This window comes from Limnohabitans sp. Hippo4 (genome assembly GCF_003063605.1).
In the GTDB taxonomy this organism is placed as follows: domain Bacteria; phylum Pseudomonadota; class Gammaproteobacteria; order Burkholderiales; family Burkholderiaceae_C; genus Limnohabitans_A.
Genome location: NZ_NESE01000002.1, coordinates 678,983 through 736,653, shown reverse-complemented (window position 1 = coordinate 736,653; position 57,671 = coordinate 678,983). Strand labels below are relative to the sequence as shown.

The window sequence follows — 57,671 nt, the reverse complement described above, 5'->3', positions numbered from 1 at the left end:
GCTGCATGCGCCACATGCAATATTGGCGCACTTCCGCCGCATTCCGTTGAATCCACATGGCCAAGTTTCAAGCCAAGATATTCAGCCACAGTCGTGGTACCCAATCCAGGTGCGTCGCCAGCGCAAAAATAACCGTCGACATCATCACGGGAGAGGCCTGCATCCTCTAATGCACCTTTGGCGACATCCGCATGTAAACGTAAAACAGAAAGGCCATCGGCTTTTCTTGTGGGGTGCTCATAAATGCCTGAGATACAGGCTGCGCCATTCAAACTCATCGAATACTTCTTTCTAGCTAAGCTTAGGACTGCGGTTTGAAACCAGATGCTTTGATGATCGGCTCCCAGTGGCTCAACTCATAGCGCAGTTGTCGATCCATCACTGCACGTTCTCGAAATTCCGCAACAGCAGCAAAGCGATCAATTGTTATTTGCTTGAATTCGGCTGTGCTGACCACGGCATTCAAAGCGTTGGCCATGCGTTGCTGTTCTGCCGCTGGGATGCCTGCTGCGCCCCACATACCCATCCAAGCGTCTGTACCACCTGTGTCGTAGCCTTGCTCCTTCATGGTCGGGACATCGTGCATCAAAGGCGAGCGACTGCTTGAGAAAATGCCGATGGGCACCAATTTTCCTGAGCGAATATGCGGAATCGCATCAGCCGCAGTCATTGCCCCCGCATCGATCTGGCCGCCAAGCATGTCAACGATCAATGGCCCGTTGCCTCGATACGGAATGTTTTGCAACTTCAAGCCTGCCCTATTACCAAACTGCAAGCCATTGAAATGCGTTTCGCCGCCTGCGCCGGCTGTTCCAAAGTTAGCTTTTGTAGGATTGGCTTTGGCCCAGGCCACGAAGTCCTTCGCATTCTTAACACCGATACTGGCATTGACTACCATGACCAACGGGTAGCTGATAACTTGGCCAATAGTCGTGAAATCCGTCGTCATGTCATAGCCAAGAACGGAGACCGGGAAGGTTAAATGCTGAAAGGTAAAGGTCGCATTCGGCGCAATCATGTAGGTGTTTCCATTTGGACCCGACGCTTTGACCGCCTGCGCCGCCAAACGACCACCTACGCCTGGTCGGTTTTCCACAATCAGTGGCTGACCTAACAGCGGGCGCATTTGATCAGTCAAGAGGCGCGCGAGATTGTCAGTCAAACCACCTGGAGGAAAGCCTACCAAAATCTTGATTGTGGGCTTGTCCTGCGCATGAATCGCGAATGACGAAGCCAGGGCGCTAGAAGCTGCCATGGCTGAAATGAGGGTGCGGCGTTTCATCAAAGTCTCCTGTCAATATTTAAGATTTCACGGAAATCAAAGCATCTAGGGCGAGAACAGACGATTTCGAATTCGCACTGATGCTCACGGGGTAAACAATCAAGGGGTTGACGTCGATCTCCATCAGATCTTCGTTTACAAGCATTTGCTCAGCCAAGCACTTCACGACCTGTGCAATCGCCCTGAAGTCCACTGCGCTCTGCCCACGCATGCCGCGCAACACCGCTGCTGCTTTAAGCTGATGTAATTCGGAGATGATTTCGTCTTCCGTGAGTGTTGGTGCAAACAATCGGACATCGTGCAGGGCTTCAATCCAAACGCCACCCAAGCCCACCATCATCACCGGCCCCCAAGCAACATCTCGTTTGGCTCCTACAACCAGCTCCAAACCTTGTGTGCCCATTGCTTCAACGAGCACACCGTCAAGCTGCAGTTGCATCCCGTTGGCTTTGGCAAAGCTCGCCACGTTATCATGCAGTTTTTGCCAAGCAATGATTAGCGCATCTTCATCTTTCACATTGACGATCACGCCACCCGCTTCACTCTTGTGAGGCAAAGCGCTGGCCTGCGCTTTGATCACCACCGGATATCCAATCTGCTTTGCAATTAACAGTGCTTCGCTTGTATTCTGTGCCAGAAATCCCGCTGGAACACTTAAATCCAGAGCCTTAAACCATGCTTTGCCAGCATATTCAGGGTGTATACCTTTCACCAGCGGTTTGACTGGCTCAGGCAGCGCAATTAAAACTGCATGCTGCTTTGTAGCTTGCCCTCGTTGGCGCAGAGCCTGTGTAGCTTGGGCATAGGCGCAAACACAGCCAAGGGCACGCAAGGCACGGTCTGTACTACGGAAAAAGGGCACGCGAGAGGCACGAATCGCCTCGATGAAGAAAGGCTCTATTGGCCCATCGTCTCCGTTGATGATCAAAACAACCGGCTTAATGGCCGCAGCCAAGGCAGGCAAGATGTGGTCTGCTTTGTCTCTCTGTGCCATCACAGGCCCAGCTGGAATGGCCAGTACCAAGCTCGATACGCCCATATCAGACAGCATGGTATGCACAATTTCACCGATCAAACCCGGCTGGCGAAAGCCAATGGTGGTGTAGTCCAGCGGATTCTCGGCCACGGCGAAAGAGGGTAGTTTGTCGCGCAACTGGTTCACAGTCTTTGCCTGTAATTCAGGTAGTGGCAAACCCACGCTATCGGCCATGTCAAGCGCAATATTTTTCACAGCACCTGAGCCCGTCATGAAGGCCACCCCGCCAATTGGTGGCGCAGGATAGCGAGCCAAAATTGCCGTTGTATCGATCAATTCATCAAGTGAATCCACCAACGCCACAGCATGTGCTCGCAGAAGTGCAGATGCAACTGCATGATCACCAGCCAATGCACCCGTGTGTGACGCAGCTGCGGCTGCGGCGCGAGCGCTTTTGCCAGGCATGAGCAAGGTGATGGGTTTGCTGCGCTTGACAGCTTCCTGAGCGAGCTGCAAAAAACGCTGGGGTGAACGAATTTGCTCGGCATATACACAGACCACACGAATATTGTCATCAGCCAAGCTGTGCTCAATCGCGTCCTCCACTTGAATATCGACTTCGTTTCCGGTAGAGAAGACCATTTGTGGCAATAGCCCGCGACCAAGCAAGGCATCGCGCAATCCTGCTGCCATGGCACCGCTTTGTGCAATCACGGCTATACCGCTCGGCGCTAATTGATTGGCAGCCTCAAAATAGCTTTCCGACAATGGCTCAAAAGTCAGCGCCAGTTTTGTAGAGAAATTCGTAAAGCCCATGCAATTGGGGCCAATAACCCGTATACCAGCGTTTTTTGCTGCTGCCTGCAAAACGCGCTGGCGCTCCAGACCATCTTCACCCGTTTCAGCATAACCCGAAGCAAACAAAACCGCAGCATGACATTGGCGTTCTCCTAATTGCGTGATCGCATCCAACACGCCTGCTTCTGGAATCGCCAAGACCGCCAAATCGATGCCCAACGGTAGCTTGGCGATTTGATCCACGCATGCCTTGCCATTGATCTGCGCGCTGCTGCGGCTCACCAAATGTACTGCGCCACCGTAGCCAAACGCCGTCAAGTTGGCCAGGACAAATCCACCCAAAGCGCGCGAATCAGCAGACGCGCCAACGATGACAACCGACTTAGCCGTTGCAATTTGTTGCAAAACTGTCATATGAAAATATTTTTTGAAATTAATTGCATCCATTATTGCATGTTTTGGCATACCAAAACATATTCAAAGTATGCCATAATTAAAAAATGGAAGACAAAACATCCCTACCCCTCAATTCGGAAGCCACGCAGACCCTGCCTGTTGGTGCCTCTAAAAGCATTCGCGAGACGTTGCAAGAAGAAATAGAAAGCGGCCAATTGCCACCGGGCAACCCTCTGGACGAAAGGGGCTTAGCCGAGCGATTTGGTGTCTCGCGCACACCCGTACGCGAAGCCTTGCAACAACTTGCTGCCAAAGACTTGGTCAAGCTCACGCCACGCCAAGGTGCAATGGTCGCGCGTTTTTCGATCAGTGAAATACGAGGGCTGATGGAGGTGCTAGGCGAGCTTGAATCCTTTGCAGCTCGATTGGCGGCGCGCCGGGTCGATGATGTTTCTCGTACACAACTCCAAGAAGCCTTGCAGCGCTGCCGCGATGCCCAGAATCTGGGTGTGGGTGAATATGCAATGGCCAATATTTCATTTCACGAAGTGATTTTTTCAATTAGTCGCAATCAATACCTCACCCAACAATTGCGTCGTTCGCACCGCTTGATTCAGCGTTATAGATCGCGCGATTTCCAAAGCCGAGCGCAAGTGGCTAAATCCATGCTAGATCACGAACGTGTGACCCAAGCCATTTGTGATGGCGATGAAAACGCTGCTGCGCTGGCAATGGCTGAACATGTGCCCAGCGGTTCGAGTGGATTTTCAGAGTTTTTGGCAAAAGTGCCGCCCCATTATTTTGAAAGTGAGTCCCCATGAAGCGCTCCATCGAAGTTCCCGGTTTATCTCATGGCAGTGCGCCAATTCCTATGGGTGCGCGAATAGGACCGCTAATTTGCTCTTCAGCTTTGAATGGCAAAAACCGCACAACTGGCGCTCTACCCGCCGACGGCTCTGAGCAAGTCAAGAATATTTTTTCCAACCTGCTTGCCTTTTTGAAGGAAGCCGGGGCTGGGACAGAACATGTGGTCAAGTTGACGATTTATCTGAAAGATGACAGCCTAAGAGGCGCTATCAATGAACAATGGCTCGCGATGTATCCCGATGCGAATGATCGACCTGCACGGCATATCAGCAACTACGACTTGCAGCATGGCATGTTGATTCAGATTGAAGTCATTGCTTACGTGAATGTTTGATTGAAGGAGTTTGACAATGGCTTTCACTCGCGAACAAAACGATTTGCTAACTCGCGTTGAGAATGATGCACCCATGGGGCAAATGCTGCGGCAATATCACTGGTTCCCTTGCGTTCCAGCACGACTGCTCGAAGCTGATGGCAAACCCTACAACATACGTCTGCTCGGTCAGGACTTTGTCGCCTTTCGATCGACCGATGGCAGCGTTGGCGTCGTGGATGCAAAGTGTCTGCATCGCAAGGCTTCGTTGGCTCTGGCTAAAAATGATGGCAACGGCTTGCGATGCATTTTTCACGGTTGGAAATACAACACCAAAGGCGAAGTGATTGATGCGCCAAACCATCCGGGTGACAGCGAATCATTTTGTAAAAATTTGCGCGTCAACAAATACCTCGCCGTTGAGCGTGGCGGTATAGTTTGGGCTTGGTTTGGGAAAGGCGATACGCCGCCTAAATTCCCTGAGCTACCCTTCACTGCCTTACCCGATAACCAGCGCTCAGTCACCAGTGTTGAAGTTCCCACGAACTGGGTACAGGCAGTAGAAGCGAGCATGGACACATCACATGTCAGCGTCCTGCATGAATCCACCACAGAAATATCAGCTGGAGCTGGCAATTTGCGGCAGTTGATGAGCAAAAACGCGGCTGCAACCTTAGAGTTCATTGAAACACCTTATGGCTTTCGCTATGCTGCGCTGCGCAAAGTGGGTGATGGAAAAACCTATGCAAGGGTTAACAATTTCGTCATGCCATGGTATGGCATTATTTGCGCCCCACATGAGCAAGGGCCAGCAACCGTTTTCTTTAGTACACCCATTGATGACGTAACACATCGTGCTTGGTTTGTTCACTACAACATGCACCGTCCACTGGGAATGACCAATATGTCGGCAAGCCCTGATATTTGGAACTTCCCACCGCTACCACCAGGTAACGAAAGCAACAATTGGGGACAAAACCGCGATCTCATGCGTCGTGGCCATGCAACAGGTTTCCCACAGCATTTGGGTACTGAAGATTTTGCGATGTTCTTAAGCCAAGGGCCGATTCATGATCGTACCGATGAGCAGCTTTGTCCAGCCGACGGAGCACTGATTCGTGTTCGCCGCCAGCTGATGAGAGCAGCGCAAGAATATGTGACAAATAAAGCACCTATAGCGCCCAATCACGAGCAGTTGGACTACAAGCAAATCCAATCCATTGGTGCTGTTTTAGAAGCTGATCAAAATTGGCGAGAACTCTGAGTTTGATCATTAGGAAAATAATGAATCCTCTACTCAATCGCAGAAAAGCAATTCAAACATCGGCTGTTCTTGCTTCTTCTATCAGCATGCCAGCTATACATGCGCAAGAGAAACCCCTCATCAAAATCTTGATGGGCTTTCCGCCCGGCGGGGGCACTGACTTGATCGCTCGAACCATTGCCGATCGCTTGCGTGAGGCGCTTGGACAAGCCGTCATCATTGATCCCAAGATCGGTGTGGGCGGTCGATTAGCGGCCGATGCGATGGTGGCTGCGCCACCTGATGGTTTGACTTACATGATCGCGCCTAACGCTACACCAACCTTTCAAACCTTGGTCTTCGGACATCAAATCAAATGGGATGTACTTCGCGATTGGACTCCCGTTGCGGCATTGGTCAATTATCCGATTGGCATGGGCGCAAGCTTGCATACAGGCGTGACGAATATCAAACAGCTGGTCGATTGGACCAGAGCTAAAGGCAGCGCGAGCTTTGGTTCGCCCGGAGCGGGTGGACAAAATCATTTTCTTGGCCAAGCTTTTGCAAAGCAAGCAGGACTTGACATGAATCACACGCCGTATCGCGGCACTACGCCGATGCTGACCGATTTGCTTGGCGGGCACATTCCCTTTGGGGTCACGCTGGGGTCAGATTTCATTCGTCAACATCGCGATGGCAGAGTCAAACTCATTGGTATTTTCACCTCTCAACGTAGCGAATTGATGCCAGAAATTCCAACCTTTGCCGAACAGGGTTTCAATATCACCAGCGGCAATGCTTGGACAGGCATGTGGGCGCCACCCAGAGCGCCTCAAACTGAAATTTTGCGGATGCAAGCTGCATTACAAAAAGTGTTGTCTCTGCCTGAGGTGCGACAACACATGATGACCCATCTTGCCGTGCAGCCCCAATATCGCAATGGTCAAGAGATGCAACAGATGCTTCGCGAAGAAATTGCGTATTGGCAGCCGATTATCAAAACCTCTGACTACAAACCAGAGTAAGCATGGAATTTTTTATGAGCAACTCTCACTTTGAACAATTGGTCACATATGAGCTGTCGGGTACTGTCGCCTTGATTGGCCTCAATCGTGTCGAAAAACGTAATGCAATTTCTGAAGAGGTCATTAATCAATTGCGCAGCGCGGTTTTGCGGGCACATGAGGAAGCCAATGTGGCTGTTTTGTTTGGACATGGCAGCAATTTCAGTGCTGGCTTGGATTTGGCAGAAGCACTCAAACGCGCGACGGGAGAAATCAAGCAATCCCGCAAGCGTCGTCGTCATAACTGGCATGAAGTGTTTGATCAAATTGCAAGGGGCCCAATTCCATTTGTGGCAGCACTTCATGGTGCGGTAGTTGGCGGCGGGTTGGAGTTGGCGAGTGCTGCGCATTTGCGCGTGTGCGATGAGACAGCATTTTTTGGTTTGCCTGAGGGACAACGCGGTATCTTTGTGGGCGGCGGCGGCACAGTGCGCATTCAACGCATCATTGGTACAACTGTCATGATGGATTTGATGCTTACGGGGCGTTTGCTCAGTGCACAAGAGGGATTGACGGAACACATCGTTCGATACATCACGCCTGCTGGCCAAGCTGTTGCTAAGGCCAAAGAGCTAGCCGAGCGCATTGCTCAAAACACGATTGAGACGAATTGGAAAATCATTCAAGTGCTTCCGCGTGTGCAGGACATGAGCCATGACGATGGACTCTTTGTGGAGCAACTTAATTCGGCTATGGCTCGTCCTCCTGAAGTGGAGCAACGTCTACGGCAATTCGTAGAAGGTAAAGCTTCGCCTTTGCAAGATCCAAATAGAAGCTACACCAACAAAGTATCCTAATGAGTTTCAATTTCTTCTCTACACCCTCTTCGCAAGAGATTGAAGCTGCTGCGCAATATGCAGCGCAAGCAGCCTATTTGTCATTTCAAATCCCTGACATTTCAGCGAATAGACATTTGCGAAAGATACAAAGCGCGGCTGTGATTGGTGCTGGCACGATGGGTGGTGGCATTGCGATGTCTTTGGCTAATATCGGCATAGCCGTTCATCTGATCGACACTGACAAAGCGAGTCTCGACCGCGGTATATCAAAAATACAGGATAACTATTCTGTATCTGTCAAACGGGGTAAACTAACAACGCAACAATTTCAAGATCGCATGGCCTTGATTTTGCCAACATTAGATTGGCAAGCAGCAGCTGGGGCTGATCTCTTTATCGAAGCAGTCTTCGAAGATATCCAGCTTAAAAAAGATTTGTTTTCCAAGATCGATGCCCTTGCCAAGCAAGGCGCCATCTTAGCAACCAACACTTCGGGTTTAGATGTCAATGCGATTGGTGACGCAACAAAGCGACCGCAAGATGTGGTGGGAGCACATTTTTTCAGCCCTGCCCATGTGATGCGGCTATTGGAAGTGGTGCGTTCCGATGCAACCTCACCAGATGTAATTACGACGTTGATGGATTTGGGGCGACGCATGGGCAAAACAGCAGTCCTCTCAAGGGTTTATCCCGGCTTCATCGGCAATGCAATGTTTCGACATTACACCCGTGAAGCTCATTTCTTGATTGAAGACGGAGCACTTCCACATGAGGTCGATGGAGTACTGACGCGCTTTGGCTATGCGATGGGCGTACTCGCGGTGCAAGATATGGCCGGCAATGATGTCGGTTATCAAACCAAGAAAGCAATGATCGAAAGCCGAGCTACGGATCGACGTTGGAGCGATTTGACTCTTACGCTCACCGACATGGGCAGGCGTGGCCAGAAAGATGGCAAAGGCTGGTATCGATACGACGACGGAGATCGCAAACCTCAACGCGATCCAGAGTTTGAATCTTGGATTGTGGGCGAATCGGCCCGTCTAGGTCGTGAGCGAAAACATTTCACGCCGGAAGAAATCCTCAAACGCTGCCTATACGGCATGATCAATGAAGGCGCACGTTTGCTTGAGGCTGGCATTGCACTTCGCGCCTCAGACATAGACACCGTGTGTCTCACTGGCTATGGTTTTCCAAAAGAGCAAGGTGGGCCTCTGTATCTGGCTGACAAAATTGGTTTAAAAAGCGTGCTCGCTGATATTGAGCGATTTCATGATGAGATGGGCTTTTGGTGGACGCCAGCGCCGCTGTTGCGACAGTTGGTGCACGAGGGGAAAAGTTTCATGCAATGGGATGCGGAACATGCATGTTCGCATGTAACTAAACCGACGGGAGGTTGACATGGACTTAGGCATCGCTGGTCGCAAGGCCATCGTCTGCGCCAGCACACAAGGTCTAGGCTTTGCCTGCGCTGAGGCACTCTTGCGCGAGGGTTGTGAAGTATTCATCAATGGCCGAGATGCCGAGAGAACTGAGCGGATTGCAAAACAATTAGGATCAGCTCATCAAATGTCTGTCAAAGCAATCGCCGCAGATATCAATACCAACGAAGGGCGTACTTTGCTTTTGGCAGCCTGCCCAGAGCCTGATATTTTGATCAACAATAACATTGGCCCGCCACCCAGCAAACTCGAGAGTTGGGATGAAGCTGCTTGGATGCATGCGCTGGAGCGCAATTTCTTTCCTGGCGCGTTACTCATGCGAGCAGTCATCCCAAGCATGCGTGAGCGCAAGTTTGGCCGTATCGTCAACATCACATCGGCCATGGTCAAAAGCCCGCATCCCGAGATGGGCTTATCAGCTGCAGCGCGCACTGCGTTAACGGCCATGTCCAAGGCTTTGGCTAGAGACTGCATCGTTGATAACGTCACCATCAACAACCTACTGCCCGAACGTTTTGATACCCCCCGTCAAGAATTTATGGCCAAACGCATGATGCAACAGGAAGGTATCACACGTGATCAAGCCAGAGCAAAAATCGCAGCTACTTTGCCAGCTAATCGACTTGGTCAACCCGAAGAGTTTGGTCAAGCCTGTGCGTTTATCTGCTCAGCAAAAGCGGGGTTCATGACCGGACAAAATCTCCAGTTGGACGGCGGCTCCTACATTGGTTTAATCTAAATTAGATCTGCTGATTATTTGATTTTCATGCGAAATTTAATAAATTGCAAAGAACAGATTGAATTAGATAGTCAATGATTCGCAAGTAACTCAGAATAGGCCAATAAACATCGATTTAAATTTCTGAAGTCAGGGTTAACAGATTGACGTTCAGAATCTGGACACTGCTTAAGAGTCCAGAGTTACCGAGGCGTCCTTAGGTGGACACAACATAAAAAATTAGCAAAACATCCAATTGCACAGGTAATTGCACTGGTCGTATTTTTTGGCTTGAAAACAACATAAATCAAGCATTATTTGACGTAACTGTTTTATGGATTTGGACCGCGCAGTATTTGAATTCCGGGATCTTGCCAAACGGGTCCATTGCCGCGTTGGTCAGTAAGTTAGCCGCAGCTTCACGGTAGGCAAAGGGGATGAACACAGAGTCAAGTGGCATGCCATCATCTTGCCTAACCAACAGCTGCACCTGTCCGCGGCGGGACTGGATCCGGACCCAGTCCCCGGCCCGAAGCCCTAGACGCTGCAGGTCGCTACCGTGCATGGAAGCGGTGGCAGCTGGCTCCAAGGCATCGAGTACCGATGCACGACGCGTCATGCTGCCGGTGTGCCAATGCTCGAGCTGGCGACCGGTTATTAGGACAAATGGATACTCTGCATCAGGCCGCTCCGCTGCGGGGATCAAATCGGCAGGCACCAGTTTCACCCGCCCATCGGCGGTGGGAAAGTGATCGCGAAAGACAATGGGCTGACCAGTGTCTTCGGCACTCACGCAAGGATAGGTGACCGATCCTGCATTCAGACGTGCCCAGTCGATGCCTCCAATCGCAGGGGCCATGGTCTGGCGCATTTCTTCGTAAACCGCAGCAACGCCGTAGTGCTCTCCAGCGTAGTCCCAATGAAGGCCCATACGAGCAGCTATTTGCTGGATGATCCAAAGGTCTGGCTTTGCATCTCCCGGCGGCTGCACGGCCTGACGGCCCATCTGTACGGTACGGTCAGTGTTGCTGACGGTGCCGGTTTTCTCGGGCCAGGTACTGGCAGGCAACACAACATCAGCTAGCCAGGCAGTCTCGGTCAAGAAGATGTCTTGCACCACCAAGTGCTGCAAGCTGGCCAACGCGTGACGGGCGTGGTTCAGATCCGGGTCACTCATGGCTGGGTTCTCACCCATGATGTACATGCCACGCACCTTGTGCGGATCACTTTCTGGGGCCAGCGCCTTGTGCATGATTTCGACCACGGTGTAACCGGGCTGATCATCTAGCTTAGTGTCCCAAAATTTTTCGAACCAGTCTTGAGCCGCCTTGTCGGTAACGAGCTGGTAATTGGGGTACATCATCGGAATTAGGCCTGCGTCGCTCGCACCCTGTACGTTATTTTGGCCTCGCAACGGGTGCAAACCAGTGCCGGGGCGGCCAATCTGGCCGGTGATACTGGCCAGCGCGATCAGGCAGCGCACATTGTCGGTGCCATGCACATGTTGACTTACGCCCATGCCCCACAAAATCATGGCGGCCTTGGCATTGGCATAGGCTCGGGCCACTTCGCGAATGGTCTCGGCCGAAATGCCGCAGACTGCGCTCATTGCCTCGGGCGTGAAGGCCTGTACATGGGCCTTGAGTTCGGCCACGTTGTCGGCACGCTCAAGCAAAAAGGTCTCGTCGCACAGGTTCTCGGTAACGATGACGTGCAGCATAGCATTCAGCAAGGCTACGTCCGTGTCGGCCTTGAATTGCAAATTGCGCCAGGTATGCCGTGCGATGTCGGTGATACGCGGATCGGCGAGCACGATGCGAGTGCCGCGTTTGGCAGCGTTCTTCATCCAAGTTGCGGCAACCGGATGGTTAGCAGTGGGGTTGGAGCCGATCACGATGATAAGGTCAGAGTGCTCTACGTCACGCACTGGATTGCTTACGGCTCCCGAGCCCACCCCTTCAAGCAATGCTGCCACGCTGGACGCATGGCACAGACGGGTGCAATGGTCCACGTTGTTGCTGCCAAACCCGGTACGCACAAGCTTCTGGAACAGATAGGCTTCTTCGTTGCTGCCTTTGGCCGAGCCGAAGCCGGCTAGCGACTTGGGGCCGTGCTGTTGGCGCAAGGCATTGAGCGGCTGCGATGCCAATTCAAGTGCCTCCTCCCAAGTAGCTTCGCGGAACACCTCGCGCCAATCAGTGTAGTCATCGATCAAGCTCAGATCCTTTGCCACGTTCGGCTTGCGGATAAGGGGCTTTGTGATACGGTCCGTACTGTGGATGTAGTCCATGCCGAAACGGCCCTTGACGCACAAACGCCCTTCGTTGGCAGGCCCTCCACGGCCTTTAACACTGATGATTTTTTCATCACGCACCTGGTAAGTGACAAGGCAACCTACACCACAAAACGGACACACCGAATTGACTTCACGGTCCACCTTTTGCAAGCCCATGTGGCTCTTGGGCATAAGTGCGCCCGTCGGGCAAGCCTGCACACATTCACCACAGCCCACACAGCTGCTGCTACCCATCGGGTCAGCCAGGTCGAACACCACCTGAGTGCGTGCACCCCGAAATGCCATGCCGATGACATCGTTGACCTGCAGGTCGCGACAAGCGCGCTCGCAGCGATTGCACTGGATGCATGCGTCTAGATTTACGGCCATGGCTGGGTGCGACAGGTCTGCCGGGACGGTGTTACGGCACAAATCTGCCAATGCGGGGCGCACTTGCACATCGAGATGCTCGGCCCATCGACTCAGTTCTCCGTGCGGAGCTTCAACGCGGTCATCGAGCCATTTGTGGCCCTGCTTGGGAAGGTCGGCTAGCAGCATCTCGAGCACCATCTTCTGGCTCTTGACGGCACGCTCGCTGTTTGTCTGGACATTCATGCCGGGCGTAGCGCTGCGGCAGCAGCTGGGGGCCAGCGTGCGTTCACCAGCAACTTCAACCACGCATGCGCGACAGTTGCCGGCAGGTGCTAGACCTTCCTGGTGACACAAGTGAGGGATAGCGATGCCGAGGTCCTTTGCAATGTTAAAGATACTTTTGCCAACAGGTGCTTCAACGCTTTGACCATTGAGAGTGAATTCGATGGTGCTCATGCCTTCACCGCCTCAGCCACTTCATGCGGGAAATACTTCAATACACATCGGATCGGATTCGGCGCGGCCTGACCCAGGCCACAAATGGACGCATCGCCCATGACCTGCGCCAAATCATTGAGGGTGTCAGCGTCCCATACGTTGTCGGCCATGAGTTGCGCCGCCTTGTCGGTGCCAACGCGGCAAGGCGTGCACTGCCCGCAGCTCTCGTGTGCAAAAAACCGCATCACGTTCAACGCTGACTCACGGGCGGTATCCGATTCACTCAGCACAATCACGGCAGCCGATCCGATGAAGCAGCCGTACGGCTGCAAGGTGTCAAAGTCCAGCGGTACATCGGCCAGGCGCTCGGGCAAGATGCCGCCGCTCGCACCTCCGGGCAAATAAGCGTAAAGAGTGTGGCCCTCGGCCATGCCACCGCAGTACTCATGTACTAGCTCGCGCAAGGTGATGCCTGCGGGCGCAAGCTTGACGCCAGGGTGCTTGACGCGACCGCTCACACTGAAGCGGCGCAGTCCTTGGCGGCCATGGCGGCCGCGCGATAAAAAGCTCTCGGCTCCCTGCTCCAGCAATTCACGAATCCAGTACAGCGTCTCGAAATTGTGCTCCAGCGTGGGGCGTCCAAATAGCCCGACTTCAGCGATGTAGGGTGGACGCAGTCGCGGCTCGCCACGCTTGCCTTCAATGCTTTCGATCATGGCTGACTCTTCGCCGCAGATGTAGGCCCCCGCGCCACGACGCAGTTCAATGTTGGGCAATGCACAAGGAGGGTTGGCGCGCAGGGCAGCCAGTTCTTCGGAAAGCAAAACACGCGCCTCATGGTACTCGTCGCGCAAGTAGATATAAACCGCATCAACGCCCACCACATTGGCCGCCAAAAGTACACCTTCCAGAAAGCGATGGGGATCACTTTCAAGCAAGGTGCGATCCTTAAAGGTCCCCGGTTCGCCTTCATCGATGTTGACTGCCATCAGGCGCGGCGAAGGCTGGCTGCGCACAATGCGCCATTTGCGTCCGGATGGGAATCCTGCCCCTCCCAAACCGCGAAGGCCAGAATGCTCAAGCACTTGGATCACAGACTCGGCCTCGCGCTCACCCAAGGCCACTTGGCGCACCAACTGATAGCCTCCAGCTTCAAGGTAAGCCATCATGCGAATTGCATTGGGCAAGGGATTAGGGGTGGTCTGCTTGTGGACTACACGTTGAACCACAGCGTCCAAGGTCGCATGCGCCACGGCCTGCTGGCCCACTTGCGCGGCTGGGGCCTGCTCGCAGCGGCCCAGGCAGGGCACAGGCACCACTTTCACCCCTGACAAGTCTTTTTGCAAATGGCTCAGCAAACTGTCGCTGCCTGCCAGACTGCAGCTCACGCTATCACAAACCCGTACGGTTAGGGAAGCGGCTACTTCTTCGTCCTTCAGGATCTCAAAGTGGTGATAAAACGAAGCAACTTCAAATACCTCGACCACAGGCAAGCACATCTCTGCCGCCAATGCCACGATGTGCCGCTCGAACAGACCACTGAAGTGGTCGTTCAGAACATGCAGGTGCTCGATCAGTAGATCCTTGCGATGACCGTCTGCAGGGGGTTGTCCAATCAAGTCACGCACTTGAGCACGAATTTCGTCAGTGGTCTGGCGGCCTTTGAGTTGAGCTCGAGGTTGGCGCAGTTGCTGGCGAACCTGGTCCAGATCAATGTGGGTAGCGTTCGCCATCTTGAATCAATAGGTTTCGAGGTGTAGGCGACCTTCTTTTTTAAGCGCGGCACCCACGGTATCCCAATCGAGTCCAGCATTCTGTGCGATGTCGCGCAAGGCCATGACCACGCCTTCTTCCATGCTCTTCAAACCGCACACATAGAAATAGGTTTTACCATCTTTCAGCAAGGCGGCCACATCAGCAGCGCGGGCGCGCAAAGCGTCCTGCACGTAACGCTTGTTCTTGCCCACCTCACGCGAGAAGGCGAATTCGATGTCTATGAAGTCCTTGGGCAGGTTGTTAAGAGGGCCAAAGTATGGTAGCTCTGCCTTGGTGCGGGCACCAAAGAACAACATCAGCTTGCCGCCCTCAAACTTTCCGATGGTCCGTAGGCGACGACGCCATTCTGTCATGGCACGCATAGGGGCCGAGCCCGTGCCGGTGCAGATCATGACAATGTTACTTTTGGGGTGGTTAGGCATCAGAAAGCTGGCGCCAAACGGTCCGATCACCTGTACCTTGTCGCCTACATTCAGGTCGCACATGTAGTTTGATCCCACGCCGCGCACAGGTTTGCCGTCGTGGTCTTCGAGCACGCGCTTGATGGTCAGCGACAAGTTGTTGTGGCCTGGGCGCTCGCCGTTGCGGGGGCTGGCGATCGAGTACTGGCGCGCATGGTGCGCGCGGCCTTTTTCATCTTTGCCAGGCGGCACAATGCCGATCGACTGGCCTTCGAGCACAGGAAAGGGTATGTTGCCAAATTCCAGCACGATGTGGTGGGTGTCGTAGTCCTTACCGACCGCAGTCACGCGCATGTTGCCGGTCACAGTGGCGGTGATGGTTTTTTCAGCAGCCTTTGGGCCGTAAAGGTTGGTGTAGGCATGGGCCGCCGACCAGGGCGGGATGGTCGCGCTGAACTGGGCCGAGTTGAAACCGGAAGCCGTGGCAGTGCTGATGGCCGACGACGTCGAGGCAGCTGCCGCTTGCAAAGTGCTCTGTGCTTCTTCCTGAACCGCAGAGGCATCACCGCCTGCGGCGGTAAGTTCCTCGGCACTCAATTCAGCAGGCAATATGTCCCATTTGAGTTGCTCTTCAATGCTGTAGGCCTTGTCCTTAGGCACTAAGCGCCAATTGTCGATCGACCCGGTGGGGCATGGCGAGATGCAGTCCATGCAGAGGTTGCAGATGTCGGCCTTGACCACGTAGTTGATGGAGTCATGGGTAATCGCGCCTACCGGACAGATCGCTTCGCATGTGTTGCAGCGGATGCAAATCTCGGGGTCGATGACGTGCTGTTTAATCAGGGTCAATTCGGTGCTCATGTTTTGTCTCTCTTCAGCGTTTTGTCTTGGATTCAACGTGGTCCGCAACGTTATGGCTTGGGGACGAGCATCTCATACTGTGGTACCAGTAATCGACACCCTCCCCTGCCTTTGACAACTGCCTCTAACAGAGGGGTAGTCAAATCAATATCTCAACGCATCAATTGAAACGAACATAGTCGAAGTCTACAGGCTGACGATTGATGCCCATCACAGGAGGTGCAATCCAGTTGGCAAACTTACCTGGCTCAACCACGCGACCCATCAAGCTGGCCACAAAAGCGCGGTCTTCGTTGGTAGGCAACCATTCGCCCACTTTGGCCATCCACTCTTCGCTGCTGACCACACGGCCATCAGGCGTGATTTTGGCGCCCGACAATGAACCAATGTTGCGGTGGAAAGCTTTGTGAGGGGCTGTGAGCTTGAAAGGAATACCAGCCTTTTCAATCACGCGGTTCCAACGGTCAATGCCGCCTTTGGAATCGGTGATGTAGTCGTCACGCAACACCTCGTTCAATGCGTTCAGCATGGGCACGTCTTTTTCAATCAACTTGCCATTTTCAACGGCCAAGATCTTGTAGGTGTTGCCTTTCAAGACGTGATCGTCATTGCGCTTGCCTTCTTCGTAGCGGCCCTTCAGGCCAGAGCTGTAGAACGTGGCCGCATTGGACGACTCGTCTGCACCGAACAAGTCAATGGTGACAGAGAAGTGGAAGTTGATGTAGCGCTGGATGGTGGGCAAATCAATCACGCCGGCAGCTCGCAGTTTGGCGACATCATCGGTTTTGAGTTGGTTCATCACGTCAACAGTCCGCTGAATGGTGCGGCTCACACCAGACTCACCCACAAACATGTGGTGCGCTTCTTCGGTCAACATGAACTTGGTGGTTCGGGCCAAAGGATCGAACGCAGATTCGGCCAAAGCACACAATTGGAACTTGCCATCACGGTCTGTGAAGTACGTGAACATGAAGAAGGACAACCAGTCAGGCGTCTTCTCATTGAAGGCTTGCAAGATGCGGGGGTTGTCTTCGTTGCCACTGTTACGTTGCAACAAAGCATCTGCTTCTTCACGGCCATCACGACCAAAGTATTTGTGCAACAAGTACACCATGGCCCACAGGTGACGACCTTCTTCCACGTTGATTTGGAACAGGTTGCGCAGATCGTACATGCTGGGTGCCGTGAGGCCCAAGTGACGCTGCTGCTCCACCGATGCTGGCTCTGTGTCGCCTTGTGTCACGATGATGCGACGCAAATTGGCACGGTGTTCGCCAGGCACGTCTTGCCAAGCTTTCTCGCCCTTGTGATCGCCAAAGTGAATTTGGCGGTCTTGCTCGCCGGGGTTCAAAAACACGCCCCAACGGTAGTCGCGCATTTTGACGTGACCAAACTGTGCCCAACCTTGTGGGTCCACGCTGACAGCAGTACGCAAATAAACGTCCATGTCGGTTGAACCTTCGGGGCCCATGTCATCCCACCAGTTGATGAAGTTGGGCTGCCATTGCTCCAAGGCGCGTTGCAACGTGCGGTCTTCAGACAAGTTGACGTTGTTAGGAATCTTTTCGCTGTAGTTGATACCGGACATGTGAGTCTCCAGAAATTAAAGCAACGGTGGGGTCAAATTTTGGTTGCAGCAAAGACCACCGGGAACCTTGCTGCACAACACTTTTAAAAAAACTTTTGTACGTTGAGGCTTAAACGCGGTTCATGTCGAACTGCACTTTTTCGCCTTTGCCGTAGACCTTCAAGGCACCTTTTTCGCCCACAGCGTTGGGGCGCTGGAAGATCCAGTTTTGCCATGCAGTGAGGCGACCAAAAATACGGGTGAACATGTTCTCTTTGCTGGCAAAACGCAGGTTGGCTTCAAGGCCTGTCAGGGCATCAGGTGACATGGCCGCGCGCTCTTCCAAGCACAAGCGAATCTCGTCGTCCCAATCGATGTCGTCCGGTGCGGCTGTCACCAAACCCAAAGCCAATGCTGCATCTGCATCCAAAGCTTTGCCAATGGCGCCGCGCGCAGCTTCCATGGCAGGCACTTCTTCGTAGAAGCGACGGGCCAAGCGCGACTGATCGTTCACCATGGGGTAGAAGCCAAAGTTGAACTCATTCAACTGAAGGGTGGGCGCTTTGTCTGCATCATCGGGCAAGGCCAACATGTATGTGCGGTCAGCGCAGAAAGCCAATTCGGCGAAGGTGCCCACAAAGCAAGTGCCTGGCTCTACGAGTGCAAAAATACTGCGTGAAGAGACATCCAAGCGGGCCAAAGTGCGGCGCAGATGGCCAATTGTTTCGCGCACGAACCAGTGATCTTTGTGGGCCAACAAAGTGGCATCGCTGGCCAACACAGCCTTGGCTTCTCCTGACGTTTTCAACAACCAGGTGCCAATGTCGAGTTCGTTGGTGCGCATGTGCAAAATGGCGTCGTCCAATTCACGCACCATTTGCAAAGGCCACCACTGCGCACCAGCTGACAAGATGCCAGCGATGTCTGAGGGCTGTGCAGATGCTGGTGCTTTCACTGTGAAGGTGGCCAAGCGCTTGGTGCGGTCGATCTCAACCGTCACGTTGTTGTAGCTGATGCGGTCAGCTTCGATGTTGCGCTGAATGGGTGTGAGTGCCACGCCTTTTTCTGTCGCAGGGCGATCGCTTTGCGACGCCAATTTGTTTGCACGCTCGCGCACCACTTGCTCAAATTGGTTGGGCTTGGCAATGGCATCGACCAAGCGCCAGTCGACGGCTTTTTGACCGCGCACACCCTCCACGCTGGTGCAGAAAATGTCGGCCAGGTCGTGGCGCACATGGCGCTTGTCGGTCACGCGGGTGAGGCCACCTGTACCGGGCAACACACCCAGCAATGGCACTTCGGGCAAAGACACTGCAGAGGAGCGGTCATCGACCAACACAATGTCATCGCAGGCCAATGCCAATTCGTAACCACCGCCGGCACAGGCACCGTTCAATGCGGCCACAAACTTCAAGCCAGAGTATTTGCTAGAGTCTTCAATGCCGTTGCGAGTTTCGTTGGTGAACTTACAGAAATTCACTTTCCAACCATGGGTGGACACGCCCAACATGAAGATGTTGGCGCCAGAGCAGAACACGCGGTCCTTCAAGCTGGTCACCACCACAGAGCGAACTTCTGGGTGCTCAAAGCGAATGCGCTGCAGCGCATCGTGCAATTCAATGTCCACGCCCAAGTCATATGAGTTGAGCTTCAATTTGTAGCCAGGTCGAATGCCTGCGTTTTCGTCGATGTTGATCGACAAGGTGGCCACAGCACCGTCAAAGGCCAAGCTGATGTGCTTGTAGTTTTCTGGGCTGGTTTGGTAATTGACGATGGGCGCTGTAGTCATTGGGGTCTCCTTTAGATGGGTTTGTTAACTCACAATTTGTATGCATTAAATTGCATCATGACATGAATTTTATTGCATCATATTTTTTTGTCAATATGCATTTTAATGCATTTAATTAGTAATTACCCTATATCGCAAGGGAAATCAGGATTCATCGGCTGACAATCCCAAATATTGGCAAACTGAAGCGTGCAAAATTGAATAAGCTTGCTCTTCGCTTTTTGCACTGGTATGCACAGACAGATCAGCTTTGGAGTAAAAGGCTGCGCGCCCCTCCAAGATACGCTTGAGATCCGCCATTGCTTCTTGACTTGCGGCAATTGGGCGCGTGTCGCCTTGCGCGGCTACCCGGCTCATATGGTCAATTGGATCCGCCTGAATCCAAATTGTCGTGCATTGCGACAAAAGTAAGTTGAAATTGGAAGAGTCGGATACCAATCCCCCAGGTGTAGCGATGACTGTCTGCGGCTGATTTTGAATAACCTCGGCAAGCACACGCCGCTCGTATCGTCGGTAAGCATTGGCACCATAAAGATCATGGATTTCACTGATTTGGCAACCCGCAAACTTTTCAATTTCGCGACTCAGTTCAATGAAAGTGAAACCCAAATCATCGGCCAAACGTTGGCCCAGCGTGGTTTTGCCGGCACCTCGCAAACCAATCAAGGCAATGCGTGTACGGCGAGCGGTGGCGTCGCCACTCTCACCAAACATATCGCTCAGCTGCAAGCGCGCACGACGCAAATCAGGCTCTGTGCGTTTGCTCAGTAGCTCACGAATCAACAGCCATTCGGGCGAACTGGTGCTGATGTCACCCAACAGCTCTGCCAATGAACATTTTAAGGCTTGCGAAAGCTGATGAAGCAACAGCACTGAAACATTACCCGAACCAGACTCCAAATTGGCAAGGTGTCTTTCAGAAACCTCTGCAACTAAGGCTACTGCTCTTCGGGTCATGCCTTTGCGCAAGCGCAATGTTCTAGCTCGCTCACCTAATGCCAGCAAAAATGAGTTGCGATGCAGTTCAGAATGGGGTGTGTAAATGTGATCTTGATCTCTTAACAACATGTCTATATTTTCCAAATTTTAGGGTAAACCCTTATAAAATATCTACACAAAACATGCACTTTAATGCATACTACATGAAATGCACAATAGTTCATATCAAAATTTTTGAAATACCGAAAATAAGAGATAGAGAGACAAAAATGACCCCAAACGCAAGCGCTCCCAACACAGAATTTAATTTTGCACAACACATCGTCGCTATCAATTCAGCGCGAGCAGACAAGACAGCACTGATTGACGACTTTGGATCAATCAGCTACGGCCAAATGGCAGACCAAATTCGATGCTTTGCAGGCGGCCTTCAGGCTATGGGCCTTAAACGTGAAGAGCGTTTGCTTTTGCTGATGCAAGACAGCATCGACTGGGTTGTGGCTTTTCTGGGCTCACTTTATGCAGGGGTGGTACCCGTCGCAGTCAACACCTTACTAACTGCTGAAGACTACGCCTTTATGCTGAGCAACAGCCGCGCACAAGCAGCATTGGTGTCAGGCGCTTTGTTACCAACCTTGCAAGATGCAATGCATTTGCAACAAAACGAAGTGCGGCAGGTGGTGGTCTCTCGCCCCACCTCCAGTTTGACAAACTACCAAGTCGACATGGCTGACTTTGTAGCCCAGAATAAGCCCGTATTGCCTGCATCGACTTTGGCCGATGAGCCTGCGTTTTGGCTCTATTCATCTGGCTCAACCGGCAAACCCAAAGGAACGGTGCACAGCCAAGGCAACCTTTACTGGACCGCAGAGTTGTATGGCAAAGGGGTACTGAATTTACAAGAGACTGATACGGTGTTCTCTGCTGCCAAATTGTTTTTTGCCTATGGATTGGGCAACGGTCTTACTTTCCCATTGAGTGTTGGCGCCAGTGTGGTGCTGATGGCCGAACGTCCTACCCCACAGGCCACATTCAAGCGCTTGGTGAGTCACCAACCAACCGTGTTTTACGGCGCGCCAACAGGATATGGCGGAATGCTGGCAAGCCCAGAGTTGCCTTCAAAAGACGCGGTGAATTTGCGTCTGTGTTCCTCGGCTGGTGAAGCACTACCACGTGAAATCGGTGAGCGTTGGACAAGTCATTTCGGCTGCGAGATCATTGATGGCATCGGTTCAACCGAAATGCTGCATGTGTTTCTGTCCAATCGACCTGGCGATGTCCGTTACGGCACTACAGGCAAAGCAGTACCTGGTTATGAAGTACAACTTCGCAATGAAGATGGCAGCGTCGTGACCGGTCACAACGAGATTGGAGATCTTTACATCAAAGGTCCTAGCAGTGCATTGATGTACTGGAACAACCGCGAAAAGTCTCGCGACACTTTCCAAGGCGTATGGACCAAAAGTGGCGACAAATACAGCCGTGATGTGGATGGCTACTACACTTACGCTGGACGCAACGATGACATGCTGAAGGTCAGCGGCATCTATGTCTCGCCTTTCGAAGTGGAAGCCACATTGGTACAGCATCCTGCAATTTTGGAGGTCGCAGTTATCGGAAAAGAAGATACAGACGGACTCACAAAAACAAAAGCTTTTATTGTGCTGAAAGAAGGACAAAACCTAAATGAAGTAGAGGTGAAAGCATTTGTGAAAGAGCGCCTTGCGCCCTACAAATACCCACGCTTTATCGAATTTGTAGCAGAGTTACCCAAGACTGCGACAGGAAAGATTCAGCGATTTCGACTGCGAGATCAGGAGCAACAAGGCACCTGAAGATCAAGTCAGATCACATTTCCCAAATCGGGAGAGACTCTGCGCATTCTTGCAGAGCGCCGAAGGAGCAACCACCCCGGAAACTCTCAGGCAAAAGGACCGATTTGGATAGACACATTTGTGTCAAATACTCTGAAGAGTGATTGAGATTCGTCATCTCGGTCCACCGCAGGAGCAAACTGAACTTTAACGTTCGGTGAATCTCTCAGGTTTCAAACAGAGGGGGTCATGCAGCACACATTCGGTGTGCCGTGTGTCAACCTGTTTGAGACGGTTAAACAAGGGAGAGTCTCCATGAAAAAGCACATGGTTGTTATTGGCGGTGGTATCACGGGCGTCACATCTGCGTATACCTTGATTCAGCAAGGTTTTGATGTCACCCTCATCGAAAAAAATCGATATCCAGGCATGGAAACATCCTATGCCAATGGGGGGCAACTCTCAGCTTCAAACGCTGAAGTTTGGACGCACCCCTCCACCATCATCAAGGGCCTCAAGTGGATGCTCAAAAGCGACGCGCCTCTGCTCATGAATCCTACGCCCACATGGCACAAGCTAAGTTGGATGGCCGAATTCATGACCGCCATGACAAAGTACAAGGACAACACCATTGCCACAGCCAAGCTCGCCATTGAATCTCGTGAGCACCACTTCGCATGGGCCAAGGCCGAAGGCATTGAGTTCGATCACAAACGCGAAGGCATTCTGCATTTTTACCGAGATAAGAAAGGCTTTGACCACGCCGGACAAGTTTCTAAGTTGCTTGCGCAGGGGGGCCTGCCCCGTCGCGCAGTGACCCCTGAGGAGATCAAGGTCATCGAGCCCACGCTGCAAGGCAATTACTACGGTGGTTACTTCACCGAAAGTGATTCGACAGGAGACATTCACAAATTCACCTATGGTCTGGCCAAAGCATGCGAGCGTCTAGGCGTGAAAATCCTCAACGAACATGAGGTACTGAGTGTGGCTGCAAATGGTCAAAGTGCATTTGTACAAGTTAAACACGCTGGAGAGACCGACTCACTGACTTTTGATGGCATCGTCATCTGTGCAGGTGTGCATGGCCGCAGACTGGCTGCGCAATTGGGTGATCGACTGAACATTTACCCAGTCAAGGGTTACTCGATCACGGTGAATTTGCCAGATGGCGCCAGTCAGGCTGCAGCACCTCAGGTCAGTCTTCTCGATGACGAGACCAAATTGGTCACCAGCCGTTTAGGCGTTGACCGTTTCCGCGTGGCAGGTACCGCAGAGTTCAACGGCATCAATTTGGACATCCGTGCAGACCGCATTCAACCCTTAATTCAATGGGTCAACCAGTGCTTCCCTGGAATCGATACTCGCAAGGTCATTCCCTGGGCAGGGTTGCGTCCCATGATGCCTAACATGCTGCCTCGCGTGGGCGTAGGCAAAAAAGCCAATGTGTTTTACAACACAGGACATGGCCACCTTGGTTGGACACTGAGCGCAATCACAGCACATCAACTTGCAGGTCATGTCATGGCTTGGTCACAAGAGCAAAGCGGGATTTCAGAACTGGCCCTCGCTCATCAGGAATGATTTTCAAATTTCAAATTCATCCATTTTTAAATAATTTATCCGCAAAGCAGTAAAAAAGGCCGAATGGCCAAGCGGCGCCACATTAAGGAAACAACCATGTCCATGATCAGTTACCAAGTCGAAGCCTTTGGCCGACCACTTGCGCAAGTTATTCGAGATATACCCAACCCGCTTGGCAGCGAGGTGGTCATCAAGGTCGGAAGTTGTGGCGTTTGCCACAGCGATGTGCACTTGCACGATGGTTACTTTGACCTCGGCAATGACATCAAGCTCGACATGACGCGTACCGTCAAACCACCTCGGACTCTTGGTCACGAAATAGCTGGTACGGTCGTGGCTGTGGGACCTGAGGTCAAGGGCGTTAAAGTTGGCGACAAACGCGTGGTTTTTCCATGGATTGGCTGCGGCACTTGTGCTCTTTGCGAAACAGGTAATGAGCATCTGTGCAACAGTCCACAAGCTTTGGGCATTCACCGCGATGGTGGGTTTGCTTCACACACTGTCGTTCCGCACGAGCGATACTTGCTTGATTACGGCAATCTGCCAGAAGAACAAGCTTGCACCTATGCTTGTTCCGGCTTAACCGCCTACAGTGCTCTCAAAAAAGTTGCGCCTCTCGGCCCGAAAGATCCATTGCTCATCATAGGTGCAGGCGGTGTGGGATTGTCAGGCATTCGACTGGCACGGCAAATGTTTGAAACGCCGCCCATTGTGCTTGAACTGGACAAGAGCAAGTGGGATATTGCCCGTGAGGCAGGAGCAGGCGAGATCATTGACCCCAATGCAGAAGGTGCACTCAAATCTCTGATGAAGGCAACTGGCGGCGTAGCCGCAGCGATTGACTTTGTGGGTGCAGCAGCCACTTTCAATTTCGGCTTTCAAGCTTTGCGCAAAGCAGGTAAATTGGTTTGCGTCGGTTTGTTTGGAGGATCATCACCTATCGTGCCTGCGATGGTGTCAATGAAAGCTGTGAGCGTCACGGGTTCGTATGTGGGCAGTCTGCAGGAAATGCAGGAACTGATGGTCATCGCAAAAACGGGTGTACTACCCGACCTACCCCTAGGAACACAATCGTTGGACACCGCCACACAGGCTTTAGAGGACTTGCGCGCTGGTCGCATTCGCGGTCGCACCATCCTTAAATAATTCGACTAGCTTAAGACAAACTTCGGAGAGTAGACATGGAACAACCTGATTGGAACACCCTGAGTCCCGCACGCATGTGGCGTGATTGGATTGCCAAAAGTGAAGCACAGTGGAGTGAAGCCGTTTCACAAATGCTTAAAAATGAGCACACTGGCGAAGCCATGAATCGGCAGTTGAACGAAATGCAACTTCTTCATCGGCAATTTTCTGAACTTGCGCAGGCCTCGTTGGCCACAGCAAATCTGCCATCGCGAAATGATTTTGAAGCGCTAGACGAGCGCATGGGTCGACTTGAAGATGGGCTGGCACAAGTGGCTGCAGAACTTTCTCGGCTTGTCCAAGCGCTAGCGGTGTCTGGGGGCAATGCCAATGCAGATCAAATAGTAAATACATCTCGTCCCACGCGCAATCGCAAGCCAGCCAGTGATTTGATCCAAACAAGGGGTTGAGAGTGAAAACTAATTCGACCCGCCCAGCCGTTCTACCTAGCTTGCCTAATCCTGTGCAACGTACTCTAGAGCGGATAGGTTTGCCGGGTACTGATTTTGCCGACCTGACAGGTCCTTTGGGAGCTACGCCCAAGAACACCATCCACGCTCAGGGCACACTCAAGCTTCACCATTTCAAACCGTTGACCGACAACGTTTACCGAGTGCCTGTGCTGATCGTCACCTCCTTGGTCAATCAGCCTTACATTTTGGATTTAGTGCCCGGTCAAAGCATGGTCGAATTCTTGCTAATGCAAGGCTATGACGTTTACATGATCGAATGGGGACGTCCGCGCAAAGCCCATCAACACTTGACACTTGAAGATCATGTACTCGACAGATTACCAGCTTGTGTCAAACAAGTCTTGCAACACAGTGGTGAAAAAGAACTGTCCATCATCGGCTATTGTGTTGGAGGTTTGCTAGCTGTACTTTGGGCTGCGTTGAGTGCCAGCGCCAATGGCAGCAAAGCCTCACCGCTTAAAAATCTGGTTTGCATGGCCACTCCGGTCAACAGCGACGGCCTCGAATCGCTCAAGGCCTGGATGGGCGAAGACTTTGACGAGGAAGCCCTGCTGGCCGAACACGGCAACGTACCGGCCGAGTGGGTGCAAAACGCTCTTCGCGCACTTCGTCCTTTTGGAAAAGTTGCAGGTGCAATGAACCTGCTGAACAACGCAGACAAGCAAGAAGTGATTCGCAGTAATCTTCGAATGGGCAAATGGGAAAGTGACAACATTCCCTTTCCAGGTGGTGTCTTCCGTCAAATGGTCAATGACTTCCTGCGCGGCAATCGATTGATGGAAGGCCAATGGCAAATTGGCGGACAAACAGTGAAATTGGAAGACATCCGCATACCTTTCCTCCATTTGCTTGCTCAGGATGATCACATCACGCCCTATGCCTCCTCTCGTGACCTAGTTCTCAAGGTGGGCAGTCCCGACCGTCAAGAACTGATTCTCAAAGGCGGTCATGTCGGATTGGTCGCCGGTCGCGGTGCTGAATTGCGCATGTGGCCAGCGCTTGATAGTTGGCTTGCGCCCCGCTCGGTTTAAAAAAATCTTCTCACAACTTAAGGAAAATAAATGCGTTGCTACTGTGTACTTCACCACGGACAGGCTCTAGAAATGGTAGAAAAACCCATGCCTGAGCCTCAAGGCACCGAAGTCCTGCTCAAGGTTCGCGCGGCTGGTGTTTGCCACACCGATCTACACCTTTGGGAAGGTCATTACGACCTAGGTGGTGGGAAAAAATTAACCTTGGCGGAACGTGGCATCAAACCACCTCTGACATTGAGTCACGAAATTGTCGGTGAAGTGGTCTCTGCCGGGCCTGATGCTCACAGCGCGGGAGGTGTCAAAACAGGAAACGTTGCGCTGTTACACCCTTGGATTGGTTGTGGGGAATGTCCCGCGTGTCAGCGTGGCGAGGAAAATATTTGCATCAAACCGCAAGCTCTGGGTGTTGTCAGACCAGGCGGCTTTGCAGAATATGTGATCGTTCCGCATCCACGCTACTTGGTTGACATTGAAGGACTCGAACCAGCCCAAGCAGCGCCCTTGGCTTGTGCTGGCGTCACCACCTACAGTGCGTTGAAGAAATTGGGTGATCGAATCCATACAGACCCTGTCGTCATCATCGGTGCGGGTGGTTTGGGCTTGATGGCCATTGAAGTGTTGAAAGCATTGGGTGGGAAAGGTGCCATTGTGGTGGACCTCGACCCTATCAAGCGTAAGGCTGCACTCAATGCTGGTGCATTGGAAGTGGTGGACGCGCGTGCAACTGACGCAGCACAACAGATACAGCAAGCAACTGGTGGTGGCGCCAGAGCGGTTCTCGACCTGGTCGGTGCGACACCCACCGTTGGATTGGCCATTGCCTCAGCAGCACGTGGCGGTCACATTGTGATTTGCGGCTTAATGGGTGGCGATCTCTCTTTGGCCTTGCCTATCATTCCAATGCGACCACTGACCCTTCAAGGCAGCTATGTCGGCACACTGAAAGAATTGGAAGAGTTGGTGAGTTTGGTGAAGCAATCAGGAATGAAAGCCATCCCTGTCAATACCCGGCCACTCTCTGAAGCCAATACCGCACTGCAGGATCTGCACCACGGCAAAGTAGTCGGCCGCACTGTACTGATCCCATGAAGCTTTTCCGATTCCAGACCTGCATCGTCCATGTTCGGACCTGTTGCTGAATTTTTCTGAACCACACAGACAGTCAATTTAAGGAATTTTGATGAACTACCCCCAATTAAGCTTGTACATTGATGGCGAATTCCTTCACGGCAATGGACGAAAGGAACAGGAGATCCTCAATCCTGCCACTCACCAAGTGATTGGTCAGCTGCCGCACGCCAGCACAGAAGACTTAGACCGTGCACTTGCTGCTGCAGACCTTGCATTTCAAAGCTGGAAGAAAACCTCACCCCTTGAACGCAGCAAAATCTTGCGCAAAGCGGGTGAACTGATGCGTGAACGCGCGGCCGATATCGGCCGCGGCATCACCATGGATCAGGGTAAGCCCCTGCACGAAAGTACTGGTGAGGTCATGGCTTGCGGCGAACACGCCGAGTGGCACGCTGAAGAATGTCGTCGCATTTACGGTCGTGTGATACCCGCACGCAACACAGCAGTGAGACAGACTGTGCTACGAGAGCCTGTGGGCGTCGTGGCGGCATTCTCGCCTTGGAACTTCCCTTTCAGTCAGGCTGTGCGAAAGGTATCTGCAGCTCTTGGTGCAGGTTGCTCAATCATTCTCAAAGGCCCTGAAGACGCACCCAGCGCCGTCGTAGCACTTGCCAAAATTTTTCACGACGCTGGCCTGCCTAAGGGGGTTTTGAATATCGTTTGGGGCGTTCCATCTGAAGTTTCAGATCATTTGCTGAACAGCCCTGTTGTTCGAAAAATCACTTTCACTGGTTCAACACCTGTTGGCAGAATGTTGGCGGCTAAAGCTGCTGGACAAATGAAGCGCAGCACCATGGAACTTGGTGGTCATGCACCTGTGATCGTCTGCAATGATGCAGACCTTGAACAGGCACTGAATAACCTTGCGCCCTTCAAGTTCCGCAATGCGGGTCAAGTTTGCATCTCCCCAACTCGCTTCTATATTCAAAACGGTGTTTATGACCGTTTTGTAACTGGCTTCTTGGAAAAGGCTCAATCACTCAAAGTTGGTGATGGTCTGAAAGAGGGAACTCAAATGGGGCCTCTGGCCCAGCATCGCCGAGTTTCTGCCGTCCAATCTTTGGTAGAAGATGCGCGCGAGCGTGGTGCTAATGTCCTATTGGGTGGTGCACCTATGCCAGGTGCAGGTAACTTCTATGCTCCCACTGTATTGTCAGATCTCTCTGACGATTCACGCCTCATGCGTGAAGAACCATTTGGACCCGTTGCCAGCATGATCCGATTTGATGGCATCGACGAGGTCTTGAAGCGCGCCAACAGCTTGCCTTTTGGACTGGCCTCCTATGTATTCACGCAGTCCAGCCGTAATGCACATGTTTTAAGCACAGGCTTAGCTGCAGGCATGGTTTCGATCAACCATCTAGGCTTGGCACTGGCAGAGACACCATTTGGTGGCATCAATGACAGTGGTATGGGAAGTGAAGGTGGCAGTGAAACATTTGACGGTTACTTGAATACCAAATTCGTCACACACCTTAATTGATGCCTGAGTGCAACTTTCTTATTTTTGAATACGTAACCAGGTGCTGAATCACAATGGCTTTTGTTAAACGACAGGATGCAAGCATCTACTGGAACTCAATGGGAAAAGGTGAACCGGTGGTGCTCATCATGGGCCTTGGTTGCAGCTCAGCCATGTGGTTTCGAATTGCGCCTCAGTTGGCCCGAAACCACCGCGTGATCCTGTTAGATAACCGTGGTAGCGGACAAACTCGCACGCGAACAGCACTGGTTCATCGAATAACGGCCATGGCTTCTGATGTTGCAGCTGTGCTCGACGCTGCGGGTGAAAGTTCAGCACATGTGATCGGATTTTCCATGGGCGGAATGATTGCCCAGCAATTTGCAGTTGATAACCCCCATCGTTTGAGAACACTTTCCCTGTTAGGGACTCAGCCTGGCTTCCCATGGGCTATTCAAGCAGCCAGCCCCGTACTGCGATTGCTGCTTGAAAAAGCGAAAATGTCACCTGAAGACAGTTTGCGACAAATGAGGCCGCATACCTACAGCCGACATACCGCCGACTCGCTGTTTGAAGAGGATGCGCTGGTTCGACTCGCAAACACACCAACACCCCGCGACTATCAAGCGCAACTCTATGGCCTGTTTTATTGGTCGGTCTATTCTCAACTGCCTAACATCCAAGTACCTACGCTTGTCATGCATGGTGTAGATGATGAACTGATTCCCATCGAGAACGGACAACTGATTGCTGCCCGAATTCCTGGTGCTCACCTTGTAGAACTTGAAAATACAAGTCACTGGCTTATGACCGATGCAAACGCTGTGTGTCTCAATACCCTGCAGCAGCATTTGAAATCCACAACACAATGAACCCCAACCCAACTACACCTTCTCTCGGTAGCCTTAACGGCTTGCGCGTGATCGATCTGTCTAGAGTACTAGGTGGCCCTTATTGCGGCCAAATTTTGGCAGACCACGGTGCCGACGTCATCAAAATTGAACCGCCCCAGGGCGACGAGACCCGTACCTGGGGCCCACCATTTGAAAAGGGTGTGGCCTCCTACTACATGGGCCTTAACCGCAATAAGCGCGGTGTGCGAATGGACTTGACCCAGCCAACAGAACGCGAGCAACTTCTCAAGATGTTGGCCAATGCCGATGTTCTCCTTGAAAACTTTAAAACAGGTACTCTCGAAAAATGGGGCATTGGATACGAAACTCTCAAAGTTCAATTTCCTCGTCTGATTCACTGCCGTGTGAGTGGCTATGGCGCCGATGGACCTCTTGGCGGCCTGCCCGGATACGACGCTGCAATTCAAGCACTCAGCGGCATCATGAGTGTGAATGGCGAGGTGGGCGGTGAACCCTTGCGAGTAGGTTTACCCGTCGTAGACATGGTGACAGGATTGAATGCTGCATTGGGCGTGCTCATGGCATTGCAAGAGCGGCAACACAGCGGTAAAGGTCAATTTGTAGAAGCTTCTCTTTACGATTGCGGCCTCTCTTTGCTCCATCCCCATGCCGCCAACTGGTTTGGTGACGGTAGGCGGCCTGGACGAACTGGCAATGCCCATCCCAACATTTACCCCTATGACGCTTTTCCAACAGCCAGTGTTCCAATTTTTCTCGCAGTTGGCAATGATCGTCAATTTCAGCAATTGTGCATGACCTTAGGTCAGGCCTCACTTGCCCATGATGAAGCCTATTCCAGTGCGGGCGGGCGATCGGTCAATCGCGCCTCACTTAGAGAAAAACTGGTCGCTTTGCTGGCGTCATTAGAGGGGGTTGCATTGGTAGAACAACTGAGCGCCATGGGTGTACCTTGTGCACCCATTTTGGATGTAACAGAGGCTCTGAACCATCCCCATACAAAACATCGCGAAATGACCGTGTCTATGCCCAATGGTTATCGTGGCATTGCATCACCTATCAAACTCAGCCGGACACCAGCAACTTACCGGATGCCACCTCCGGCTGAAAGCTAATGTCCTCCATCAATGACTAAAACCATAGGAGAAAACAAATTAAATTATTTAATTTTTCAATTCACCACAAATCATGTCAATGGACACGGAACCTAACATTCATTGCCGCGTCCTCTGGACTGCATCTAACCCTTTAAACATAAAAAATCAATTATGAAAATTCATCAATTACTCAAAGGATTCATGGTCCTTGCAGGTGCTTTAAGCATTAACCTCGTCCATGCCCAAAACTATCCCTCAGCCAAGACCATCAGTCTGATCGTTCCTTATCCAGCTGGCGGTCCCTCTGACTTTTTTGCACGCAAGGTTCAACCTGATGCTGCTGCCAAACTGGGTCAAACCATGATCATCGAAAACGTTGGCGGCGCTGGCGGTGCCATTGGCATGGGCAAAGTGATCAATGCTCCTGCCGATGGTTACACGCTTAGCTTGGGCAGCCCAATGGAGTTGGTTCTGGCGCCGATGGCGATTCAAGGCGTAAAGTACAAGTCGGAAGACTTTAAATTGGTCGCGCAGTTTGCAACAACCAACACAGTTTTAGCTGTCCGTAATACGCTGAATGTAAAAACAGTCGACGAGTTACTGGCCTTGGCTCGTAAGAACACCGAAAAACCACTGAGCTATGGCAGTGTTGGCCCTGGGTCTCTTTACCACTTGATCGGTGAAAAATTTTCCCAATTGACCAAGGTTCAAATGTTGCATGTTCCCTACAAAGGCATCGCTCCACTTCTGAGCGATCTCATGGGCGGACAAATCGATATGGCTTTTCTTCCTTTAGCGGGCTCTATCCCTGCTACGCTTGCTGATGGCAAAATTCAGGGCTTGGCTGTGACCTCCAAAACTCCGCACCAGCTTTTCAAACAGTATCCTGCCATGGCCGCCATGAAAGGCCTAGAAAGCATGGACTTTGACATCTGGGCAGGCGTGCAAGTTCACAAGAACACCCCAGAGAACGTGGTAAACGCTTTAAACAAAGCCTTTTATGCTTCAGCTGAAGCACCCGAAACTCGGAAAGCGCTTGAATCCAGCGGCAACGTTGTGCTTCCTCCTCGCACTCCCGCTGAACTTTCACGAATCTACCAAAACGAGATTGAGCGTTACCGCGCAATAGCCAAGTCGATCAACCTGCAACCACAATGAAATTCAAAGCAAACTTAGATAAGTTTGAAATGAAATTTATTCTATAAACTCACAAGGGTCTTCATGACCCTTGTGATGCTCCCTAAATCTTGTGGGCAAACTCGAACATAATTTACTTTTTTAAAGTGAATCGCCACAAATTCGAGATCTTCATGTATTACGAACCAGGCAAAACACCTCACGGTCTTCCGCATGATCCATTTAAATCTTGTGTAATTCCACGACCAATTGGTTGGATTTCAACTGTTGATGCAAAGGGTCGGGACAATTTGGCACCCTACAGTCAATTTCAAAATGTCACATTTGATCCACCCATTGTGATGTTCAGTGCCAATCAAAACACACACGGATCTCGCAAGGACTCCGTGAACAATGCAGAACAAACTGGCGAGTTCGTCTGGAACATGGCCACTTACGATTTGCGCGAAGCAGTCAATCAATCTGCACAAGAGCTGCCTCATGGCGAAGATGAGTTTGAAGTTGCCGGCCTTGAAAAACTCTCTTCTTCATTGGTCAAGCCAAAACGTGTCAAAGGCTCACCGATTCAGTTTGAATGCACTTACCTGAATACTGTTCGTTTTCCTGGCACCCCTCCAATGGGATCTGTGGATGTAGTATTCGGTCGAGTTGTAGCCATTCACATTGATGATGCCATCATCACACCAGAAGGGTTGATTGATGTATTGAAGATCAAACCTCTGGCACGTATGGGCTATTACGATTACACCTATGTGGACAACAAATTTCAGATGGTGATTCCTGGAAACAGCAAGGCACTATTAGCGGGACTTGAGGGGTCAGCCGATAAAGTTCAAAGTTCAATTGGCGGGTCGAAATAATCAGATTTGAATTTCTAGAAATGAGAACATTTGCCAGCGTCCAGATTCTAGACACCCCTTACCCGTCAAGATCACACCAATCGTCCATATTCTGGACACCCTACAACCGTCCAGAGTTATCCAAGCGTCCAGACTCTGGACACCCCCTACCCGTCCAGACCAATTCAAGCGTCCAGAGCTGGACACTTAAGAAAAAACACGCAAAATACCCAATTACACAGTTAATTGCACATCAATTATTTATTGCTTGTAACCCGCTTAAAACAAGCATACTTTCAAGAAACTGTTTTCTGTTAATCCGTAGGTCCCTGGTTCGAGCCCAGGTCGAGGAGCCAAAATAAGAAACCCCTTCAGCAGAAATGCCGAAGGGGTTTTTTCTTTGAGTGCTACATTTCTATCCAATATTTAACGAGCCAAGGCGGTGAGGGCCTCTCGCCCCAGGTCTGGATGATCCGTAAAAAAGCCATCCATTCCGACCTCCACAAAGGCCCTCAATTGTGCTGCCATGTCACCTTTTGCCGCCGGGCTGGAACCGAGGGCTAGTTCAGAAGGAAGAAATTGATTCTCAGCTCTAAACGTCCAGCCATGAACTAACAAACTACGGGCATGGGCTTCATTGATCAACTCTGTGGGTGGTAGCAAACGTCGACCATCAGTGGGCACAATCAGCTGAGTGTGAGCACCGATGCCATCCGCATAACCCTTGATGAAGTCCAAGCCCGGAGCAAGGGCCAAGTCTTGATATCCACGAGAATCCCCCGAGAGTTGAAAGTCGTAAGGTTTTCCATTGGCACTCAGTAGTTGTATCAGTTGTAGCTTCGTTCGACTGCGAAGATACTGAAGATTACTCACTTCAAAAGACTGAATGAAAATGGGTGCAACTCGGCTATTGCCATAAGCCGCATGCAATTGCGTTAACAGCAAATCCTCCATGCGAGGCAGGCCTTTGGCATCAGTGAAACTTTTAAAGTAGCTTGGATGCTTTGTTTCAGGATAAATGCCAATGGTGCGACTTAATTCTAGACTGCGCCGCTTCGCCAATTCAATGACCTCAGCCAATGTCGGTATGGGATATCGATCGTTGAAGGCATTGTTGGTCTGCCGAAAATCACGCAAGCGTTCCTGCGCGCGGATGTCTGCTCTAAGTTCTGCGGCTGTGAAGTCTTCTGCGAACCATCCGGCAATGGGTTTACCATCCAGATGTTTGATCACCAGTCGGTCTGCATATTTTTCAAGCTGCCACACATTGGTACTTGTATCGGTACGATGCAGAACAGGTTTTCCATCAGCGCTTCGTTTAATGGTCAGCCCGTCGGGCTCTAAATGCACTCTAGCAAGCAGGGGCTCGTGCCTTGCGTGAAGTACGCCATCTTGGCTGAGTACCAAATCAGGTTCGATGAAATCAGCACCTTGTTCAATCCCAAGCGCATAGGCTGCCAAGGTGTGTTCAGGAAGGTACCCAGAAGCACCCCTGTGTGCAATCAGCAAAGGCAGACGACCATTCAAAGTCTTGTTAACAACACGCTGAGCGTGTGCCACGTTGAAGCAAACCACTGCTGGCAAAACAGGCAAGAACGTACGACGATTCAACATTTCACGCGCCTTAAAAACTTCAATGATTGAGTTTCAAACAAGCCTTATCAGGAATTGTTTAATTGCAACTGCACCAATGAATCTAGCCACGCCAAGGCAGGCGTATTTTGAATGGGCTCGCCATGGTTATAACCATACGTCATGAGCACGACGGGGCATCCTGCCGCATCAGCTGCTTGCGCATCGTTACTGGAATCGCCGATCATCAGGGTCCGTGCTGGCAGGCTCTGTAAAGCCTCACAGGTTTTTAATAATGGCAAGGGGTCTGGTTTTTTACGCTCAAAACTGTCGCCACCAAATACTTTTGAAAAGTAAGGCGCCAGTCCTTTGTCCTTAATGAGCGGCAACGTAAATGAAATGGGTTTGTTGGTCAGACAGGCCATGGGCAAGCCCAAGGTTTGGATTTGCTCTAAACCTTCCATGACGCCAGGAAAAACATTGGAGAACTCTCCATTGATGCTGAGGTAATGGTGTTCATAGCGCTCCCACACGGGGCTGAACAGCTGATCAAGCTCTGGCGCATTGCCCGCCACTCCTGGCAAAGCCAATTGGTGTTTCAGCACGGTACGAATCAGGTGCTCTGAGCCTTTGCCAATGCTTCGTTCAATGAGCGCACGGTTGGCGGTAGGCACTTGCAGGTCTGCAAGTGCACGGTTCAAGGCAACTTCAAAATCGCCGATGGTGTCGACCAGGGTGCCATCCAAGTCAATCATCACAGCTTGTAAATTTAAATTTTTCATGGTTTTGGATGCTGGGAAATGCAAATTCTCAGACGGTAAAAAGTCTGATTTGTGTTGTCGATACGTTTAAATTCAAGGCGGTACCTGCAGTCAATTTGGGTACACCGGCATAGTGCGGTTGATCCAAAGACAAAGACTGAGAACCCACCCGAATTCGGTACCGAGTCGATTCACCCATGAACTCACTGCCCTCCACGGTACCTTGAATGCAAAGCGTCGCGTCATTAGAAGCTGATTGCGCCGAGCCAACACTTACTGCGTGTGGTCTAAAACTCAGCTGAACCATCTGATCTATGTTGTATAGATTTGAGCCGCCTGATGGGTTTGGAAGTTTGACCACACCTACTCCCATAACATCCAGCGCCAAATGATCTATGTGTTGGCTGTGTACCTTGGCATCCAGCATGTTCATGGTGCCCACAAAATTGGCCACAAAGGCATTAGCGGGGTGATCGTAGAGCTCGGTGGGAGTGCCTACTTGTTGAACCACACCTTGGTCAAGTACCGCCATGCGATCGGCGGTGGTCATGGCCTCTTCTTGGTCGTGCGTCACGAAAATGGTGGTGATGCCCAAGCGACGTTGCAGCGCCAACAGCTCTTGTCGCATTTGCACGCACAAGGTTTTATCAAGGTTAGACAAGGGCTCGTCCAGTAGCAAAACTTGGGGTTCAATCACAATGGTGCGCGCCAATGCAACGCGTTGCTGTTGTCCGCCCGAGAGTTGATTGGGTTTGCGCTGACCAAAGGCCGACAAGCCGACCAACTCGAGCGCTGCAGCCACTTTGCTTTGGAGAGTGGCTTTATCGACTTTGCGCTCAACCAAACCAAAAGCTACGTTGTCCCATACGGATAAATGAGGCCACAGGGCATAGCTTTGAAACACCATGCCAATGTTGCGATCCCATGGTTCTTGTTGGCCAATGTCGCGACCATCCACCAACAACTCGCCGTGTTGGTGTTTGTTGAAACCTGCAATCAAGCGAAGCAAGGTACTTTTGCCAGATCCTGACGGACCCAGCAATGCAAAAAATTCACCAGGTTGAATGTCGAGGTTGACGTTTTTGAGCACTTCCGTGCTTCCATAAGCCAAACGGATATTGCGGCATTGAACGCTGACTTTTTTCATGATGAATGTTCCTTGCGAGGAGCCAAGCGGCTTGCCGTCTGTTCAACCACGCGGTGTGACAAATAAGTGCCAATGGCCACTACCAAGATGGCTAGTACACCAAGGGCCGCTCCGGGTCCACGACCCGCCACACTTTGCATGTACAAGTAAATGCCATAGCTCATAGGCGCTTGCGAGTCTGCCGATACCAGCATGATGGTGGCCGACAACTCGACAGCGGCTGTGATGAAGCTTGTGACAAACCCGGCCAAGATACCACCCGTCATCAGTGGGACCAGCACCCTTCGAATGCTGCGCATTTTGTTGGCACCCACACTCTCGGCCGCTTCTTCAAGAGAGATGTGAACTTGTTGCAGAGCGGCCATGCAGCTTCGCAAAGCATAGGGCAACCGGCGTACCGCATAGGCCAACATGATGGCCACCCAAGTGCCCGTGAGCAAGACATCGGTGCCTGGTACGTTGACACCTTTGAACATGCGCAAGAAGCCAATGGCCAACACAATGCCAGGGACCGCCAGCGATGCGGTGGCTACCCAATCCAGCCATTGGCGTGCTGGCAATCGGGTGCGCAAAATCAAATAAGCGATGGTCACGCCTAGTAAAACATCCAATCCCGCAGCCAGTCCACAGTAAATCAAGGTGTTTTGAATCATGCCGCTGGCATCTTGAAACACTGTGGCGTAATGTTCTAGCGTGTAGGCATCAGGTAGTGGTGAAAAGCTCCAAACTTTTGCAAACGACAACAACAAAACACCCAAATGGGGCGACAAAGTAATCAGCAAGATGACACCAATCCAAAGATAAGCCAGTGCGCTTTCTAAAGGTGAAAGTTGGCGACGCTGAATGCTGCCCCCACCTTTTTGCAGGGTAGAAAAATCACGACCTTTTAAAGCTCTGGCAGAAATGACCATGGCGCAAATCGAAAACACAATCATGAGAACGCTGATGACATAACCCATGGGATCTTCAAGGCCCACTTGCGTGATGCGCAAGTAGGCTTGAGGTGCCAGCATGTTGGTTTGGCCCATGACCAAGGGCGTGCCCAAATCATCAAACACTTTGACAAATACCAAAGATGCACCCGCCACAAAACCTGGCAGTCCGAGCGGGAAAATAACGCGCCAAAACAAGCGCCAACCTTTGCATCCCAGATTCATGGCGGCCTCTTCCATGGCGCCGTCTATGTTGCGCAGCGCAACGGTGAGGTTCATGAGAATGAAGGGGAAGTAATGAATGGCTTCTACAAAAATGACGCCATTGAGACCCTCCATGATGGGCAGCGTAAAACCAAATGCATCGTTCAACAACAGATTCAAGGTGCCTGAACGCCCAAAAATCAGTTGTAACGCGACAGCCCCCACAAAGGGCGGCATGATAAGCGGCAGAACGCCCAAAGTTTGAATGAGAAGCGCGCCTTTGAAATCAAACCGGACGGTAAAGTAAGCCAAAGGAACGGCAATCAGTGCTGCAAAAATAGCCGACATCACAGCCACGTACAGACTGTTGATGAATGACTCGCGCATCAAGTCTTGCGAAAAGAACGCGCTGAAATGCCCCAGAGTAAAGCTGTTATCGCCATCCAAAAAAGCAGTGATGAAAACCCGCGCAACGGGCAAAGCAAAAAACAACAGCAAGAACACCAACACCAATCCACCGGCGAGCCAAACACCGGGGCGTATGGTGACCCACCCAATTTGAGGTTGCGGGCTCACTTGAAGTTGGTTGGCTGCTTGGCCATTGATGGTCATGCTGCTGCCCTAGGGCTTACTTGACAGCAGCCAATGCTTGCTCTGCCAGGCTTTTTGCACGCTCATAGTTCTGACGCGCGCTGTTGTTCCAGTAGTTCTCTAAACCCGTCACGCTTTTGCTCACTGCTGCATCTTTTTTGTTAGCCGCAAACAAAGCCAAAAACTCTTTGTCAGCTGCTTTCTGCGCATTCACCACAGGGCTGAAAGCTGCTTCACGGGCTTGCTTGAGAAGCTCTGATGCATTGGCGTTGGTTTTTTTGGCCAAGGCAGCTTCAGCGGCATGGATGGCCTTGGTTGCAGCTTGCAGCTCTTTCAAACGAAAGGTGATGGTTTGATCAAACAGTGCAGAAACCACGTTGTAGCGCGCCTCAGACAAGTCAGAGTTGAACTGAACCTTGGCGCGCTTGGCAATTTCAAAAGGATTGGGATAACCCGCTGGTGTTTTGCCACCCATGGCTTCAGGAGGCAAGATGGGCAAGCGAGAAATTTTGGGGTTGTAGAGCAACTCTTGCCCTTGTTGAGACACGGTGTAGCTGATGAATTTTTTGGCCTCAGAAGCATTTTTACTGCCGGCAACCAAGGCAATATTGGCAGGCACAACTGCCGTGACATCGGGGTAAACAAACTCAACTGGGAAACCAGAATACTTGCCAGCCAAGCCAAAGAAATCAATCACCAGGCCAATGCCGAATTGGCCATTGTTCACACCATCGGGCACTCCAAAACTGCGCTCGGTGATGGCTGCACTGTTGCCCGAAATTTGCAGCAATTGACGCCAGCCTTTCTCCCAGCCCTCTCCTTGCAGCAGGGTTTCGACTGTTAAGTGTGTGGTTCCAGAACGTGAAGGAGAACTCATGGCCACATGGCCAAAATATTCAGGCTTGGTCAGGTCAGCCCATTGTTTGGGAGCCGGCAGTTTGTTGGCAGCCATGTAGCGAGTGTTCCACATCAAGCCATAACCAGCCAAGGCTTGGCCAAGGTACATGTTGTCAGGCGCGTTGATGGGATAGGCGCCCACTTTGGCGGGCGTTGCTTTGTTGGCCAAATCGCCAATGGGCTCTAGCAACTTCAGACCCGACATCACTTCAAAGGCATCAGGCGCTGAGGCCCAAAAGACATCTGGCCGCTGGCCTACAGGCAACTCGCGAACATATGAAATACCCTGCACGGTGTTTTTGTTCAAGATCTCAATTTTGATATCAGGGTTGGCTTTTTCAAATGCAGATTTGTAAATTTGTGTTAACTCTTTGGGAAAAGAGGTGATGATAGTGACTGTTCCAGCTGTTGCAAATTTAGTGAAAAAACTGACAAATGTCAGCACTGCGATCAAAATCGATTTTGATATTAAATTTGAATTCATTGGTAAATATATAAATGAAAGACGCTGCCATACTAATCTCATAGGCTCTTCATGACAATTCAGGAATACGACAAAGACTCTAACTTTTACTTGAATAGCGATTTCGATCGCTGATTTAATCATTAAGAGCCAATGATTCCGCCATCGACTTTGCGAATGGCAACCAAAGCAGATCGGGGTCGTCCGTTGGGCGCATAGTCTGGCCAATTGGAGTATCGCCTTGGTTTGGAGGGATCACTGCGATCCGAAGGCGTCTCCCCAGGGTGTTGAATACTCACAAACATGGTGGTGCTGTCGGGGGTAAAAGTAACGCCCGTCACCTCGCAGTTGGTCGGCCCTGTTAAAAAACGACGGGTTTCGCCTGTAGCAGTATCGCAAGCCAACATTTGATTGTTGCCAATACGTGACAACTCGCCTTTGTACATTTGAGTTGCATGCGCATCGGTTTGAATCCAAAGAACGCCTTGCTTGTCAAAAGTAATGCCATCCGGACAGGCATAAACATCACCCTTGATATTGCCTTTGGCCTCTGCGCGTTCATTGGCTGGATCGCCAGCTAAAACCATCAGGTTCCATTCAAATGTGCGGCCATCAAAATCATACGCATCCTTCCAGCGAATGATCTGACCCATGAAATTGTTGACCCTTGGATTTGCAGCATCGACACCAGGTTTTCCAGGGGTGCCGCGTTGACTGTTATTGGTCAGGGTGCAATAGACCCAACCCGAGAGAGGGTCGATGGTGAGCCACTCTGGGCGATCCATCTTGGTGGCCCCCAACAAGTCACTGGCTTGTCTTGATTTGATGAGCACTTCACCTTGATCGGCAAACCCATTTGCTGCAGTCAGTGGGCCATGACCATGCACCAGCGGAATCCATTGACCCTTGCCATCTGCATCAAATCTTGCAACGTACAAGACGCCATGGTCTAGCAAATCTTGGTTGGCCTGCGCCTGTGTCAGGCCGTTACCTGCCTGTTTGATTTTGTCGCGACTGACAAATTTGTAAATGTATTCGAAGCGGGCATCTTCACCAGAATAAACGACGGCTCTGCCATCCTTGGTCACACCCACCCAAGCACCTTCGTGAGCTGCACGTCCCAACGCGGTTCTTTTCACTGGCGTGCTGTTTGGATCCATGGGGTCCAATTCGACCACCCAACCAAATCGGTGAAACTCATTGGGATTCTTTTGCAGGTCGAATCTGGGGTCATGCTTGTCCCAAGCGAAGAAACCAGACTTTGGGGCACCCCAGCGCTGCTGATCTTGAGTGGGCTTGTCGCCTGCACCAAAGTAGAAAGCAAAGTTCTCTTCGCCCGACAAATAGGTACCCCAAGGCGTTTTGCTACTGGCGCAATTGTTCAAGGTTCCTAAAACTGTGAGTCCTTGAGGATCAGCCGAGGTGCGCATCAGTGCATGACCTGCAGCTGGTCCTGCTACTCTAAAAGGCGTGCTCAAAGTCACGCGTCGCGCATAGGGCGATGGGCGCACCATGTTCCATCGACCATTTTTCATTTCAACTTCAATGACAGACAAGCCGTGCGCGTTTTGGGCTTTTCGAACTTTCTCCGGATTCATTGGATTGAAACCGCCAACATGAAGTAAGCCGTCATCGGTGTATTCATGATTGATCGCCAACAAACCACGGCTAGAACCCTGCAGAGGGAAATATTCCAAACCGTCGTGGTGCATGCCCAATTGCACCGCCTGATCGTCCGCAGAATTGCTGCCATCCATTTTGAAAGGAGGCATACGACCCGCAATGCCCACTGGATCGCCCCAAGGGGCAAAAGGAGTCGCGGTGTAACCTTCCGGAACAACCAACTGATCGCCCATACCCACTGGAATGGGTTTGAAGCCAATTTTATTGGAGGGTCCTGCGAGAACTGCGCAGCCAGACAAAGGCGCCAAGACGGTGGCCAAAGAAACTGCAGCACCGTTTCTTAGAAAAGTTCTTCTTGATGTTTCAATGACCGCATGGATACTGAGATTTGAAGAGCGATTACTGTCTTCCATTTCACTGAAGTTTTTGGCCATGCTGAATCAATATAAAGTCAAAATTCCTAACCATAACACTTGAAGAAGTACTTGGGATCAGGCGCTAGGGTTTGGCGTGATAGCTTGTAAATTCAATGTATTCATTGTGAGCAATTCAATCCGACAAGTGACCATTGACAAAATATGTCATGATTTTCCCAAGTCCTTTGCATTCAACCAATTCACGCTCCCGAATGTCAAAGTGTTCCCTCACCTGCAAATAGGTACTCGGAGAAATTTGAATTTTGCCGGGCAAAGAAGTTGACTCCATGCGGCTGGCGGTATTAACGGTATTGCCCCATAGGTCATATGAGAACTTGGTGTGACCAATGACACCTGCAACCACAGGACCCGAATTGATGCCAATGCGCATCTGCAGTGCCATCTGATGTTGTTGGTTAAATTCAGCCAAATCTGTGAACATGCCAATCGCCATTTCCACTACACGAATGGCATCGAGCATGCCGTCACTTTCCAAGCCGCCCGCAACCATGTATGCATCCCCAATCGTTTTTATCTTTTCAACACCCAAATGAAGCGCACGCTGATCAAATTTAGAGAACAGATCATTCAAAAGCGAAACCAATTCCTCGGCAGACTGACTAACAGACATGGCTGAAAATCCCACAATGTCGCTGAACAAGATCGTCGCATTGGGACAACCATCGGAAATTGTCTTTTCGCCCGATTCCAAGCGGTCCACAATTTTTCTGGGCAACACATTGAGCATCAGTTCATCAATTTTTTGCGCTTTTTCTTTCACCAGTTTTTCTTGGTCAAATGCAAAATCAAGCGCATTTTTATACAGTTGCTTCTGAATGCTTTCGAGTTGCATGGACCATCGTGTGGCATGTGTGAAACCTTTTTCCATGGGACGGAAAATCAATCGGAAACTGCATTGATGATGAAGTCCCAATGTTTGCGATTTTTCAGGTGCAAACTCATAGGTGAAGTCAACGCTTTCGGGGAAGATCTTTCGGAAGCAAAAAAGGCAATTTGATCTGAGAGCCGCTTCGAATTTCAAAGGCGACAGAGAAACATTGCTTAGTAAAAATCTGGCCAATTCGCCTTCTTCTGCGGGCTCCTCAACATGCGTCCATTGAGAAGTGGCATCTTTTCCACGCAACCCACGGTTTGCGTCTAGGGTAAGTTCTTGGTTGTGCAAGACAACCATTTTCTCTAAAGCTTTTCGAGTTTGATCCAAGTTTTGCAGGTCGATCAGATCAACAAGTTCTTGTGCGTAGGGCTCTATTACCAACAGATACGTGGATGGCGTGCCCTTTTTTCGAATACCTGTGCTACCCGTTCAGGAATTTTCGCACCCAGCATGAACAAGCCTGGCCATCCAAGTCGATCGTAGATCTCTTGGAAGAAATTCAACCTGTACTCATAAGGGTAAAACAATGTTGAATCGAATGACTCAACACCCAGCCCTTGCAGAAAAGATTTTCCCAATCGGTCGATTTCAGACAAAGTCTCGATGGCAATGTTCAAAGAAAAACCCAGAACTTCTGCCGAGGGCTCTTGACGCAGCGTTGGATCAATTTGAACTGAATTCATAGGTGCTCAATGCGCGTCAAAAAAGTTAAATCATGTGGCGCGCCGCAGCGTCATCCCCAAATTTTCTGCTTGACGTTTCTCATATGTCAGAAATGCTTCTGTGATTTGACTGCCTCGGACACCACCTCTAACGGAGCCAGCCTCGATGTCACCAAAGTACTCTTTCCAAAGTGGGGGCAACCGTTGCCCTTGAGGAATACTGAGCCACAGGCGCAGTAAGTGACGCTTACGCTCAGGCTCTTCATGGTCTTCAAAATTGGTGCGCGAGTGGATCACAACATAGTTGTTCAACAACTGCATATCCCCTCTGTCAAGTTGCATGGAATAGCAAAACTTATCATCGGGCAGCAGTTCATCCAGTAGGTCCAGCAACTCAATTTGCGCTGAGGTTAACCGAGGTACTTCAGGAAAATCGCGTTGCGCAGCCGTGACATTTTTTCGATTGGCACGCAAAGCGAAAAACTCTGGGTCATCACCCAAAATGGGACATTTGTAAAAAGGCGGTTGGCTGGCGTCATTGGTGCCTTGGTAGCTGTAATAGAAAGGTTGCTGCATCACAGGAATCAGGTCCGGTCGCAATCGCTTCACTTCATCAACCACGGCAATCGAGCTAGTCACCTTGCTGGTGCCGCCAGATTTTGCTGTTTGCAAGCACAACAAGGCCACCACATCGCATGAGTCAACGTGAAAATCCAAACCTGCATTGGTGTTGTAGCCACGGCCATTTTTCACCTTGTAACTACCGCCTTCATCGCGAACATCGTTCATCACTTGGCTGGCAATGTTTTGTGTTCTGGCCACGCCAACATTGAGGCCAATGCCCCAATGCGCTAAGCGCGCGTCCTCTACCGACCAACGTTCAACTGGAAAACCCTTGAGCAAGCACATGCCATACGCCGTCTGAGTCACTGCAAAGGCTTGATCGATGGCTTGCTTGGCGTGTCGCTTCAAGGGGAAGTCGTTGGCTGTCATTTCTAGCCAATTTTTCCCCGTTGCTTTGGCATGCTGAAGCGCTTCCTCAATTTCAGTCACGGCCTCACGACTTAGAAAATGAATCCAAGAGGAATCTCGCGACAGTTCTTGTGGAAACCATGCGCGAGGCTTCTCTAGATTGGTTTGGATGAATGTACTCACAACGCATAACTCCAATTCGGTCAATCAAATGCCCACTGGTAACTGTCCAGTGCCATGGACATTGATTTTATTGAGCCATCTTACTGAAGAAAGCATGAAGAAAATTCACCCTAGGGTCTCTACCAATCCATACGCCTTGCATGTGACCGTCAAGAGTCTCTAAACTTCAAAGTTGATCAATGACTATGAACGGGTTGCGTATGCGTCGAATTTGGGCCGTTGTTTTGGCATGTTTTTCACTGACAAGTTACGCGCAAGACAGCAACTATCCTGTCAAGCCCATCAAGCTGTTGGTGGGCTATGCCCCAGGGGGAGCTACGGACATCGTTGCCAGAAGCATCGCCATCAAAATGCAAGAAACACTTGGCCAACCCATCATTGTGGAAAACCGCGCGGGTGCCAGTAGCAACATTGCTTCCGAATTTGTAGCGCGCAGTGCGCCCGACGGTTACACCCTCCTCCTGGGCACCATTGCCAATGCCACCAACATGACCGCCTACAAAAACATGAGCTACGACACGATGCGTGACTTTGTTCACATCACGCAATTCATGACGGCACCCTCTGTGCTTACGCTTCATCCTTCTGTGCCGGCCAAGAACCTTCGAGAGTTCATCGCAGTCGCTAAACAAAATCCTGGCAAATTTGCGTTCTCTTCAAGTGGCAATGGCGGCTCCCCTCACCTGGCCGGCGAATTGTTGAAAATGAGAGCCAACATTGATTTGATTCACGTGCCCTACAAAGGCGCAGCACCGGCCATAGCCGACCTTTTGGGCGGTCAAGTTCAAATGAGTTTTCAGACGGCCTTGTCGGCCATTCCCCATTTGAAAAGTGGCAAACTAAACGTGATTGCGGTGGCCAGTAAAAAGCGCATGGGCACGATGCCCAATGTCCCCACCATGGCCGAAGCAGGCTTGCCAGACTTTGAGGTGTCCAGTTGGAACGGCTTGTTTGCGCCCGCTAAAACGCCTCCACACATCGTTGCAGCACTTTACAATGCTGCAACCAAAGCGCTTCAAACCCAAGACATCAAGGACAAAATGGAAGTCCAAGGTGCAGAACCTGTAGGCAACAGTCCTGATGAGTTCCGTGCATTTGTCAAAACAGAAATTGACAAATGGGAACAGGTGATTGTGAAGTCTGGCGCCAAGATGGAATAAATTGGAAAAATCAATCACCCCTTACGAACTGATCGGCGGCGAGCCTGCTGTCAAACAACTGGTCCATCGCTTCTACGAGTTGATGGACGAGTTGCCGGAAGCCTATGCTGTTCGTCAGCTTCACCCTGAAAGTTTGGCAGGCAGCGAAGAAATGCTCTTTGAGTATTTGTCGGGCTGGCTAGGTGGGCCCAATCTGTACATCGCAAAGAAGGGGCATCCACGACTGCGAATGCGGCATGCGCCTTACGCCATTGGCGCTAGAGAGCGCGATGAGTGGATGCTGTGCATGACACAAGCTTTAACCGAACAAGTCGGCGACGAAGGATTTCGGCAAGCTTTGCTGAACCAGTTTAGCGAGCTGGCCAGTCACATGATCAATTCGCATTGAAATCCCAAGCCTCATTCATCGCAGTTTAATGATTGGCTTCGTTGGACTTCTCGTACCAAATTTTTGAGTTGTTCACGACGTAAACCACCAACAACATCACCGGTACTTCAATCAGCACCCCCACCACAGTGGCCAGAGCCGCTCCAGAATTAAATCCAAACAAACTGATGGCGGCAGCGACAGCCAACTCAAAGAAATTAGAAGCACCAATCAGTGCTGAAGGGCACGCAATGCTGTGCTTCTCGCCAACAGCACGATTTAACCAATAGGCCAGCCCCGCATTGAAAAACACTTGAATCAAAATGGGGACGGCCAAAAGTCCAATGATCAAAGGCTGGTTCAATATGGCTTCACCCTGAAATGCAAACAGCAGTACCAGGGTTGCAAGCAAGGCTGCAATAGACCAGGGTCCTATTTTCGCCATCACATCATCAAAGACTTGCTGAGCCTTAGACAACAAAATTTTCCTAAGCCATTGCGCCAGGGCAACGGGAATGATGATGTACAAAACAACTGAGGCAAGCAAAGTATCCCAAGGAACAGTGATGGCCGAAATGCCTAGCAAAAAAGCGACCAAGGGTGCAAAGGCAATCACCATGATGCTGTCGTTCAGCGCCACTTGCGACAAGGTAAACAAGGGGTCACCGCTTGTGAGCCGGCTCCACACAAACACCATGGCTGTACAAGGTGCGGCCGCCAACAAAATCAAGCCAGCAATGTAACTGTCAATTTGATCTGGTGGAAGCAAAGGTGCAAACCAATGCCGAATGAACAACCAACCCAACAAGGCCATTGAGAACGGCTTGACCAACCAATTCACAAACAAGGTAACGCCAATGCCCTTGATGTGCTTGCGAACTTCATGCAAGGCAGCAAAGTCTACTTTAACCAGCATGGGAATGATCATGACCCAAATGAGCAAACCGACCGGTAAATTGACTTGGGCGATTTCCATGCTGCCAATGGCTTGGAAGACCTGCGGGAAAAATTGTCCCAGTGCAATACCAGCCAGGATGCACAGAAAAACCCATACCGTCAGGTATCGCTCAAAAACACTCATTGGCGCAACTGTTTTGTCTTGTGTCATTGTTAAAACTTCAATCTTGGGCCAAATTTCGTGCCGTCTTTTCAATTGACAAGCGCGACAAACTGGTCGCAGGCAAATTCACAAATATTTCCAAACGCTTGCGGATCAAATGCAAAGTTTGTACAAAAGCTTCTCTCTTTTGCGCATCACCACCCTGCACTTCTGATGGATCCGTATACCCCCAGTGAGCAGTGGCCGGTTGTCCAGGCCAATAGGGACAGACCTCTCCAGCTGCGTTGTCGCACACCGTAATGATCAGGTCCATCTTGGGTGCATCGGGTTGGGCAAACACATCCCAGCTTTTGCTGCTCAAGCCGTCTATCGACAATCCAGCATGACGAAGCGTTTCAAGGGCGATGGGATTGGGCTGTTGGTTTTCACGGGGGCTGCTGCCCGCAGAAAAGGCTTTGAAGCGCCCTTTGCCCAAATGATTCAACATGGCTTCTGCCAAGATGCTACGGGCAGAGTTGTGCGTGCAAAGGAATAGGACGTTTAGCGGATTGGTTTCTGATGGCATGAAAAGCTCCTGAGTGAGGCAAGACTCACCTTGACATCATGATGGGATTAAGGAAGTCAATGCTTTGTTACAAGCATACTTAAAACACATGACTGAATCATGACACGTCCAAACTAGCTTCACAAAACCCTCAGATAGCGACAACCTCAAAGTCAGCTTTGGCAACACCACAATCCGGGCATGTCCAGTCTTCGGGCACCTCGGCCCACAAAGTACCAGGTGCAATGCCATCTTCGGTCCGACCTTCGGCTTCGTCATAGACAAAGCCGCAAACGATGCAGATATAAGTTTTGAAATTGATGTTGCTCATGATTTTTTTCAAGGTTGTGATTCTCAAACTGAAGTGATTGTCACATGAATTAGGTTGACATAAGTCAAGCTGCCGTTTTGGTATAGGGATAAATTGAGATTCAATTCCCTCATGAAAGGCGCCCGTATGCCAACAAACTATCAAATCGGTCTCATTGCACTGCTCAAAAGATCGCGACCCATCAACCTCATCACAGGACCGATCATTTACAGCATGGTATTTCCAATCATGCTGCTAGATCTTTGTGTCTCGTTCTACCAATGGACCTGTTTTCCAATTTATGGCATTCCAAAGTTCAACCGAAAAGACTACATTATTTTTGACAGACAAGAGTTGAAGTACTTGGACTGGGTGTCAAAGTTTCACTGCACTTACTGTGCTTATGGCGTGGGTGTGGCAGCTTATGTTCAAGAAATTATCAAAGCCACAGAAGCTTACTTTTGTCCTGTTAAACACAAAGAGAAAAACCTCATCGCAACGCACAAACATTGGCAGGCCATTGCCTTTGAACAAGGACCCGACTTTGATTTTGAGGCGTACTTGGAAAAAGTCCGAAAACAGATGACTCAAAAAAATGAGCCTTGAATGAAGCGCTTTTCATTCAATTCGTTTGACAGGTGCAGGCTCTGCAACCAGTGGCGGCATGTGCTGCCATGACATCAAATTTGCCGCGCTTTCTGTGGAGGAGGCTAACCAAGAACTGTGCAGATTCGGCGGAATGATCACAGGCGTTCTCTTTTCATCACCTTGCTTGTGAAATTGCTTCATCACAGGGTGCGCATCGGCATTGACCGTGAGCATCGAAAAACTCACCACCAATTCACCAGAAGTGGGATCTGTCCATCGGTCCCACAAACATGCGATGCCAAACGGATCGCCCGAGGCCAAACCAATCTTCCAACGCACTGCCCTGCCCGATTCGTAACTGGGCTCATAGAAATTTTCAACCAGTACCAAGCCGTATTGGCGATTTCGCCATGCTGCTCGGTAACTGGGCTTTTCGGCTGCTGTTTCGCTACGTGCGTTGTAGGTATGGCGGCTTATTTTGTCGTCTTTTGCCCAAGCGGGTATTAAACCGAATTTGGCCAACCCACAAGCTACTCTAGATGTTTGATGACTCTGCACAACGACGGGGGCTTCAAAGCCCGGATAGGCTTCACTTGGGTATCCAGCAGGCACATCGACGCCAAAAGCATCCTTGACCCAATGGGGTTTCTGAATGGGTGTGAAATTGGTGCACATGCTTCAGGAAGAACGGTGATTTGACTTTGCTGCCAGAACAGCGAATTATGAGAAACTATTTTCAGGCGCATTTTGCACCATCTATAACCTAAGTTTCATTGAAAATCACAGGGCAGCGACTAAGATCAAACGAGCTATGACCAATCAATACTCCAATGCCCTTCTGATCATCGACGATCACCCAGTCTACCGGGAAGCATTAGGCGAGATTCTCACACGAGAATTCAGCAACTTGGGCATCGGTGTCTATACAGCCAGCAACGCCAGTGAGGGGCTTGATTTGGTCGATGCCATGGACAAAACATGGGTTGTGTTACTTGATGTCAAAATGCCTGGTCTAAGCGGACTGGCTGGCATTAAGGTATTCAAGCAAAAAAGCAACGTAGAACATGTGGTCTCCATATCAGGTCTTGAATCGCCAACCTGGGAACCACGTGCAGTGGCTGCAGGTGCAACCTTGTTTGTTTCAAAGAACAACACGTCCATCAGCATTTACAACAAACTGAAAAAACTATTTGAAGTGAGTAGCATGCCATCTGTCGTTCAAACGGCAGAAGAACAACCTGATTTCCGACTGACTCAAAGACAATTGGAAGTTTTGCATCTGATATCGCTTGGCCATCCCAACAAAATCATTGCTGACTATCTGGAAATCAAAGAACAGACAGTCAAAATTCACATCAATCAAATCTTCAAAGAATTGCGGGTTTTCAATCGAACGCAGGCGGTTCTTAAAGCTCAAAAATATCAGTTGTTGAGCAATTAATACCTCTTGCATCACTGCTCAGCAATAAAAACATGAATCAAGAAAATCTGCAAGCTGAGTTTCCAAATTTTGAGCAGCTTGTGGCGACTGAGAAGCTGCAATACATGCACAGCTTCGCCAAATCCAGCACCATTGCCACGGTACTGGCGCCCATTTTGTGCATTCCGCTTTACTGGAAGACCACTGACAACCTGCTGATCAATGCTTGGTTTGCGTTGATGGCCGTGGTGGTCATTGGTCGTTTCTTCCTGATTAAAAAAATTGATCTCAAGGCAAATGTTCAAACCAACTTGCTGCTTCTTAACATTGCATTAGGAGCTGTGACATTTGTTTGGGGCATTGGCTGGTTTATTTTTGTGGACACTGCAGACCCAGCCAATTACTTGATTTATCAAATCATCAGCTTAACGATTTTGTTTGTTGGCATGGTGGGCTACTGTGTCAGTTGGAAATCTTTCACTTACTTTGTGTTGCCGCTGAAACTACCTGAGTTGCTTTTCATCGTCACGCACTACGAATTCATTTTTTGGCCCATTCCAATTGGCTCCATGGTGGCCTTCTATTTGGCCATCAAAATGGCCATGCTTTTTTCTCAATCATGGGAAAAGTCGTTTTCATTGCGACTTAAGAATGACGCCATGATCGATCAACTGGTCGCTGAAAAGAATGCCTCCATTGCGGCCAACGTTGCCAAATCTGAATTCATTGCCACAGCCAGCCATGATTTGCGTCAACCCATGCAATCGATCAATATCTTTGTCGACATGATTGACGCCAAAAATCTACCCGAGTACGAAAACCGGGTATTTGCACGCATGCGCAATAGCATCGCTGTCCTCAATAACATGTTCAATACACTGTTAGACATCAGCAAACTTGATTCAGGTGTTTCTCCACGAAACATTGAGTTTTCAATTGCGCAATTGGCACACGATCTGGAAGTTGGTTTTTCTGATTTGTGCAAAGAGAAGAACCTCTCTTTCACGGTCAAACACCAAAACATTTTTGCGAAAGGTGACCCTCAACTTCTAGAGCAAATTCTCAGAAATTTATTGTTCAATGCCGTTCAATATACAGACACTGGAAGTATTGTTGTTGCATTTGACAGTGAACAGGGCCAACTTAAATTCAGTGTCAAAGACTCGGGGCATGGCATTCCAGCCGAAGATTTGCCAGTGATATTCAAAGAGTTTTTTCGCTCTGAGCACTCTCGATCACATCACGATGGCCTGGGCTTAGGCCTGTCGATTGTCAATCGCATTGTTCAAAAAATTGGCGGCGAGTGCACTGTCAACTCAGAACTTGGGGTTGGCTCTCTTTTCACAATTCAAACACGCTACCCTGTAACGCAAGGCAACGCGTTGCTCAAAAATAGAGTGGGCTCACAGACTGCAATTCACGGCAGCGCTGAGCCGACGGCATTGATCGACGAAGTGCTTCACTCTTCGGTTGGTGTGAATCTGGGCATCATTGAGAACGACTACTCTCTCAAAAATGCATATGCACAGTATTTCACACGTGCAGGCTATTCTGTGTATTTGATTCCGCATGACGAGAACGAGTTTACAGAATACCTCGCAGAGCTTCCTGAGTTGCACTTTATTTTGAGCGATTTCCGACTGGGTGAAAGAAATGGCATCTTCTTCATCCAAAAATTGCGTGAAGAATTCAACGAAGAAATTCCTGCTTGCATTGTGACAGCGGACACTTCACCTCAGCATTTGCAGCTGTTTGACAAACTGAACATTCAAGTGTTGTACAAACCAATCGACATTCAGTCGATTGAAGCATTCATCGCAAAGAGCCTACCGCCGAAGCAGAAGTTGTAAAAGTACGCGACTTTTCAATCAGTTTGGTATTTTTTAAAACTTGCTTTTTAATTTGCAAAATTTGAGCTCTCCCCAGACATGTCTGTATGAGCGGCCTAGATGTTTGGCTGCCTCTCCAATCGATCCCTGAGAGTGCAAACTTTCAAGCAACTCAACCAAAGGATGCCCCAGTTGACTGCCTGTAGGCTTGTCTGAGTATTTGTACTCTATCGCAATGTATCGCATTGTTTTTGAGTTGGTTAACTATTCAACGAACCGATCAATTGAGTTTGCGCAAGATGCATTTGCGCCATAATTCAACCGATATTTGACTTGCTAAGGACGTCAGCCTCGAGCCACAATCATCCAAACGCTCTAGAACCAAAGCTCTGATACCAGCATTGAATAAACACCTACCATGAAAATATTCAGTAACCAGCTGCACCATTTACACAAAGGTCGGCAAGAAATGTTCAGGGGCCGGCTGGTCGATTGCCATGAAGTTCCACAACGCCTCGAACATGTATTGAGTGAGCTTGAGCGTCGACCCGTTGGTGAGTTGCTAACGCCATCAGGCGATCTTCCACTCGATGAAGCGCTTCTCCGCGTGCACTCACCAGAATACTTGACCTTCCTTTCAACAGCATGGGATGAATGGGTTAGTTTGAGTCCAGACAATGTCAGCCGCGATGCACTGCCCTCTGTTTGGCCATTGCCTGGCAATCAGGCTTTCCGAACGGACAGACCACCCCTCAATTTTGCAGCCAAGTTAGGGCAATATGCCTTCGATGCAGGTACACCGCTTATGTCAGGCAGCTGGACAGCGGCGCGCGAAGGTGCTGCTTGCGCCCTCGCCGCAGCTCAGGCAGTGAGCAAGGGAGAATCATCCGCCGTGGCTTTAACGCGGCCACCCGGACACCATGCTGGCAAAGCATACATGGGTGGTTACTGTTTCCTGAACAATGCCGCCATTGCGGCGCAACACTTGAGCTCTCAAGGTCTGCAACGAATTGCTGTGATGGACATTGATTACCACCATGGCAATGGCACACAAGCTATCTTTGATGAACGCTCTGATGTTTATACCGTTTCAATTCACGGTGATCCGCAAACCGAGTACCCCTTCTTTTTAGGGCATGCCGATGAGCGCGGGACGGGTGCTGGCGAGGGGTACAACTTGAACTTCCCCTTGCCCAAAGGTACGGCCTTTGAAACTTGGTATGACATTTTGCAAAAGGCTTTGCAGGTTATCGCTGATTTTTCGCCTCAAGCTTTGGTTGTACCTCTGGGCTTGGACACCTACGAAGGCGATCCCATCAGCGGTTTCAAATTAAAATCAGTGCATTACCTGCAGGTGGGCCGTGCCCTTGCCTCTTTGCGCTTGCCCACTGTGTTCACCCTAGAAGGCGGCTATGCTGTAGCAGACTTTGGCCGCAACACAGTCAATGTCTTGGAAGGGTTTCAGTCGATTTGACTTGGCTATGACCCGAAAAAAAAGGCCAGCAAATGCTGGCCTTTTTTTCTCTGACAACTCACCGTTCAATGCGAATCCACTTGCTTGGCCGCTTCAACAGCATCTCGCGTATCGCCATTTGCACCATTGAAGAACAAGTTCAAAAGTACTGCACTGATAGAAGCCAGCAAAATACCTGACTCAATCAAGGGGTGCAAGTTATGAGGCATCCATTGTTTGAAATTAGGTGCAATCAATGGAATCATGCCTATGCCAATGGAGATGGCCACAATCATGGCGTTGTAGGAATTGTTCTTGAAATCGACATTGCTCAAGATGCGAATTCCGGTCGCAGCCACCATGCCAAACATCACCAAGCCAGCGCCTCCCAACACCACAGTTGGCAAGGATTCAATCAAGGCCGCCATTTTGGGCAGCAAACCAAGCGCCAACAAAATCAAACCACCTGCAACACAAACAAATCGGCTCTTCACACCTGTCACGGCAACCAGACCTACGTTTTGTGAAAAGCTGGTGTAGGGAAAGGTATTGAAGATACCGCCCAACAAAGTGCCCAAGCCATCGGTGCGCAAACCTCGCGTCAGTGCAGCCTGGTCAACTTTTTTATCGGTCATCTCGCCAAGCGCCAAGAACATGCCGGTAGATTCAATCATCACCACAATCATGACCAGCGTCATGGTCAAGATCAGCACAGGCTCAAACACCGGAGCACCAAAATGGAATGGCATCACGACGTCAAACCATGCGGCCTTGCCCACTTTGTCAAAGTTCATCAAGCCCATCGCTGCGGCCACAAAGCCACCCACCACGATGCCCAACAAAACGGAAATGTTGGCCACAAAGCCTTTGGCATACTTAGAAATCAACATGATGGTGACCAGCACCAAGCCTGCAATGCCAACGCCCGTTAAATCTGCATACTTGGGGTTGGGCATTTTCGGTAACAAAGCCAGGTCTTTGGGAATGGCAGGCAATGTTGAACCTGGCGCGCTTGCGGCGGCCGCAGCTGCATCCAGCCATTGCTTGTGTTCTGGGTTGACGATGCTTGGTGCTGTGGGACCAACTGGGTTGCCAAAAATCCAATTGATGCCGATGCGCATCAAGCTGATTCCAATCACAGCGATGATGGTGCCAGTCACTACCGGTGGAAAGAATCTCAGCATGCGACTGACCACTGGCGCGATGAGGATGGAGATCACGCCTGCACCAATAATGGCCCCAAAGATCAATTGAGCACCCATTTCTCCAGGGTTTGCATTGGCCATGGCCACCATGGGGGCCACGGAGGCAAAGGTCACGCCCATCATGACGGGCAAGCGAATGCCAAACCATTGTGTAGCACCCAGAGACTGAATCAGTGTCACCAAACCGCAGCAAAACAAGTCTGCAGAGATGAGGTATGCCACATCTTGTGGACTGAGTTTGAGGGCACGTCCCACAATCAGCGGCACAGCGACTGCGCCTGCATACATGACCAATACATGCTGCAAACCCAATGCAGCCAGCTTGCCTGTTGGTAGTTTTTCATCGACAGGATGAAGGGATACGGTAGTCATAGGGCTCTTCCAATCACAGAGGTTTAAGGCGTGACGTTCATTTGACGAACGCCAACTGCACACCAAACTGTATACAATTTGAAAGACAAAATTTCTATCGAAAACCCTAATGAAAGGTACTTTCCAAAGAAAAAGTACCTCCAAATTCTATTTAAAACCCACGCGGTCCAACATTTGCTGTACTTTGATTTGATTCATACCCACAGCGCTGATAGGCAACACTTCGCTTTTGAAGCTACCACCCGACATGGCCTTCAGGGCAGGATTGTCAAAGCTCACACCTTTCGCAACAGGCCATTCATTGTTGCCATTTGCAAAATGGTTTTGAGCAGACGTACTGGCCAAATATTCCAAGAATTTAATTGCGTTGTCGGTATTTTTTGAATTTTTAGCAACCGCACCGCCAGCAACGTTCAAATGAGTGCCCCAGCTGCCCTGATTGGGAAACACAACACCCACTTTTTCAGCCATCTCCTTCTCTGCGGTATTGGTGGATCGCAGCAAGCGGGCCATGTAATAAGTGTTGGTGACGGCCACACCGCACTCGCCAGAGGCAACGCCTTTGATCTGATCAGTATCGCCACCAGCAGGATTGCGTGCCATATTAGCCACCAAGCCTTTTAACCATGCCTCTGTTTGTGTGGTGCCCAAATGTTCTGTCATGGCACCAAACAAACTCAGGTTGTAGGGGTGGGAACCAGATCGAATGCAGAGTTTGCTCTTGAACTTTGGATCAGCCAATTTCTCGTACGTATCCAAATCCGATTTTTTGTACTTCGATTTGTCGTAAACGATGACACGTGCACGTGTTGACAAACCAAACCAAGCAACTCCGCCAGTGTCAGTGCGCTTAGCTCTGAGATTGTCTGGAATCGCGTCCTCCAACACCTTGGATTTGATGGGCAAAAACAAGCCATCGACTTCTGCTCGCCACAATCTGGCTGCGTCCACCAACAAAATCACATCGGCTGGAGATGCATTGCCTTCGGCTTTCAGTCGCGTCAGGATGCCGGCATCGTCCGCATCGACACGGTTGATTTTGATGCCTGTGCTTTTGGTGAAATCGCTGTAGAGGGCTTCATCGGTTGGGTAATGACGCGCCGAATAGATATTGATCGAAGCACTGCCCGTTTGTGCCTCTGATGTTAGAAAAGTGGCGCTCAAAACCGCTAAGGCTAGAAATGCAAACGGATGGCGAAGGCCTTTTTTGAATGATTTATTGCTCATATTGACACCTCAAAATGTTAATTTGAGCAAATTCTACATCAAATAAGAATGATTCTCATTTGCAAAGAAGCTTTTCTTCAATCAAAGGTCACCACATGGTCCACTTCCGCTCGAATGCCAATCCACTCACCTAACTTGTGGTCGTGGTGACTGGGCACGTGCGCCAACACAATGTCACCTGACTGCAAACGCAATGTGTACAGAAATTCAGATCCTCTGAATGCTTTTCGAATAATTTCGGCTTTCACCTGTGCTTCGTCGTCGTGGACGATGTCATCTGCCCGAAGCAAAACATCGCATGCACGGTCATCCAACCCACCCACCAGAGAAGCGTCAAGGTCGTCTGTCAGCAAGCCCAAAACCGTTGCCACTTCCACCCTTGCACCTACCACCTTGCGGTGACCAGGAATAAAGACACCATGACCAATGAACTCAGCCACGAAACGTGAGGCCGGACGGTGGTACAGGTGATAGGCATCATCCCATTGCGCAAGGCGCCCCTCTTGGATGACACCAATGACATCACCAATGGCAAAGGCCTCCATTTGATCGTGTGTCACAAACAAAGCAGTTGCTTTGGCCGCTTTCAAGATACCTCTGATTTCCAATGCCAGTCGCTCTCTCAAGTCCACGTCCAGGTTTGAAAAAGGCTCATCCAATAAAAGTAAATCGGGCTGAGGTGCCAATGCTCGCGCCAGTGCAACGCGTTGCTGCTGCCCGCCCGACAATTCATGGGGATAGCGGTCTTGCACATCTGCAAGCCCAACCAACTGGAGCACCTCGCTGATACGCGATGACTTGAATTCGGAACTTTGACCGTGAAGACCAAAAGCAATGTTGCCCGCCACTGTGAGATGAGGAAACAAAGCGTAATCCTGAAAGACCATGCCCATGCGGCGATTTTCTGGCGCGGCCGAAAAGCCTAAGCGGCTGACTACGCGATCTGACAACTGAATTTCACCAGCCGCCACTGGCTCAAGACCGGCAATGGCGCGAAGTAAACTGGTTTTACCGCAGCCAGAGGGACCAATCAAGACGCCAATTTGGCCAGCCTCAAGCTTTAAAGAAACACCGTGTACCGCAGACTTTAGTTGGCCTGCGTAGCGAACGTCAACTTGTTGAAGTGTCAAATACATGGCCGAATTGTAAGGACAGGCAGACCCCGTGGCATTCATGACCTCATGATCATCCTTACAATTCCTAAGAAGATGTGCTTGTTCCGACAAGCTTTGCCCTAGACTTTCATTGGATTCTGCGAATGCCCACCCTCCGAATTCGTTCGGTTTTACTCAGCCTGTTGGCGTTGATCATTTGTTTACCCCTGGTGGCATTGGTCAGTTCATGGCTCGAGTGGAATGCCAGTTCTGCGGGCGTCCTGACGGCGATGATCGAGACTGTTTTGCCAGGCTATGCGATCACCAGCCTGTTGCTCTGCCTTGGCGTTGCGGTGGGTGTCACCTTGCTGGGCACCAGCACAGCCGCAGCGGTGACCTTGTTCAAGTTTCCCGGAAAATCTTTTTTTGAATGGGCATTGCTGCTGCCCATGGCCATACCCGCTTATGTGGTTGCCTATGCCTATACGGACTTTTTGCAATACAGCGGACCCTTGCAAAATTTCATTCGCAGCCAAACTGGCCTTGAGGGCCGTGTTTTGCCAGAAGTGAGAAGTTTGGGTGGGGCCATCCTTGTCTTTTCTCTGGCACTGTACCCCTATGTTTACCTGTTAGCGCGAACAGCGCTGAGTGAGCGTGCATCGCAATTGATGGAGGCAGCGCGCATGCTAGGGGCGCCCCTTCAACGTCGAATTTTAGAAGTCGCAATGCCTTTGGCCAGGCCGGCAGTTGCCGCAGGAGTTGCACTGGCTTTGATGGAAACGTTAGCGGACTATGGCGTTGCC

Annotated in this window: 50 protein-coding genes and 2 riboswitches (2 of these 52 running past the window's edge); of the genes, 25 read left to right on the top strand and 25 right to left on the bottom strand. The window is 50.6% G+C overall.

The annotated features are described in order from the left end of the window. The 3 genes in view from B9Z46_RS08880 to B9Z46_RS08870 are tightly spaced (at most 23 nt apart) and all read right to left on the bottom strand, a layout consistent with a single transcriptional unit that may run on beyond the window. A protein-coding gene (locus B9Z46_RS08880; RefSeq protein ID WP_108255677.1) for a thiolase domain-containing protein crosses the window boundary here: on the bottom strand, nucleotides 1–278 show its 5' end (the start). Its footprint begins 952 nt before the window's first position; only the first 278 of its 1,230 coding nucleotides appear in the window; its start codon is at nucleotides 276–278; the stop codon falls past the left edge of the window. Nucleotides 279–301: 23 nt separating this feature from the next. Then, nucleotides 302–1,282 (bottom strand): tripartite tricarboxylate transporter substrate binding protein, encoded by a 981-nt coding sequence (locus tag B9Z46_RS08875; RefSeq protein ID WP_108255675.1) that lies wholly within the window; start codon nucleotides 1,280–1,282, stop codon nucleotides 302–304. Between the two features lie 19 nt (nucleotides 1,283–1,301). Beyond that, entirely contained in the window at nucleotides 1,302–3,470 is a 2,169-nt protein-coding gene (locus B9Z46_RS08870; protein ID WP_233245955.1) for an acetate--CoA ligase family protein, read from the bottom strand. A gap of 86 nt (nucleotides 3,471–3,556) precedes the next feature. On the opposite strand from B9Z46_RS08870, the gene B9Z46_RS08865 reads away from it, so the two are divergent. From B9Z46_RS08865 to B9Z46_RS08835, 7 genes are all read left to right on the top strand, one after another. Next, nucleotides 3,557–4,273 carry a GntR family transcriptional regulator gene (locus tag B9Z46_RS08865; RefSeq protein ID WP_108255671.1) on the top strand — a complete coding sequence of 239 codons (717 nt, stop codon included), beginning with the start codon at nucleotides 3,557–3,559 and terminating at the stop codon, nucleotides 4,271–4,273. Next, nucleotides 4,270–4,653: a RidA family protein gene (locus tag B9Z46_RS08860; RefSeq protein ID WP_108255669.1), complete on the top strand. Its 384-nt coding sequence runs from the start codon at nucleotides 4,270–4,272 to the stop codon at nucleotides 4,651–4,653. Before B9Z46_RS08865 ends, B9Z46_RS08860 begins: the two co-directional genes overlap by 4 nt. A 16-nt stretch (nucleotides 4,654–4,669) precedes the next feature. Then, on the top strand, nucleotides 4,670–5,896 hold the full coding sequence (locus B9Z46_RS08855; RefSeq protein ID WP_108255667.1) for a Rieske 2Fe-2S domain-containing protein: 1,227 nt from the start codon (nucleotides 4,670–4,672) through the stop codon (nucleotides 5,894–5,896). An 86-nt stretch (nucleotides 5,897–5,982) separates the two neighbouring features. Next, complete coding sequence (locus B9Z46_RS08850) at nucleotides 5,983–6,900, top strand: tripartite tricarboxylate transporter substrate-binding protein (RefSeq protein ID WP_158268420.1); 918 nt, start codon at nucleotides 5,983–5,985, stop codon at nucleotides 6,898–6,900. Nucleotides 6,901–6,914: 14 nt separating this feature from the next. Next, nucleotides 6,915–7,736: a crotonase/enoyl-CoA hydratase family protein gene (locus B9Z46_RS08845; RefSeq protein WP_108255874.1), complete on the top strand. Its 822-nt coding sequence runs from the start codon at nucleotides 6,915–6,917 to the stop codon at nucleotides 7,734–7,736. After that, complete coding sequence (locus tag B9Z46_RS08840) at nucleotides 7,736–9,118, top strand: 3-hydroxyacyl-CoA dehydrogenase (RefSeq protein WP_108255663.1); 1,383 nt, start codon at nucleotides 7,736–7,738, stop codon at nucleotides 9,116–9,118. The genes B9Z46_RS08845 and B9Z46_RS08840 overlap by 1 nt, the downstream gene beginning before the upstream one ends. 1 nt (nucleotide 9,119) lies before the next feature. Further along, nucleotides 9,120–9,899 carry an SDR family oxidoreductase gene (locus B9Z46_RS08835; RefSeq protein ID WP_108255661.1) on the top strand — a complete coding sequence of 260 codons (780 nt, stop codon included), beginning with the start codon at nucleotides 9,120–9,122 and terminating at the stop codon, nucleotides 9,897–9,899. Between the two features lie 286 nt (nucleotides 9,900–10,185). Here the strand turns inward: B9Z46_RS08835 and fdhF are convergent, their stop codons facing one another. The 6 genes from fdhF to B9Z46_RS08805 form a co-directional block, all read right to left on the bottom strand. Next, the gene (fdhF, locus tag B9Z46_RS08830; protein WP_108255659.1) at nucleotides 10,186–12,981 is read right to left on the bottom strand and encodes a formate dehydrogenase subunit alpha; all 2,796 of its coding nucleotides are present in this window, start codon (nucleotides 12,979–12,981) and stop codon (nucleotides 10,186–10,188) included. Then, nucleotides 12,978–14,696 (bottom strand): NADH-ubiquinone oxidoreductase-F iron-sulfur binding region domain-containing protein, encoded by a 1,719-nt coding sequence (locus B9Z46_RS08825; RefSeq protein WP_108255657.1) that lies wholly within the window; start codon nucleotides 14,694–14,696, stop codon nucleotides 12,978–12,980. The genes fdhF and B9Z46_RS08825 overlap by 4 nt, the downstream gene beginning before the upstream one ends. A gap of 6 nt (nucleotides 14,697–14,702) precedes the next feature. After that, nucleotides 14,703–16,001 carry a benzoyl-CoA 2,3-epoxidase subunit BoxA gene (gene boxA, locus B9Z46_RS08820; RefSeq protein ID WP_108255655.1) on the bottom strand — a complete coding sequence of 433 codons (1,299 nt, stop codon included), beginning with the start codon at nucleotides 15,999–16,001 and terminating at the stop codon, nucleotides 14,703–14,705. Nucleotides 16,002–16,161: 160 nt separating this feature from the next. Next, on the bottom strand, nucleotides 16,162–17,589 hold the full coding sequence (gene boxB, locus B9Z46_RS08815) for a benzoyl-CoA 2,3-epoxidase subunit BoxB (protein ID WP_108255653.1): 1,428 nt from the start codon (nucleotides 17,587–17,589) through the stop codon (nucleotides 16,162–16,164). A 109-nt stretch (nucleotides 17,590–17,698) separates the two neighbouring features. After that, the gene (boxC, locus tag B9Z46_RS08810; RefSeq protein WP_108255651.1) at nucleotides 17,699–19,357 is read right to left on the bottom strand and encodes a 2,3-epoxybenzoyl-CoA dihydrolase; all 1,659 of its coding nucleotides are present in this window, start codon (nucleotides 19,355–19,357) and stop codon (nucleotides 17,699–17,701) included. 144 nt (nucleotides 19,358–19,501) lie between these two features. Then, nucleotides 19,502–20,425, bottom strand: a complete 924-nt coding sequence (locus B9Z46_RS08805; RefSeq protein ID WP_108255649.1) for a helix-turn-helix transcriptional regulator — start codon at nucleotides 20,423–20,425, stop codon at nucleotides 19,502–19,504. Between the two features lie 140 nt (nucleotides 20,426–20,565). Between B9Z46_RS08805 and B9Z46_RS08800 the strand changes: the two genes are divergently transcribed. The 11 genes from B9Z46_RS08800 to B9Z46_RS08745 all read left to right on the top strand — a co-directional run bounded on the left by B9Z46_RS08800 (nucleotide 20,566) and on the right by B9Z46_RS08745 (nucleotide 32,942). Beyond that, nucleotides 20,566–22,131: a benzoate-CoA ligase family protein gene (locus tag B9Z46_RS08800; protein ID WP_108255647.1), complete on the top strand. Its 1,566-nt coding sequence runs from the start codon at nucleotides 20,566–20,568 to the stop codon at nucleotides 22,129–22,131. A gap of 18 nt (nucleotides 22,132–22,149) precedes the next feature. Further along, nucleotides 22,150–22,243: riboswitch (glycine riboswitch) on the top strand. A 10-nt stretch (nucleotides 22,244–22,253) separates the two neighbouring features. Further along, nucleotides 22,254–22,361, top strand: a riboswitch (glycine riboswitch). Between the two features lie 64 nt (nucleotides 22,362–22,425). Further along, on the top strand, nucleotides 22,426–23,691 hold the full coding sequence (locus tag B9Z46_RS08790) for a D-amino acid dehydrogenase (protein ID WP_108255645.1): 1,266 nt from the start codon (nucleotides 22,426–22,428) through the stop codon (nucleotides 23,689–23,691). Between the two features lie 96 nt (nucleotides 23,692–23,787). Continuing rightward, a complete protein-coding gene (locus tag B9Z46_RS08785) occupies nucleotides 23,788–24,837 on the top strand; it encodes an alcohol dehydrogenase (protein ID WP_158268419.1) in 1,050 nt (349 codons plus the stop codon). A 35-nt stretch (nucleotides 24,838–24,872) separates the two neighbouring features. After that, entirely contained in the window at nucleotides 24,873–25,286 is a 414-nt protein-coding gene (locus tag B9Z46_RS08780) for a hypothetical protein (RefSeq protein WP_108255641.1), read from the top strand. Between the two features lie 53 nt (nucleotides 25,287–25,339). Beyond that, nucleotides 25,340–26,380: an alpha/beta fold hydrolase gene (locus tag B9Z46_RS08775; RefSeq protein WP_158268418.1), complete on the top strand. Its 1,041-nt coding sequence runs from the start codon at nucleotides 25,340–25,342 to the stop codon at nucleotides 26,378–26,380. A 30-nt stretch (nucleotides 26,381–26,410) separates the two neighbouring features. Then, on the top strand, nucleotides 26,411–27,472 hold the full coding sequence (locus B9Z46_RS08770; protein ID WP_108255637.1) for an alcohol dehydrogenase: 1,062 nt from the start codon (nucleotides 26,411–26,413) through the stop codon (nucleotides 27,470–27,472). 91 nt (nucleotides 27,473–27,563) lie between these two features. Beyond that, the gene (locus B9Z46_RS08765) at nucleotides 27,564–28,997 is read left to right on the top strand and encodes an NAD-dependent succinate-semialdehyde dehydrogenase (RefSeq protein WP_108255635.1); all 1,434 of its coding nucleotides are present in this window, start codon (nucleotides 27,564–27,566) and stop codon (nucleotides 28,995–28,997) included. A 53-nt stretch (nucleotides 28,998–29,050) separates the two neighbouring features. Further along, nucleotides 29,051–29,848: an alpha/beta fold hydrolase gene (locus B9Z46_RS08760; RefSeq protein ID WP_108255633.1), complete on the top strand. Its 798-nt coding sequence runs from the start codon at nucleotides 29,051–29,053 to the stop codon at nucleotides 29,846–29,848. Further along, nucleotides 29,845–30,963 (top strand): CaiB/BaiF CoA-transferase family protein, encoded by a 1,119-nt coding sequence (locus B9Z46_RS08755; RefSeq protein WP_108255631.1) that lies wholly within the window; start codon nucleotides 29,845–29,847, stop codon nucleotides 30,961–30,963. The genes B9Z46_RS08760 and B9Z46_RS08755 overlap by 4 nt, the downstream gene beginning before the upstream one ends. A gap of 153 nt (nucleotides 30,964–31,116) precedes the next feature. Further along, a complete protein-coding gene (locus B9Z46_RS08750) occupies nucleotides 31,117–32,103 on the top strand; it encodes a tripartite tricarboxylate transporter substrate binding protein (RefSeq protein WP_233245954.1) in 987 nt (328 codons plus the stop codon). Between the two features lie 152 nt (nucleotides 32,104–32,255). Beyond that, on the top strand, nucleotides 32,256–32,942 hold the full coding sequence (locus tag B9Z46_RS08745) for a flavin reductase family protein (protein WP_108255629.1): 687 nt from the start codon (nucleotides 32,256–32,258) through the stop codon (nucleotides 32,940–32,942). Nucleotides 32,943–33,347: 405 nt separating this feature from the next. Here the strand turns inward: B9Z46_RS08745 and B9Z46_RS08740 are convergent, their stop codons facing one another. The 9 genes from B9Z46_RS08740 to B9Z46_RS08700 all read right to left on the bottom strand — a co-directional run bounded on the left by B9Z46_RS08740 (nucleotide 33,348) and on the right by B9Z46_RS08700 (nucleotide 44,239). Then, nucleotides 33,348–34,535 carry a glycerophosphodiester phosphodiesterase family protein gene (locus B9Z46_RS08740; protein ID WP_108255627.1) on the bottom strand — a complete coding sequence of 396 codons (1,188 nt, stop codon included), beginning with the start codon at nucleotides 34,533–34,535 and terminating at the stop codon, nucleotides 33,348–33,350. Between the two features lie 47 nt (nucleotides 34,536–34,582). Next, complete coding sequence (gene gph, locus B9Z46_RS08735) at nucleotides 34,583–35,275, bottom strand: phosphoglycolate phosphatase (RefSeq protein ID WP_108255625.1); 693 nt, start codon at nucleotides 35,273–35,275, stop codon at nucleotides 34,583–34,585. 28 nt (nucleotides 35,276–35,303) lie between these two features. Then, nucleotides 35,304–36,401, bottom strand: coding sequence for an ABC transporter ATP-binding protein (locus tag B9Z46_RS08730; RefSeq protein ID WP_108255623.1), 1,098 nt, complete (start codon nucleotides 36,399–36,401; stop codon nucleotides 35,304–35,306). After that, nucleotides 36,398–38,149 carry an iron ABC transporter permease gene (locus B9Z46_RS08725; protein WP_108255622.1) on the bottom strand — a complete coding sequence of 584 codons (1,752 nt, stop codon included), beginning with the start codon at nucleotides 38,147–38,149 and terminating at the stop codon, nucleotides 36,398–36,400. The genes B9Z46_RS08730 and B9Z46_RS08725 overlap by 4 nt, the downstream gene beginning before the upstream one ends. 16 nt (nucleotides 38,150–38,165) lie before the next feature. Next, nucleotides 38,166–39,494, bottom strand: coding sequence for an ABC transporter substrate-binding protein (locus B9Z46_RS08720; protein WP_369907425.1), 1,329 nt, complete (start codon nucleotides 39,492–39,494; stop codon nucleotides 38,166–38,168). 137 nt (nucleotides 39,495–39,631) lie between these two features. Beyond that, nucleotides 39,632–41,545 carry a PhoX family phosphatase gene (locus B9Z46_RS08715; protein ID WP_108255620.1) on the bottom strand — a complete coding sequence of 638 codons (1,914 nt, stop codon included), beginning with the start codon at nucleotides 41,543–41,545 and terminating at the stop codon, nucleotides 39,632–39,634. A gap of 115 nt (nucleotides 41,546–41,660) precedes the next feature. Next, a complete protein-coding gene (locus B9Z46_RS08710) occupies nucleotides 41,661–42,416 on the bottom strand; it encodes an adenylate/guanylate cyclase domain-containing protein (RefSeq protein ID WP_158268417.1) in 756 nt (251 codons plus the stop codon). A 380-nt stretch (nucleotides 42,417–42,796) separates the two neighbouring features. Beyond that, nucleotides 42,797–43,105 carry a hypothetical protein gene (locus B9Z46_RS08705; protein ID WP_108255618.1) on the bottom strand — a complete coding sequence of 103 codons (309 nt, stop codon included), beginning with the start codon at nucleotides 43,103–43,105 and terminating at the stop codon, nucleotides 42,797–42,799. Between the two features lie 30 nt (nucleotides 43,106–43,135). After that, entirely contained in the window at nucleotides 43,136–44,239 is a 1,104-nt protein-coding gene (locus B9Z46_RS08700) for a TauD/TfdA family dioxygenase (protein ID WP_233245953.1), read from the bottom strand. A 200-nt stretch (nucleotides 44,240–44,439) separates the two neighbouring features. On the opposite strand from B9Z46_RS08700, the gene B9Z46_RS08695 reads away from it, so the two are divergent. Together B9Z46_RS08695 and B9Z46_RS08690 are read left to right on the top strand one after the other, a co-directional pair. Further along, nucleotides 44,440–45,399 carry a tripartite tricarboxylate transporter substrate binding protein gene (locus tag B9Z46_RS08695; protein ID WP_158268416.1) on the top strand — a complete coding sequence of 320 codons (960 nt, stop codon included), beginning with the start codon at nucleotides 44,440–44,442 and terminating at the stop codon, nucleotides 45,397–45,399. 1 nt (nucleotide 45,400) lies between these two features. Beyond that, nucleotides 45,401–45,787, top strand: coding sequence for a group II truncated hemoglobin (locus tag B9Z46_RS08690; protein WP_233245952.1), 387 nt, complete (start codon nucleotides 45,401–45,403; stop codon nucleotides 45,785–45,787). A 25-nt stretch (nucleotides 45,788–45,812) separates the two neighbouring features. Here the strand turns inward: B9Z46_RS08690 and arsB are convergent, their stop codons facing one another. The 3 genes from arsB to B9Z46_RS08675 all read right to left on the bottom strand — a co-directional run bounded on the left by arsB (nucleotide 45,813) and on the right by B9Z46_RS08675 (nucleotide 47,701). Beyond that, nucleotides 45,813–46,874, bottom strand: coding sequence for an ACR3 family arsenite efflux transporter (gene arsB, locus B9Z46_RS08685; protein ID WP_233245951.1), 1,062 nt, complete (start codon nucleotides 46,872–46,874; stop codon nucleotides 45,813–45,815). Between the two features lie 10 nt (nucleotides 46,875–46,884). Next, a complete protein-coding gene (locus tag B9Z46_RS08680) occupies nucleotides 46,885–47,391 on the bottom strand; it encodes an arsenate reductase ArsC (protein WP_108255616.1) in 507 nt (168 codons plus the stop codon). Between the two features lie 130 nt (nucleotides 47,392–47,521). Beyond that, nucleotides 47,522–47,701 (bottom strand): rubredoxin, encoded by a 180-nt coding sequence (locus tag B9Z46_RS08675; RefSeq protein WP_108255862.1) that lies wholly within the window; start codon nucleotides 47,699–47,701, stop codon nucleotides 47,522–47,524. Between the two features lie 126 nt (nucleotides 47,702–47,827). Between B9Z46_RS08675 and B9Z46_RS08670 the strand changes: the two genes are divergently transcribed. Next, nucleotides 47,828–48,286 carry a hypothetical protein gene (locus tag B9Z46_RS08670; RefSeq protein ID WP_146179239.1) on the top strand — a complete coding sequence of 153 codons (459 nt, stop codon included), beginning with the start codon at nucleotides 47,828–47,830 and terminating at the stop codon, nucleotides 48,284–48,286. Between the two features lie 12 nt (nucleotides 48,287–48,298). Here the strand turns inward: B9Z46_RS08670 and B9Z46_RS08665 are convergent, their stop codons facing one another. Then, nucleotides 48,299–48,943 (bottom strand): SOS response-associated peptidase, encoded by a 645-nt coding sequence (locus B9Z46_RS08665; RefSeq protein WP_108255612.1) that lies wholly within the window; start codon nucleotides 48,941–48,943, stop codon nucleotides 48,299–48,301. A gap of 136 nt (nucleotides 48,944–49,079) precedes the next feature. Between B9Z46_RS08665 and B9Z46_RS08660 the strand changes: the two genes are divergently transcribed. The 3 genes from B9Z46_RS08660 to B9Z46_RS08650 all read left to right on the top strand — a co-directional run bounded on the left by B9Z46_RS08660 (nucleotide 49,080) and on the right by B9Z46_RS08650 (nucleotide 52,991). Next, the gene (locus B9Z46_RS08660) at nucleotides 49,080–49,709 is read left to right on the top strand and encodes a response regulator transcription factor (protein ID WP_108255610.1); all 630 of its coding nucleotides are present in this window, start codon (nucleotides 49,080–49,082) and stop codon (nucleotides 49,707–49,709) included. Between the two features lie 32 nt (nucleotides 49,710–49,741). Next, nucleotides 49,742–51,538: an ATP-binding protein gene (locus tag B9Z46_RS08655; RefSeq protein ID WP_108255608.1), complete on the top strand. Its 1,797-nt coding sequence runs from the start codon at nucleotides 49,742–49,744 to the stop codon at nucleotides 51,536–51,538. A 397-nt stretch (nucleotides 51,539–51,935) separates the two neighbouring features. Further along, nucleotides 51,936–52,991 carry a histone deacetylase family protein gene (locus B9Z46_RS08650; RefSeq protein WP_108255606.1) on the top strand — a complete coding sequence of 352 codons (1,056 nt, stop codon included), beginning with the start codon at nucleotides 51,936–51,938 and terminating at the stop codon, nucleotides 52,989–52,991. Between the two features lie 65 nt (nucleotides 52,992–53,056). Here B9Z46_RS08650 and B9Z46_RS08645 read toward each other — a convergent pair whose 3' ends face one another. The 3 genes from B9Z46_RS08645 to B9Z46_RS08635 all read right to left on the bottom strand — a co-directional run bounded on the left by B9Z46_RS08645 (nucleotide 53,057) and on the right by B9Z46_RS08635 (nucleotide 56,910). Beyond that, complete coding sequence (locus B9Z46_RS08645) at nucleotides 53,057–54,547, bottom strand: nucleobase:cation symporter-2 family protein (RefSeq protein WP_108255604.1); 1,491 nt, start codon at nucleotides 54,545–54,547, stop codon at nucleotides 53,057–53,059. A 147-nt stretch (nucleotides 54,548–54,694) separates the two neighbouring features. Further along, nucleotides 54,695–55,774, bottom strand: a complete 1,080-nt coding sequence (locus tag B9Z46_RS08640) for an extracellular solute-binding protein (RefSeq protein ID WP_108255602.1) — start codon at nucleotides 55,772–55,774, stop codon at nucleotides 54,695–54,697. A gap of 77 nt (nucleotides 55,775–55,851) precedes the next feature. Then, on the bottom strand, nucleotides 55,852–56,910 hold the full coding sequence (locus B9Z46_RS08635; protein ID WP_108255860.1) for an ABC transporter ATP-binding protein: 1,059 nt from the start codon (nucleotides 56,908–56,910) through the stop codon (nucleotides 55,852–55,854). Nucleotides 56,911–57,032: 122 nt separating this feature from the next. Between B9Z46_RS08635 and B9Z46_RS08630 the strand changes: the two genes are divergently transcribed. After that, a protein-coding gene (locus B9Z46_RS08630; protein WP_108255600.1) for an iron ABC transporter permease crosses the window boundary here: on the top strand, nucleotides 57,033–57,671 show its 5' portion. Its footprint extends 978 nt past the window's final position; the window shows 639 of its 1,617 coding nt (coding positions 1–639); it begins with the start codon at nucleotides 57,033–57,035; the stop codon falls past the right edge of the window.

Coding starts and splice junctions, on each gene's coding strand:
- B9Z46_RS08845 (WP_108255874.1), top strand. CDS start 6,915: ATGAGCAACTCTCACTTTGAACAATTGGTCACATATGAGCTGTCGGGT.
- B9Z46_RS08855 (WP_108255667.1), top strand. CDS start 4,670: ATGGCTTTCACTCGCGAACAAAACGATTTGCTAACTCGCGTTGAGAAT.
- B9Z46_RS08805 (WP_108255649.1), bottom strand. CDS start 20,425: ATGTTGTTAAGAGATCAAGATCACATTTACACACCCCATTCTGAACTG.
- gph (WP_108255625.1), bottom strand. CDS start 35,275: ATGAAAAATTTAAATTTACAAGCTGTGATGATTGACTTGGATGGCACC.
- arsB (WP_233245951.1), bottom strand. CDS start 46,874: ATGACACAAGACAAAACAGTTGCGCCAATGAGTGTTTTTGAGCGATAC.
- B9Z46_RS08710 (WP_158268417.1), bottom strand. CDS start 42,416: ATGGAAAAAGGTTTCACACATGCCACACGATGGTCCATGCAACTCGAA.
- B9Z46_RS08765 (WP_108255635.1), top strand. CDS start 27,564: ATGAACTACCCCCAATTAAGCTTGTACATTGATGGCGAATTCCTTCAC.
- B9Z46_RS08850 (WP_158268420.1), top strand. CDS start 5,983: ATGCCAGCTATACATGCGCAAGAGAAACCCCTCATCAAAATCTTGATG.
- B9Z46_RS08665 (WP_108255612.1), bottom strand. CDS start 48,943: ATGTGCACCAATTTCACACCCATTCAGAAACCCCATTGGGTCAAGGAT.
- B9Z46_RS08635 (WP_108255860.1), bottom strand. CDS start 56,910: ATGTATTTGACACTTCAACAAGTTGACGTTCGCTACGCAGGCCAACTA.
- fdhF (WP_108255659.1), bottom strand. CDS start 12,981: ATGAGCACCATCGAATTCACTCTCAATGGTCAAAGCGTTGAAGCACCT.
- B9Z46_RS08725 (WP_108255622.1), bottom strand. CDS start 38,149: ATGACCATCAATGGCCAAGCAGCCAACCAACTTCAAGTGAGCCCGCAA.
- B9Z46_RS08695 (WP_158268416.1), top strand. CDS start 44,440: ATGCGTCGAATTTGGGCCGTTGTTTTGGCATGTTTTTCACTGACAAGT.
- B9Z46_RS08740 (WP_108255627.1), bottom strand. CDS start 34,535: ATGTTGAATCGTCGTACGTTCTTGCCTGTTTTGCCAGCAGTGGTTTGC.
- boxC (WP_108255651.1), bottom strand. CDS start 19,357: ATGACTACAGCGCCCATCGTCAATTACCAAACCAGCCCAGAAAACTAC.
- B9Z46_RS08835 (WP_108255661.1), top strand. CDS start 9,120: ATGGACTTAGGCATCGCTGGTCGCAAGGCCATCGTCTGCGCCAGCACA.
- B9Z46_RS08870 (WP_233245955.1), bottom strand. CDS start 3,470: ATGACAGTTTTGCAACAAATTGCAACGGCTAAGTCGGTTGTCATCGTT.
- B9Z46_RS08770 (WP_108255637.1), top strand. CDS start 26,411: ATGCGTTGCTACTGTGTACTTCACCACGGACAGGCTCTAGAAATGGTA.
- B9Z46_RS08680 (WP_108255616.1), bottom strand. CDS start 47,391: ATGCCATCAGAAACCAATCCGCTAAACGTCCTATTCCTTTGCACGCAC.
- B9Z46_RS08790 (WP_108255645.1), top strand. CDS start 22,426: ATGAAAAAGCACATGGTTGTTATTGGCGGTGGTATCACGGGCGTCACA.
- B9Z46_RS08760 (WP_108255633.1), top strand. CDS start 29,051: ATGGCTTTTGTTAAACGACAGGATGCAAGCATCTACTGGAACTCAATG.
- B9Z46_RS08640 (WP_108255602.1), bottom strand. CDS start 55,774: ATGAGCAATAAATCATTCAAAAAAGGCCTTCGCCATCCGTTTGCATTT.
- B9Z46_RS08865 (WP_108255671.1), top strand. CDS start 3,557: ATGGAAGACAAAACATCCCTACCCCTCAATTCGGAAGCCACGCAGACC.
- B9Z46_RS08785 (WP_158268419.1), top strand. CDS start 23,788: ATGTCCATGATCAGTTACCAAGTCGAAGCCTTTGGCCGACCACTTGCG.
- B9Z46_RS08670 (WP_146179239.1), top strand. CDS start 47,828: ATGCCAACAAACTATCAAATCGGTCTCATTGCACTGCTCAAAAGATCG.
- boxA (WP_108255655.1), bottom strand. CDS start 16,001: ATGAGCACCGAATTGACCCTGATTAAACAGCACGTCATCGACCCCGAG.
- B9Z46_RS08730 (WP_108255623.1), bottom strand. CDS start 36,401: ATGAAAAAAGTCAGCGTTCAATGCCGCAATATCCGTTTGGCTTATGGA.
- B9Z46_RS08715 (WP_108255620.1), bottom strand. CDS start 41,545: ATGGCCAAAAACTTCAGTGAAATGGAAGACAGTAATCGCTCTTCAAAT.
- B9Z46_RS08645 (WP_108255604.1), bottom strand. CDS start 54,547: ATGACTACCGTATCCCTTCATCCTGTCGATGAAAAACTACCAACAGGC.
- B9Z46_RS08860 (WP_108255669.1), top strand. CDS start 4,270: ATGAAGCGCTCCATCGAAGTTCCCGGTTTATCTCATGGCAGTGCGCCA.
- boxB (WP_108255653.1), bottom strand. CDS start 17,589: ATGTCCGGTATCAACTACAGCGAAAAGATTCCTAACAACGTCAACTTG.
- B9Z46_RS08875 (WP_108255675.1), bottom strand. CDS start 1,282: ATGAAACGCCGCACCCTCATTTCAGCCATGGCAGCTTCTAGCGCCCTG.
- B9Z46_RS08755 (WP_108255631.1), top strand. CDS start 29,845: ATGAACCCCAACCCAACTACACCTTCTCTCGGTAGCCTTAACGGCTTG.
- B9Z46_RS08745 (WP_108255629.1), top strand. CDS start 32,256: ATGTATTACGAACCAGGCAAAACACCTCACGGTCTTCCGCATGATCCA.
- B9Z46_RS08840 (WP_108255663.1), top strand. CDS start 7,736: ATGAGTTTCAATTTCTTCTCTACACCCTCTTCGCAAGAGATTGAAGCT.
- B9Z46_RS08800 (WP_108255647.1), top strand. CDS start 20,566: ATGACCCCAAACGCAAGCGCTCCCAACACAGAATTTAATTTTGCACAA.
- B9Z46_RS08650 (WP_108255606.1), top strand. CDS start 51,936: ATGAAAATATTCAGTAACCAGCTGCACCATTTACACAAAGGTCGGCAA.
- B9Z46_RS08825 (WP_108255657.1), bottom strand. CDS start 14,696: ATGGCGAACGCTACCCACATTGATCTGGACCAGGTTCGCCAGCAACTG.
- B9Z46_RS08780 (WP_108255641.1), top strand. CDS start 24,873: ATGGAACAACCTGATTGGAACACCCTGAGTCCCGCACGCATGTGGCGT.
- B9Z46_RS08660 (WP_108255610.1), top strand. CDS start 49,080: ATGACCAATCAATACTCCAATGCCCTTCTGATCATCGACGATCACCCA.
- B9Z46_RS08655 (WP_108255608.1), top strand. CDS start 49,742: ATGAATCAAGAAAATCTGCAAGCTGAGTTTCCAAATTTTGAGCAGCTT.
- B9Z46_RS08705 (WP_108255618.1), bottom strand. CDS start 43,105: ATGAATTCAGTTCAAATTGATCCAACGCTGCGTCAAGAGCCCTCGGCA.
- B9Z46_RS08750 (WP_233245954.1), top strand. CDS start 31,117: ATGAAAATTCATCAATTACTCAAAGGATTCATGGTCCTTGCAGGTGCT.
- B9Z46_RS08675 (WP_108255862.1), bottom strand. CDS start 47,701: ATGAGCAACATCAATTTCAAAACTTATATCTGCATCGTTTGCGGCTTT.